Annotated in this window: 47 protein-coding genes (2 of these 47 only partly in view); 17 read left to right on the top strand and 30 right to left on the bottom strand. The window is 60.5% G+C overall.

Going from position 1 to position 57,671, the window contains the following annotated elements:
- A protein-coding gene (locus LRS06_RS03895) for a S8 family serine peptidase (protein WP_257870274.1) crosses the window boundary here: on the bottom strand, positions 1-606 show its 5' portion. The gene continues 69 nt to the left of window position 1, outside the view; 606 of the gene's 675 nt are visible here — the first part of the coding sequence; the start codon lies at positions 604-606; the stop codon falls past the left edge of the window.
- Between the two features lie 385 nt (positions 607-991).
- On the opposite strand from LRS06_RS03895, the gene LRS06_RS03890 reads away from it, so the two are divergent.
- From LRS06_RS03890 to LRS06_RS03880, 3 genes are all read left to right on the top strand, one after another.
- Positions 992-3,595: a PIG-L family deacetylase gene (locus LRS06_RS03890; protein WP_257870273.1), complete on the top strand. Its 2,604-nt coding sequence runs from the start codon at positions 992-994 to the stop codon at positions 3,593-3,595.
- A 181-nt stretch (positions 3,596-3,776) separates the two neighbouring features.
- Complete coding sequence (locus LRS06_RS03885; protein ID WP_257870272.1) at positions 3,777-3,914, top strand: hypothetical protein; 138 nt, start codon at positions 3,777-3,779, stop codon at positions 3,912-3,914.
- Positions 3,911-5,623: a sodium:solute symporter gene (locus tag LRS06_RS03880; protein WP_257870271.1), complete on the top strand. Its 1,713-nt coding sequence runs from the start codon at positions 3,911-3,913 to the stop codon at positions 5,621-5,623. The genes LRS06_RS03885 and LRS06_RS03880 overlap by 4 nt, the downstream gene beginning before the upstream one ends.
- A 143-nt stretch (positions 5,624-5,766) precedes the next feature.
- Here LRS06_RS03880 and LRS06_RS03875 read toward each other — a convergent pair whose 3' ends face one another.
- From LRS06_RS03875 to LRS06_RS03840, 8 genes are all read right to left on the bottom strand, one after another.
- On the bottom strand, positions 5,767-6,687 hold the full coding sequence (locus LRS06_RS03875; RefSeq protein ID WP_257870270.1) for a DUF2911 domain-containing protein: 921 nt from the start codon (positions 6,685-6,687) through the stop codon (positions 5,767-5,769).
- A gap of 67 nt (positions 6,688-6,754) precedes the next feature.
- Positions 6,755-8,944, bottom strand: a complete 2,190-nt coding sequence (locus LRS06_RS03870) for a hypothetical protein (RefSeq protein WP_257870269.1) — start codon at positions 8,942-8,944, stop codon at positions 6,755-6,757.
- A gap of 261 nt (positions 8,945-9,205) precedes the next feature.
- Complete coding sequence (locus LRS06_RS03865; protein WP_257870268.1) at positions 9,206-9,757, bottom strand: hypothetical protein; 552 nt, start codon at positions 9,755-9,757, stop codon at positions 9,206-9,208.
- Entirely contained in the window at positions 9,678-10,379 is a 702-nt protein-coding gene (locus LRS06_RS03860; RefSeq protein ID WP_257870267.1) for a hypothetical protein, read from the bottom strand. The genes LRS06_RS03865 and LRS06_RS03860 overlap by 80 nt, the downstream gene beginning before the upstream one ends.
- Positions 10,380-10,515: 136 nt before the next feature.
- A complete protein-coding gene (locus LRS06_RS03855) occupies positions 10,516-11,115 on the bottom strand; it encodes a hypothetical protein (protein ID WP_257870266.1) in 600 nt (199 codons plus the stop codon).
- Positions 11,116-11,224: 109 nt separating this feature from the next.
- Positions 11,225-13,057, bottom strand: coding sequence for an ABC transporter ATP-binding protein (locus LRS06_RS03850; protein ID WP_257870265.1), 1,833 nt, complete (start codon positions 13,055-13,057; stop codon positions 11,225-11,227).
- A gap of 124 nt (positions 13,058-13,181) precedes the next feature.
- The gene (locus LRS06_RS03845; protein WP_257870264.1) at positions 13,182-13,640 is read right to left on the bottom strand and encodes an energy transducer TonB; all 459 of its coding nucleotides are present in this window, start codon (positions 13,638-13,640) and stop codon (positions 13,182-13,184) included.
- A gap of 54 nt (positions 13,641-13,694) precedes the next feature.
- On the bottom strand, positions 13,695-15,179 hold the full coding sequence (locus LRS06_RS03840; RefSeq protein ID WP_257870263.1) for a sodium:solute symporter: 1,485 nt from the start codon (positions 15,177-15,179) through the stop codon (positions 13,695-13,697).
- Positions 15,180-15,453: 274 nt separating this feature from the next.
- Between LRS06_RS03840 and LRS06_RS03835 the strand changes: the two genes are divergently transcribed.
- Positions 15,454-16,917 (top strand): T9SS type A sorting domain-containing protein, encoded by a 1,464-nt coding sequence (locus tag LRS06_RS03835; protein WP_257870262.1) that lies wholly within the window; start codon positions 15,454-15,456, stop codon positions 16,915-16,917.
- 84 nt (positions 16,918-17,001) lie between these two features.
- Here the strand turns inward: LRS06_RS03835 and LRS06_RS03830 are convergent, their stop codons facing one another.
- Positions 17,002-18,018 carry an MBL fold metallo-hydrolase gene (locus LRS06_RS03830; RefSeq protein WP_257870261.1) on the bottom strand — a complete coding sequence of 339 codons (1,017 nt, stop codon included), beginning with the start codon at positions 18,016-18,018 and terminating at the stop codon, positions 17,002-17,004.
- Positions 18,019-18,111: 93 nt separating this feature from the next.
- On the opposite strand from LRS06_RS03830, the gene LRS06_RS03825 reads away from it, so the two are divergent.
- Together LRS06_RS03825 and LRS06_RS03820 are read left to right on the top strand one after the other, a co-directional pair.
- Positions 18,112-18,765 (top strand): hypothetical protein, encoded by a 654-nt coding sequence (locus LRS06_RS03825; protein WP_257870260.1) that lies wholly within the window; start codon positions 18,112-18,114, stop codon positions 18,763-18,765.
- Between the two features lie 86 nt (positions 18,766-18,851).
- A complete protein-coding gene (locus LRS06_RS03820) occupies positions 18,852-19,583 on the top strand; it encodes a Bax inhibitor-1/YccA family protein (RefSeq protein ID WP_374679416.1) in 732 nt (243 codons plus the stop codon).
- Positions 19,584-19,708: 125 nt separating this feature from the next.
- Here the strand turns inward: LRS06_RS03820 and LRS06_RS03815 are convergent, their stop codons facing one another.
- The 12 genes from LRS06_RS03815 to LRS06_RS03760 form a co-directional block, all read right to left on the bottom strand.
- Positions 19,709-21,562, bottom strand: a complete 1,854-nt coding sequence (locus LRS06_RS03815) for a M61 family metallopeptidase (protein WP_257870259.1) — start codon at positions 21,560-21,562, stop codon at positions 19,709-19,711.
- A gap of 204 nt (positions 21,563-21,766) precedes the next feature.
- A complete protein-coding gene (locus LRS06_RS03810; RefSeq protein ID WP_257870258.1) occupies positions 21,767-22,426 on the bottom strand; it encodes a trans-aconitate 2-methyltransferase in 660 nt (219 codons plus the stop codon).
- Positions 22,427-22,546: 120 nt separating this feature from the next.
- Complete coding sequence (locus tag LRS06_RS03805) at positions 22,547-23,599, bottom strand: LacI family DNA-binding transcriptional regulator (protein ID WP_257870257.1); 1,053 nt, start codon at positions 23,597-23,599, stop codon at positions 22,547-22,549.
- A gap of 298 nt (positions 23,600-23,897) precedes the next feature.
- The gene (locus tag LRS06_RS03800) at positions 23,898-25,397 is read right to left on the bottom strand and encodes a glycoside hydrolase family 30 beta sandwich domain-containing protein (RefSeq protein WP_257870256.1); all 1,500 of its coding nucleotides are present in this window, start codon (positions 25,395-25,397) and stop codon (positions 23,898-23,900) included.
- Between the two features lie 100 nt (positions 25,398-25,497).
- Positions 25,498-27,639 (bottom strand): RICIN domain-containing protein, encoded by a 2,142-nt coding sequence (locus LRS06_RS03795; RefSeq protein ID WP_257870255.1) that lies wholly within the window; start codon positions 27,637-27,639, stop codon positions 25,498-25,500.
- 196 nt (positions 27,640-27,835) lie between these two features.
- Entirely contained in the window at positions 27,836-29,962 is a 2,127-nt protein-coding gene (locus tag LRS06_RS03790) for an RICIN domain-containing protein (protein WP_257870254.1), read from the bottom strand.
- 93 nt (positions 29,963-30,055) lie between these two features.
- Positions 30,056-31,510, bottom strand: a complete 1,455-nt coding sequence (locus tag LRS06_RS03785; protein WP_257870253.1) for a glycoside hydrolase family 30 beta sandwich domain-containing protein — start codon at positions 31,508-31,510, stop codon at positions 30,056-30,058.
- Positions 31,511-31,576: 66 nt separating this feature from the next.
- Entirely contained in the window at positions 31,577-32,677 is a 1,101-nt protein-coding gene (locus LRS06_RS03780; protein WP_257870252.1) for a T9SS type A sorting domain-containing protein, read from the bottom strand.
- Positions 32,678-32,730: 53 nt separating this feature from the next.
- Positions 32,731-34,149 (bottom strand): glycoside hydrolase family 30 beta sandwich domain-containing protein, encoded by a 1,419-nt coding sequence (locus LRS06_RS03775; RefSeq protein ID WP_257870251.1) that lies wholly within the window; start codon positions 34,147-34,149, stop codon positions 32,731-32,733.
- A 299-nt stretch (positions 34,150-34,448) separates the two neighbouring features.
- Positions 34,449-37,265 (bottom strand): substrate-binding domain-containing protein, encoded by a 2,817-nt coding sequence (locus LRS06_RS03770; RefSeq protein WP_257870250.1) that lies wholly within the window; start codon positions 37,263-37,265, stop codon positions 34,449-34,451.
- A gap of 193 nt (positions 37,266-37,458) precedes the next feature.
- On the bottom strand, positions 37,459-38,400 hold the full coding sequence (locus tag LRS06_RS03765) for an MBL fold metallo-hydrolase (RefSeq protein ID WP_257870249.1): 942 nt from the start codon (positions 38,398-38,400) through the stop codon (positions 37,459-37,461).
- A gap of 32 nt (positions 38,401-38,432) precedes the next feature.
- Entirely contained in the window at positions 38,433-38,774 is a 342-nt protein-coding gene (locus tag LRS06_RS03760) for a hypothetical protein (protein ID WP_257870248.1), read from the bottom strand.
- Positions 38,775-39,260: 486 nt separating this feature from the next.
- Here LRS06_RS03760 and LRS06_RS03755 point away from each other — a divergent pair, with 486 nt between their 5' ends.
- Positions 39,261-39,539, top strand: a complete 279-nt coding sequence (locus LRS06_RS03755; protein WP_257870247.1) for a KGG domain-containing protein — start codon at positions 39,261-39,263, stop codon at positions 39,537-39,539.
- 91 nt (positions 39,540-39,630) lie between these two features.
- Positions 39,631-40,053 (top strand): hypothetical protein, encoded by a 423-nt coding sequence (locus tag LRS06_RS03750; RefSeq protein WP_257870246.1) that lies wholly within the window; start codon positions 39,631-39,633, stop codon positions 40,051-40,053.
- 20 nt (positions 40,054-40,073) lie between these two features.
- Here LRS06_RS03750 and LRS06_RS03745 read toward each other — a convergent pair whose 3' ends face one another.
- The 3 genes from LRS06_RS03745 to LRS06_RS03735 all read right to left on the bottom strand — a co-directional run bounded on the left by LRS06_RS03745 (position 40,074) and on the right by LRS06_RS03735 (position 42,203).
- Positions 40,074-40,961 carry a cyanophycinase gene (locus tag LRS06_RS03745; protein ID WP_257870245.1) on the bottom strand — a complete coding sequence of 296 codons (888 nt, stop codon included), beginning with the start codon at positions 40,959-40,961 and terminating at the stop codon, positions 40,074-40,076.
- Between the two features lie 291 nt (positions 40,962-41,252).
- The gene (locus tag LRS06_RS03740) at positions 41,253-41,711 is read right to left on the bottom strand and encodes a carboxypeptidase-like regulatory domain-containing protein (RefSeq protein ID WP_257870244.1); all 459 of its coding nucleotides are present in this window, start codon (positions 41,709-41,711) and stop codon (positions 41,253-41,255) included.
- A gap of 42 nt (positions 41,712-41,753) precedes the next feature.
- Positions 41,754-42,203, bottom strand: a complete 450-nt coding sequence (locus LRS06_RS03735; protein ID WP_257870243.1) for a hypothetical protein — start codon at positions 42,201-42,203, stop codon at positions 41,754-41,756.
- A 335-nt stretch (positions 42,204-42,538) separates the two neighbouring features.
- Here LRS06_RS03735 and LRS06_RS03730 point away from each other — a divergent pair, with 335 nt between their 5' ends.
- Positions 42,539-43,276 (top strand): LytTR family DNA-binding domain-containing protein, encoded by a 738-nt coding sequence (locus LRS06_RS03730; protein WP_257870242.1) that lies wholly within the window; start codon positions 42,539-42,541, stop codon positions 43,274-43,276.
- Positions 43,277-43,288: 12 nt separating this feature from the next.
- On the opposite strand, the gene LRS06_RS03725 is transcribed toward LRS06_RS03730, so the two are convergent.
- Complete coding sequence (locus LRS06_RS03725) at positions 43,289-45,610, bottom strand: ATP-binding protein (protein ID WP_257870241.1); 2,322 nt, start codon at positions 45,608-45,610, stop codon at positions 43,289-43,291.
- Between the two features lie 309 nt (positions 45,611-45,919).
- Here LRS06_RS03725 and LRS06_RS03720 point away from each other — a divergent pair, with 309 nt between their 5' ends.
- The gene (locus tag LRS06_RS03720) at positions 45,920-46,657 is read left to right on the top strand and encodes an SDR family NAD(P)-dependent oxidoreductase (protein ID WP_257870240.1); all 738 of its coding nucleotides are present in this window, start codon (positions 45,920-45,922) and stop codon (positions 46,655-46,657) included.
- Positions 46,658-46,756: 99 nt separating this feature from the next.
- On the opposite strand, the gene LRS06_RS03715 is transcribed toward LRS06_RS03720, so the two are convergent.
- Positions 46,757-47,314 carry a hypothetical protein gene (locus LRS06_RS03715; RefSeq protein WP_257870239.1) on the bottom strand — a complete coding sequence of 186 codons (558 nt, stop codon included), beginning with the start codon at positions 47,312-47,314 and terminating at the stop codon, positions 46,757-46,759.
- 388 nt (positions 47,315-47,702) lie between these two features.
- Here LRS06_RS03715 and LRS06_RS03710 point away from each other — a divergent pair, with 388 nt between their 5' ends.
- Complete coding sequence (locus tag LRS06_RS03710) at positions 47,703-47,984, top strand: ATP-dependent Clp protease adaptor ClpS (protein WP_196953179.1); 282 nt, start codon at positions 47,703-47,705, stop codon at positions 47,982-47,984.
- Between the two features lie 101 nt (positions 47,985-48,085).
- Positions 48,086-48,700 carry a recombination mediator RecR gene (gene recR / locus LRS06_RS03705; RefSeq protein ID WP_257870238.1) on the top strand — a complete coding sequence of 205 codons (615 nt, stop codon included), beginning with the start codon at positions 48,086-48,088 and terminating at the stop codon, positions 48,698-48,700.
- A gap of 49 nt (positions 48,701-48,749) precedes the next feature.
- On the opposite strand, the gene LRS06_RS03700 is transcribed toward recR, so the two are convergent.
- Positions 48,750-49,079: a hypothetical protein gene (locus LRS06_RS03700; protein WP_257870237.1), complete on the bottom strand. Its 330-nt coding sequence runs from the start codon at positions 49,077-49,079 to the stop codon at positions 48,750-48,752.
- A 105-nt stretch (positions 49,080-49,184) separates the two neighbouring features.
- Here LRS06_RS03700 and LRS06_RS03695 point away from each other — a divergent pair, with 105 nt between their 5' ends.
- From LRS06_RS03695 to LRS06_RS03685, 3 genes are all read left to right on the top strand, one after another.
- On the top strand, positions 49,185-51,281 hold the full coding sequence (locus tag LRS06_RS03695) for a glycosyltransferase family 2 protein (protein WP_257870236.1): 2,097 nt from the start codon (positions 49,185-49,187) through the stop codon (positions 51,279-51,281).
- Between the two features lie 313 nt (positions 51,282-51,594).
- Positions 51,595-52,818, top strand: coding sequence for a pyridoxal phosphate-dependent aminotransferase (locus tag LRS06_RS03690; protein WP_257870235.1), 1,224 nt, complete (start codon positions 51,595-51,597; stop codon positions 52,816-52,818).
- 175 nt (positions 52,819-52,993) lie between these two features.
- Entirely contained in the window at positions 52,994-54,016 is a 1,023-nt protein-coding gene (locus tag LRS06_RS03685; protein ID WP_257873374.1) for a bifunctional heptose 7-phosphate kinase/heptose 1-phosphate adenyltransferase, read from the top strand.
- 207 nt (positions 54,017-54,223) lie between these two features.
- On the opposite strand, the gene hemE is transcribed toward LRS06_RS03685, so the two are convergent.
- Both hemE and LRS06_RS03675 read right to left on the bottom strand, forming a co-directional pair.
- Positions 54,224-55,273: a uroporphyrinogen decarboxylase gene (gene hemE, locus LRS06_RS03680; protein ID WP_257873373.1), complete on the bottom strand. Its 1,050-nt coding sequence runs from the start codon at positions 55,271-55,273 to the stop codon at positions 54,224-54,226.
- Between the two features lie 113 nt (positions 55,274-55,386).
- Positions 55,387-56,013, bottom strand: a complete 627-nt coding sequence (locus LRS06_RS03675) for a MarC family protein (RefSeq protein WP_257870234.1) — start codon at positions 56,011-56,013, stop codon at positions 55,387-55,389.
- A 232-nt stretch (positions 56,014-56,245) separates the two neighbouring features.
- On the opposite strand from LRS06_RS03675, the gene purE reads away from it, so the two are divergent.
- Together purE and LRS06_RS03665 are read left to right on the top strand one after the other, a co-directional pair.
- A complete protein-coding gene (gene purE / locus LRS06_RS03670) occupies positions 56,246-56,728 on the top strand; it encodes a 5-(carboxyamino)imidazole ribonucleotide mutase (RefSeq protein ID WP_257873372.1) in 483 nt (160 codons plus the stop codon).
- 122 nt (positions 56,729-56,850) lie between these two features.
- Positions 56,851-57,671 carry the 5' portion of an endonuclease/exonuclease/phosphatase family protein gene (locus LRS06_RS03665; protein ID WP_257870233.1) on the top strand. Its footprint extends 331 nt past the window's final position, so 821 of the gene's 1,152 nt are visible here — the first part of the coding sequence; the start codon lies at positions 56,851-56,853; its stop codon lies off the right edge, out of view.

The raw sequence follows: 57,671 nt of genomic DNA, 5'->3' as shown, positions 1-57,671 counted from the left end.
AACGCCCAGCTCCCGGCGCAGCTTGTCGGCCAGCTGCTGGGTTTGCTCATACACGGCCTTGATCTGCGTGTACTGCGCGTGGTCTTCGTCGTAGTGGGTTTTGTAGGACTTCTTTACTTGCTGGTAGAGGTCGTACTCGGCCCGCTTGGCCTCGGGCACGGCCGTGCGGGCTTTGCCTTCATACAGAGGTTTTAGCTTGGCGTAGAGGCGGGTGTCTTCGTAGGATTCCACGTCCACGTTGCGGCCGTCTTTGCCACCCAGGAAATTCCAGCCGTACACGTCGTCCACGTAGCCGTTGCGGTCATCATCCTTACCGTTGCCGGCAATTTCCTTGGAATTACGCCAGAGCACCCGCTTCAGGTCCGCGTGCGTGGTATCAATACCGCCATCAATCACGGCTACGATGACCGGCGAGGCTACCCGCTTGCTGAGCAGCTCCTGGTAAGCCCGCTGGGCGCTGATTCCCTGCACCCCGTCGGCTTTGGGGTCGAGCAAATGCCACTGCGGGGCAGGGAGGGCCGGGGCTACCGGGGCCGAAGATTGAGCCTGGGAGGTAAGCGGCAGAGCACTCAGGCCCAGCAAACAGATAAAAACGGGGATACGCATGCGAGAAAATCAAGTAGACTACCGGCCCCCTGGCAACTTTGGGGCCGGGAAGATACGGGAAGCTACCGACGCGGACTGGCCGCCTGGGTTGCCGGCTGCGGGTAGAAACCCAGTTAAGCGGCCAAGTGGTTCCGGGCCTCACCCCAGAGCACCAACGTCAGCGCCCAATCTGGGAGCAGATGTTGCGGGTATAGCGCACCTGTACGCCGCTACATCGGGCGGGCTCCGCTCAGTCAAAGCGGTAGAGATGCTTCGACTTCGCTCAGCATGACGGCCTGATGGCGCGGCTTCCGGCGCAACCTCGGCGGGCCGGGCGGGTTCTATACGGCCGAAGGTGAAACCCAATACCTTTACGCCCCGCGTTCTTCTCTGCTTTCGTATGCGCATGCGCTTTCCTCACTTCCGCCGCGCCGCTCTGGCGACGTTCTTACTTCTTACTTATTCCTGCTTAATTGGCGCAGCCCACGCCCAGGCGCCCAAAACCTGGTCGTCCAGTGAGATACTGCTGGGGCTGAAGAAGCTGAACGTGCTGGGCTCGGCCCTGTACCTGGCCGCCCACCCCGACGACGAAAACACCCGCCTGATTGCCTACCTCGCCAACGGCCGCCTGGTGGAAACCGGCTACCTGAGCTGCACCCGCGGCGACGGGGGCCAGAACCTCATCGGCCCGGAGCTGCGCGAGCAGCTGGGCGTCATCCGCACCCAGGAGCTGCTGGCGGCCCGCCGCATTGATGGGGGCCGGCAGTTTTTCACCCGCGCCAACGACTTCGGCTTCTCCAAAACCCCGGAGGAAACCTTTACCATCTGGGATAAGGAGCAGGTTTTGGCCGACATGGTGTGGGTCATCCGCCAGCGCCGCCCCGACGTGCTGATTACCCGCTTTCCGCCCGACGCCCGCGCCGGGCACGGCCACCACACCGCCTCGGCGCTGCTGGCTATTGAGGCGTTTTCGGCCGCCGCCGACCCCAAGCGCTTCCCCGAGCAGCTGAAGTTTGTGCAGCCCTGGCAGGCCAGGCGCCTGGTCTGGAACACGGGTTCCTTTTTCGTGAAGCCCGGCGAGAACATGGATGGCTACCTCAAGCTCGATGCGGGCGGTTACAACCCGCTGCTGGGCCAGAGCTACGGCGAAATTGCGGCCCGCAGCCGCTCCCAGCACAAAAGCCAGGGCTTTGGCTCGGCTGCCACGCGGGGCGAGGCACTGGAGTATTTCCAGCTGCTGAAAGGGGAGCCCGCCAAAACCGACCTGTTCGAGGGCGTGGACATGACCTGGAACCGGGTGCCCGGCGGCGCAGTTGTGGGTAAGCTGATTGATGAAGTGATTCGCAAGTACGACCCTAGCAACCCGAGTGCGAGTGTGGCGGGGCTGCTGAAGGTGCGGGAGCAAATTATTCAAATACGTCCTAAAAAGAAACGCACTGATGAATTGGCTAAAGCAGAGCGCAATGGACCAATTACGCCAGGGTTGCTTGAAATATTAGGCCAGAAGGAGGCGGACGTAGAACAACTGATAACTGTATGTGCTGGGCTGTATTTTGAGGCGACAGCAGCCGAAGAAACTGCAGTTCCGGGGCAGAAATTAAAAGTGACTGTTGAACTGGTAAACCGCTCAACATTGCCCTTGGTTATTGAAGAAATGTGGTCATCAAGAGTTGAGATTAAGAATTCAAATTCGACTATGTCAAATCAATATGCAATTGACTTAATTAAAAATCCAACTCCGACTACACCAAATAAATATATAATTGATTTGCCATTGTCGCCGAATTCAAATCCTTCAGTATTACATTGGTTGAAAGAACATTCAACTGCCGGAATGTATGCAGTAAGTGACCGAGAGCTACGCACTGAAGCGCAGACGCCACCAGTAGCTTATATACACTTCAAGGGTAAAATAGGTGGAGTAGATTTTGTGCGTTATGATACCCCCGTCCAATACAAAAGCACCGACCCAGTAGAAGGGGAGAAGTACCGCCCGCTGACGGTGGTGCCGCCGGTGGCCGTGAACATCGGCGGGCGGGCCTACGTGTTTGCCGATACCCAGCCCAAAACGGTGCCCGTGACCTTGCGCGCCGGCAAAGCGGGCGTGAAGGGCAGCGTAGCCCTCACCCTGCCCGCCGGCTGGAAGGCCGAGCCCGCCAGCATCTCCTTCGACCTGGCCGCCAAAGACGCCGACCAGACGGTGTACTTCCAGGTGCAGCCCGGCGCGGGCGCGGCCGAGGGCAAAGCCGAGTTGCGGGCCGTGGCTACCGTGGATGGCCAGCCGTACACCCGCGGCATCCAGACCATTCAGTACAACCACATTCCCACCCAAACGCTGTTTCCCGAGGCCGTGGCTCCGCTCGTGAAGCTCAACCTCAAGCGCAAGGGCCAGGAAATCGGCTACCTCATGGGCGCCGGCGACGAGGTGCCCGACGCCCTGCGCCAGGTGGGCTACACCGTCACCCTGCTCAAGCCCGAGGACGTGACGGAGGACCGCCTGCGCCGCTTCGATGCCGTGGTGCTGGGCGTGCGCGCCTACAACACCGTGGACCGCCTTCGCTCTTTGCAGCCCACGCTGCTGCGCTACGTGGAGCAGGGCGGCAACCTGGTGGTGCAGTACGTGGTGAGCCGCGGCACGGTGCTGCCCGAAATCGGCCCGTACCCGCTCACGCTCTCCAACGACCGGGTGACGGTGGAAAACGCGCCCGTGACGCTGCTGAACCCCAAGCAGCCGTTGCTGAACGCGCCCAACCAGATTACGGCTCAAGACTTTGAAGGCTGGGTGCAGGAGCAGGGCCTCTACTACCCCAGCAAGTGGGACCCCAAATACCAGACCGTCATCAGCAGCCACGACCCCGGCGAGCCGGCCAAGGAAAGCGCCATCCTCGTCGCCGATTACGGCAAGGGCCACTACATCTACACCGGCCTGAGCTTTTTCCGGGAGCTGCCCGCCGGCGTGCCCGGCGCGTACCGCCTTCTCACAAATATGGTGTCGTTAGGGAAGAAGTAGACCATATTTCCTTCTCTGTCATCCTGAGCAGCGCGAAGGACCTTCCTCATTTCTACCACTGCCCGTCATTCAATGCCCTGAAGTTGGCTCCCAAAAACAGAGGCGTTGCCTTGGCCTGGTCGTTTATCAGAGGAAGGTCCTTCGCGCCGCTCAGGATGACAGCTTAAACAAACCCACAGAAATGCCCATCAACCCACCGCCCCCTTCCGACAAACCGCCTTTGCTGCCTTCGTGGCGGGCCTGGTACTGGCTGGTGCTGGGGGCGCTGGCGGTGGAAGTGGCCTTCTTCACGTACCTCACTCGCAGCTTCGCCCCATGAGTTTCCTCGACTGGCTAGTGCTGGGTGGCACGCTGCTGTTTATTGTGGGCTACGGCACCTGGCGCACCCGGCGGGCGGGCAACTCCCTGGATGGCTACCTGCTGGGCGGGCGGCAGGCGCGGTGGTGGGGCGTGGGGCTGAGCATTATGGCCACCCAGGCTTCGGCCGTCACGTTTCTGAGCTTGCCCGGCCAGGCCTACGCCGACGGGATGCGCTTTATCCAGTTCTACTTCGGGCTGCCCCTGGCCATGGTGCTCATTGCGGTGGTGGCCGTGCCTATCTACAGCCGGCTGGGCGTGTATACGGCCTACGAGTTTCTGCAAACCCGCTTCGATAGGCGCACCCGCACGCTGGCGGCAAGTCTGTTTTTGGTGCAGCGGGGCTTCAGCAACGGCCTGAGCTTATACGCCCCGGCGCTGGTGCTGTCGGCCATATTGGGCTGGGATACCACGCTCACGGTCTGCCTGCTGGGCGCGGTCATGATTACCTACACCGTGAGCGGGGGCACCCGCGCCGTCACGGTCACGCAGCAGGGGCAGATGGCGGTTATCTTCACCGGCATGGTGGTGGCGGGCTATCTGCTGGTGCACTACCTGCCAGCCGGTGTGGGCTTCACGGATGCCCTGCACGTGGCCGGCCGCATGGGCAAGCTCAACCTCGTCGATTTTAACTTCGACTGGGAAAACCGCTACAACTTCTGGACCGGCATGACGGGCGGCCTGTTTCTGGCCCTGTCTTACTTCGGCACCGACCAAAGCCAGGTGCAGCGGTATCTGTCGGGGCAGAGCATTACGCAAAGCCGGCTAGGCTTGCTGCTGAACGGGCTGGTGAAGGTGCCCATGCAGTTCGGGATTCTGCTGGTGGGGGTGCTGCTGTTCGTGTTCTACCTGTTTCAGCCGGCGCCGCTGTCCTTCAACCGGCCGGTGTACGAGCAGGTGCGCCTGAGCTCCGCGGCAGCCCCCGAAATGGCGCGGCTGGAAAAGGAATACGCCCTGGTACAGCAGGCCCAGCAGGCAGCCGCTACGGCCCTGGTCGCCGCCCGCCGCGCCCAGGATGTGCCTACCCAGGCCTGGGCCGAGCAGCGCCTGCAAACCACCCAGGCCGCCGCTGCCGGCCTCCGCTCCGACTGGAAAGCTCTGGTCCAGCGCACCGCCCCCACTGCCGACGCGAAAGACACCGACTACGTGTTTCTAAGCTTCGTGCTGCGCTACCTGCCCCAGGGCGTGGTGGGGCTGCTGCTGGCGGTGGTGCTGAGCGCCGCCCTGGGCAGCGCCAGCAGCGGCCTCAACTCCCTCGGCTCCACTACCGTCATCGATTTGTACCGCCCGTTCACGCGCCGCCCCCCGGCCCTCTGCACCGATAAGCACCTGGTGCGCGTGTCGCGCGGGGCCACGGTGGGCTGGGGGCTGCTGGGCATCGGGTTTGCCCTGTTCGCGGCCCGCATGGAAAACCTGATTCAGGCCGTCAACATTCTGGGGTCTTTGTTCTACGGCACTATCCTGGGCATTTTCGCGGTGGCCTTTTTTCAGAAGCACGTGCACGGCCGGGCTGTGTTCTGGGCGGCCGTGGTGACGCAGGTGGCCACGCTGCTGGCCTTCTGGCTAACCGACATTGCCTACCTTTGGTACAACGTGCTGGGCTGCTTTCTGGTGATGGGACTGGCGGAGCTGGGGCAGCGGGCCTCACCCCCCGGCCCCCTCTCCCGTTGAGAGGGGGGCTAGGCGCCCGGCCTGCGCGGATACTGCGGCTCGCGCCTTCGTAGCCGCTACCGCTTTCGAGCGTTTTCAGGCATAAAAAAAGCCCGCTTCCTTTTTTAGGAAGCGGGCTTTTTTGCCGGGTAGGGGCGACTGGCTTACAGCTTACCGTCTTTCTTGGCTTGTACCATGAGCTGGTCGTTCATCACGGCGTAGTCGTTGTTTTTGGCGTCGAGGGCCAGCTTTTTCGACTGCTCGGCGGCCGTTACGGCGCCTTTATAGTCTTTCATTTTCAGGCGGATTTTTGCCTCCGTATGCACGTTCCAGAACTTAGGTTCGTTGGCGTTGGCTTTCTGCATCCAGGCCAGAGCCTGCTTCAGGTCCTTGTCGTTGTCGTAGTAGTAGGCCGCGGCAGCCGCCAGGTCGTTGGCGTTGGGTGAGGCATTCTTGACCACCTTCTCGTCAATCTGCGCCATCACCTTGGTTTCTACATCCGAGGAGATTTTGAACTTAACACCCGTCAGCTCCCACTCCATGGCTACGTTGGCGGTAGCGGGGGTAAGGTCGGTGAAGTTGATGGTGAAGGTTTCGACTTTGCCTTGCTTGGGAGCCGTGATTTTCTCGGCAATCAGGCTAGGCAGCATGTACGACTTCACCGTGAAGCGAGCCACGTCCTCATCGTCCTTGAAGGCATCCACATCGGCGCCCTGCTTGGTGCTTTTGTTAAGTACCACAATCCACTCGTTTTTCTTGGGGATGGTGTAGATGCCGTACTCGCCGGCCGGTACTTTCTTGCCTTCCACCGTCACGTCGTCCGAGAACTTGATGCTGGTGGTGGCGTTAGCCCCGGTGCGCCAGCGCTTGTCGTAAGGCACCAGCCCGCCAAATGCCTTGCGTCCGCGCAGGCTGGGGCGGGAATAGGTAATGGTAACGTCGGTGAGGCCCACGCGCTGCTGGATGGTGCTCTTGGGCGAAGCGGCGGGCGTGCTCAGCTGAGCCTGCACGGCCGAAGCTGAAAACAGAAACGCGCCGGCCAAAGCGGTGCCGGCCAGCAAAGTGTTACGGGAAATAGCGTACATGGAAGCGGGTGAAGTGGGGTTGATACGGGGTAAAAGTACGGCTTTCGGCCAGATGCTTGCCCAATAACTATTGACGCAACTGAACGAGCAGCGGCGTTTCCGAGTGCAACGGACGCGTATCGGGCGTGCCTAGTTGCGCCTTTTTGTTTTCGCCCCATCCCCACAGGGTTCCGTCGCGCCGAATGGCTAGTGTGTGGTTGCTGCCGGCTGCCAGGGTGTGCCATCCAGTTGGCTGCTCAATGCGAGTGGGCTGTTGCTGGAAGCCGTAGGTTTCCGGTCCTAATAAGCTGTTTTCCTGCAGCCCCCACGCCCACAGCGACCCATCTGTACGAAGGGCCGTCACGCCTCGAGAACCGGGTGCCAAACTTTGCCAATCGGTGGCGGTGCCAATCCGGGTTAGGGCTGATTTCCCTTCACTGGTACCATCGCCCAACTGGCCGAACTGATTGTCGCCCAACGCCCAGAGACTACCATCGGCGCGGAGCGCATAAAGGGTGCTATGGCCGGCTTCAACCCACTGCCATTTGGCTTTGCCACCCATAGGTGTCGGCAGGTTTATTAGATTGAAAGGGTCATTCTCCCGGCTGGATGGTACGGAACCCCATACCCATAAGCTACTATCCTGCCGGATGCCAGCTGTGTAAGCATAACCGGCACTGATCTGTTTCCAATCAGAAGCGGTACCTACCTGAACCAGGCTATTAGTCGTTTTGGCACCAGCTCCTGTGCCTAGTTGGCCCCGTTCATTAGAACCCCACGTCCACAGCGTACCATCTTGGCGGATAACGGCTAAGTGTTCGGCTCCAGCACTTACACTTTGCCACTCGGAGCTCTTACCTATGCGTTTTGGTAATAAATCATCCCTATCATAGCGCATGGCTGTGCCAGTGGCCACAAGAATGGTCTGGGCACCACCCTCGGCGTCGGTTGTATCTACTAAGCTGGTTGTAGCCGGCTCATGAAAGATGGAGTGGGTTCCCCAAGTGTAAAGTGCACCATCCTGCTGAATACCCGCATTAAGATGCTCAAATCCGGCACTAATATTTTTCCAGGTAGAACCGGCGGCTATCCTGGTAGGCACCGAGATGTCTTTAAAAGCCATAAATCCTAGCGAGCCGCCAGAACTTCCTCCCCAACCCCAGAGCGAACCGTCTTGTTGAAGACCCAATGAAAATTCTCTGCCAGCCTCAATGGCCACCCAAGTAGTAGCTGGGTGCAAAGGCACGGGAAGAGGCTGATAGTTGGTACGTAATGCCGGACTCCCAACTTGCCCGAACTCGTTGTCACCCCAGGCCCAGAACGTTCCATCGGTGCGCGTTCCAAGTACATGCGTATTTCCGGCTGTTACCCACTGCCAGTTGGTCTCTTCTTCAACCTGAACCATCACCGGCTTAGGTTTTTCAATTGTAGTTCTTTCGTACTGCCAGAGGCTTCCGTTCTGCCGGACGGCTACTAAGCGTATATTATTTTCTGCCGTTAGCGCCGCACATTTCCAGCCAATTTCTTGCCCTATCCGCTGGGGCGTGTTAAGTTCTTTTGGGTTATTGATGAAGCCCCAGGCCCATAGGCTACCGTCCCGGCGAATCGCGACGGTTGACATCCAGCCAACGTTGGCATAAACCCAGTCGGAGGCGTCCCCAATTCGTTTGGGTATTTTCCGACCGATCTGCGTTCCGTCGCCGAGGGCACCATGAAAATTGCCACCCCAGGCCCAGAGGGTACCATCCTTGTGAATACCTACAATGTGGCTGGCGCTGGTGCTGATGCTCTGCCAGTTGGTACTGGTGCCAACACGAGTAGGGGCGGGCAGGGGCCTGTCGCTCATCGGTCCCTCGCCCCAAAGCCAGAGTGAACCGTCTTGTTGAATGGCCACGGTGTACTCACCGCCTGCGCTTACCTGCTTCCAGTTAGTAGAAGTGCCAATGCGCGTTGGGATCAGCAAGGGGCGGGCCATGCTATTGGCCAACTGCCCATTACTATTGCTGCCCCAGGCCCAGAGCGAACCATCCTTTCGGATGGCAACGGTATGCCTCTCGCCGCAGCTTACCTGCTGCCACTGGTTGTCGGAGCCGATTCGAACAGGCGTTAGCCGGTTAATGCGAGTTCCGTCACCTACTTGGCCAGCATCATTATGCCCCCAGGCCCAGAGTGAACCATCGGAGCGCACAACGGCCGAATGCTCCTGCGCCAGCCCTAGCAATGGAAAAAAGAATAACCAGACAAATACTAGAGAGAGTGAGCTAACTGGCGTCCGCATATAAGCAAAATTGGAAGAGACGATTAGGGAGTGTAGAAGAACCCGTAAGTAAGATAAGCTGTAAGAATGCCCTGCACAGATGCAGTTGAGCCTATTCTACTGTAAACATAAGGAGAACAGACAAGCGACACACCAGCAGTATATGCAGTATATGAGGAAGCGGGAAAGCGACGCGAAACCACTAGTCCAGCCTTCGGAAGCCATACCGTTAGCACAGAAAAGCAAAAAATTGACCTAGTAATCAATGGTTTTGCGCCAGCCTCAGGCTACTTCCCTATCAGCAAGCCAGCCAGGCGGCACAACCAGATTGTCAGCAGGAAGCCAGCTGAGCAAGGTTTGCCGTGCTTCGGCATCTGGCAGGTCGGTCAGTGCCAGGTAGTAGCAGTCCTCTACGGAAGTATACAGCAACAGCCACTCCCCAATCAATTGCAGACGGTAGAAATCCATCCAGCGGTAGTACACCGTCTTGCCTGGCCATTGCACTTCCACGCCCTTAGGGCGCACCAGGTACCCCGTTGGGTGCAGGTGGGCCGCAAACTGGCGGTAGGCTTTGCGGTATTCCCACCATTGGTGAAGAAGGCCCAAGCCGGTAAAGATGGCAGCCAGCAGCGCCCACCCCAGCCATTTCTTCGGCCCGGCCGACCAGGAAATGATACCAGAGGAAACAGTAAATGTGAGCCACAGCTGGACTTTCTTTTTCCAGGAGTCGGACGTATCCGGCTTGCGCAGGCGGTCAGGGTTGCGCTGGTGCTGCTGCGTCTGGTGAATCAGCTGATATTCGGCGAAGGTGGGTGGTGAAGAGGGCACGTTCATATAGCTCCCAATAACGGTCTTGCCGCCCGGTTATCAACTTAATTCCGCGTCCCATATAGTTACAGGCAAGCAAATCCATTACCGCCATCACGCGACTGGCCTGGGCATGCTGATCGGGCCTAATGGCAAAGGGCTGCGAATCCAGTTTTTGATGAAGTTGACTGATCAGGGCTGGCATCGGCGTCACGCCCGGCAGAGTGGGCTCATGCAGTGGCGGAGCATCCATCAAAGCAGAAGGTTCTCCTACTACCTGCTCAATTAATGTATGCGTAATAGCCGTTATATAATCGTCTAGCTGATGATTATCAGAGGTTGGTGGAATCCCCGTCGGCAGCCGAAAACGCTGAGAAGGGGCAGTGTCCAGCCAGGCAGGCATTTGCTCAATATCCTGGTTGATAACGTTGATCTGCTGCAGCTGACTTAGCTGGTGCGGGGTGAAGGTAACGCCGTGCAAACGAGCTACCCGTTGTACCGCGGCCGCCAGCAGTCTAGGGTAGCCGGTAATGTAGGTACGCTGGCTGGCATCAATATGAATAACGGCACGGTTGCCAAAATGAGCGTGTATGCCATCATCACTCAGACTATAAGGAGAGAAAATGGCGCGTGGCACGGGCTCGGCCATTGGACGTGATAACTGCGCCCCGCAGATCAAAAGTAGAATCCCCGCCAAGGGACCAAGATCGGGCAGGGTGATAGCAGAGCGGCGGGTACGATAGTTTGACTACGCAGGCATTAGCTTATCACGTTAATGATAGATGTTAGCGTTTGTTTTCCTGATAATTAGTGATGAAGTTGATCCGCCGATGCCCGGTGGCTACTATCAACTCAACCATAGCCATAACGTGCTTGGCAGAAAGACTCTCATCCGCTCGTAGGGCAATGAACAGCGGCTTCATGGTAAGAGCTACACCGGTTGCTTTGCCAATGGTCAGGTATTGCCGCAATTGGGGAGCTGGAATACCTTTGGGAAAGGCATATTGCTCAGCCGCAGAAGCGGAAAGCCAGGCTGGCAGGCGGTGAATGTCCTGGCTAATGAATGGTAGCCGCTGCATCTTGTGTAACTGAGCCGGGGTGAAGCGTATACCGTGCTGTTGCGCCACGGCCTTGATTACGGCCGTTTGTGTTTCCTGGCCTTCTACTGACAGATAACAGCGGTTTTGGGCATCGAGGGAAATCAATAGTACTTTCCCAGGTGGCGGACAGTTCATGTTTGTGGTTTGAGGAACCATAACTGTCGGCAACGGTGAGGAAAATTTGGATGTCAGCAGACAGAACCCGCTGAAAGGCAGTAGAACGAAGCCCCATATTCCCAATGCAGGAATGGTAAATAAGGGGCGGCGGGTACGATGGATATACATAAGGCAATAGGTTTCTTGCCTAACGCGCCTCTACTAGCTTTAATATGCCATAAAGCAAAAAGGAGAAGCCGAGCTTCTCCTTTTTGCTTTTCCTAAACTGCTCTGCATCCTACGTTAGCTCAAACTGGAGCTTCAGCAGATTGGCGTAGAGGCCGTTTTCGTTGTCGCTGAGCTCCTCGTGGGAGCCTTGCTCCACGATGCGGCCGCCGTCGATAACCAGGATTTTATCCACTTTGCGGATGGTGCTCAGGCGGTGCGCGATGATGATGCTGGTGCGGTTCTGCATGAGCTCGTCCATGGCCTGCTGCACCAGCTTCTCGCTTTCCGAGTCGAGGGCCGAGGTAGCTTCGTCGAGGAGCAGGATAACGGGGTTTTTCAGGATGGCGCGGGCAATGGCCACGCGTTGGCGCTGCCCGCCCGAGAGCTTAATGCCCCGCTCGCCCACCACTGTATCCAAGCCCTCGGGGAAGGAGCTGATAAATTGCCAGGCATTGGCCCGCCGGGCGGCGTCGATAACGTCAACGTCGGGGGCACCGGGGCGGCCGTAGAGGATGTTTTCGCGGATGGTACCGCCGAACAGCATGGTTTCCTGGGGCACAATGCCGATGTGCTGACGCAGCTCCGTCAGATCCAGGGAGTTGATGTCGTGCCCATCAATGCTAATGTGGCCGGCACTGAGCTCGTAGATATGCATTAGCAGCTGCACAATGGTGCTTTTGCCCGCGCCCGAAGGCCCCACCAGCGCCACTTTTTCCCCGGCTTCGATGCGGAAGCTGATGTCCTTGAGCACCGGCAAATCGGGGCGGGTAGGATAGCGGAACTCCACGTGGTCGTACGCAATGTTGCCGCGCAGGCGCAGGGGCGGCACATTAGCGGGGTGCGGCTGGTGTACCGGCTCGGAGGTTTCATCCAGGATTTCCAGCAGGCGCTCCGAGGCACCCAGGCTGCTTTGGATCTTGCCGTACATCTCGCCCAGCCCGGCCACCGAGGCACCGATGAACATGGTGTAGAGGATGAACGATACCAGGTCGCCCATGTCCAGGTGGCGCGGGTCGGAGAGGGGCAGCTCCACGTAGGTAGCGCCGCGCCAGAGCACCAGGAAGATGCCTCCGAAGATGGCCACGATGATAAATGACACGAAGCCCCCGCGGTACAAACTCGATTTCAGGGCGGCCTGCACCGTGCGGCTTAGGCCTTCACCGTAGCGCGCTACTTCGTGCTGCTCGCTGGTAAACGCCTTAACCGAGCTGATGCCCTGCAGCGTTTCCTCCACGATAACGTTGGTTTTGGCCAGCTCGTCCTGGGTTTGCTTGGCCAGCTTGCGGATGCTGCGTCCGAACAGAAACGCCAGCAGCACCAGCGGCGGAAACGTGGCCAGCATAAACAACGACAGCCGCCACGACTCCCACATAATGAAGGCCACGCCGGCGAGTAAAGTCAGAATCTGTCGTAGGAACTCGGCCAGCGTGAGCGTAAACGTGTCCTGGATGTTGGCTACGTCGGAGGTCAGGCGGGAAGTAATTTCGCCTACCCGGCGCTGCTCGAAGAATGGAATGGGTAGCGTGACGAGCTTCTGGTAGAGCGTGCGACGGATGTCGCGCACGGTGAACTCGCTTACCCGCGAGAAAAAGTAAATCCGGAAAAAGGAAAAGATGCCCTGCAACAGCACTACCCCGAACAGCACCAGCGCAATGCCGGTAATAGTCTTGGGCACGAAAGTCGGCAGCGCGGACGTCTGGTGGTTGGCAATATTGACGATGTAGCCCAGCATTTTGGGCATCACCATCGTGGATACGCTGCTGAGCAGCAGCAGCAGCAGGCCTGCTATAAAAAGTGCCTTATACGGTAGTACAAAGCGGAAAATCCGCAGCCCGCGTTGGAAGTTTTCTTTGGTAAGCTTGACCTTGGGGACGTCGGCCCCCGACTGGCCACTGGTATTCATTCCGCTTCTGGCTGCCATTCTACTGGATTAGAGCTTAGATAGGAGAACTGAGAACTTAGATTTTTGACTGGTGCCTCACGGCCGCTAAGCTCTGGGTTCTCACTTCTAGGTTCTAAAGACTCGTTTACTCAAATTTTACTTTACCCTTTTCAATTTCCAGGTTGGCGGCCGAGCCGAAGGTGAAGGGCAGCTGCACCGGCATGGCTAGGGTTTCGCCTTTGCGCTTGGCCGGCAGCCAGGCGGGCATCATCTGCAGCACGCGCAGGGCCTCGGCGTCGCACTCCGGCGTAAGGCCCTGAATGATGTGCGGATCCGTTACGCGCCCGTCGGCCTCCACGCGGAAGCCCATCAGCACCTGCCCCGTAACGCCCTTAGCCCGCGCGGCCTCCGGATACTGGATGTTCATCTGCAGAAATTCGCCCAGGGCCTCGGCCCCGCCCGGGAACTTGGGCAATACATCGGGCCGGTTGGCCGAGGAATGGCGCGGCACGCCCCGCTGGCCAGGTTTCAGCACCGTGGTTTGCTGGGCCTGGGCCACTTGGGCCGAAGCTACGAGCAGCAGGATGAAGAACAGATGTTTCATGGCAGGTAGGGCAAAACGCGGCACAAAGGTACACCGACTTACCCTAACCACCGGCTACCCGGCGGGGTTCAATTCGGCGACTTGGCGCGGGCGCGAAATAGCCAGCAGCCCCAGGAAGGTAATCAGCCCGTTGAGCATCAGAATCTCGAAGCCAAACTTGTAGTCCCACCATGCCACGGAGTGCTCGTTGATAAACCACGTCAGGAGCGGGGCTACTATGCATACGGGCAGCACCAGCTTATCGTGGAGGCCGCGGCGCGTGAAGATGCCGAAGGAAAACAGCCCAAGCAACGGCCCGTAGGTGTAGCCCGCCGCCTTAAACACGGAGGTGATAACGCTCTGGTCGTTAATGGCCCGGAAAATCAGGATGATGATGATCAGCACGATGGAAAAGCCGAAGTGCGTGAGGTGGCGCAGCCGCTTCTGGCGCTGCTCGTCGTACTGCTGGATGTCGAGCATATCCACGCAGAACGAAGTGGTGAGGGCCGTGAGGGCGGAGTCGGCGGAGGCATAGGTGACGGCAATGATGCCCAGGATGAACACGATGCCCGCGAACAGGGAAAAGTGGTGAGTAGCCAGCAACGGAAATACGTTGTCGCCGATGACCTTGCCGGTGTCCGGGTTCATCGGCAGCTGGATGCCCTTGGCGGCGGCAAACTGGTAGAGCAGCACGCCCAGCGACAGGAAAAACACATTCACTACAACAATGGCCAGCGTAAACCAGAACATGTTTTTCTGGGCGTCGGGCAGGGAGCGGCAGCTCAGGTTTTTCTGCATCATGTCCTGGTCGAGGCCCGTCATGACGATGGTGATGAACGCGCCCGAGGCAAACTGCTTCCAGAAAAACTTGTCGTCGCGCGGGTCGGAAAAGTAAATCTGCGACATCGAGCTTTCCTTCACCGTTTTCACCAGCCCGGCAAAGCCCAGGTTCAGCTCATCGGCCATCAGGTAGATGCTCACGCCCACGCACAGCAGCATGGCCATGGTCTGGAAGGTGTCGGTCCAGAGGATGGTTTTCAAGCCGCCCCGGAAGGTGTAGAGGTAAATCAGCAAGATGCTGATGGTGACCGTGACGGCAAACGGCACGCCCAGCCCGTCGAACACGGCCAACTGCAACACGCCCGCCACCAGAAACAGCCGGAAGGCCGCGCCCACGGCCCGGGAAATCAGGAAAAACAAGGCCCCGGTTTTGTAGCTCCAGAACCCAAACCGCTGCTCCAGGTAGGTGTAGATGCTCACCAGCCGCAGCCGGTAGTAAAGCGGCATGAGCACGGTGCCAATCACGAGGTAGCCCACAATGTAGCCCAGCACCACGGCCATGTAGCTCCAGCTTTGGGAGGCCACCATGCCGGGAATGGATATGAACGTGACGCCCGACAGGGAGGTGCCAATCATGGCAAACGCCACCATGTACCAGGGCGCGTTGCGGTTGGCAATGAAGAACGACTCACTCGTGGCCTTGCGTGAGGTCAGAATCGAGATAATGATGAGAACAACGAAGTAGCCCGCAATCAGGCTAAGTACGAGGGTAGGGGACATGAGCTGGGCGGTTAGCTTTTGGCGGTTAGCTGTTGGTAAGAGGGCCAGGCAACACTCAACCGAAAAAGGATAGCAAAGCTACTATTCCCAAGGCAGGTTCGCATAATGGGGTATTTCATCAGTGGATTCCATAGAAGAAAACGGATATCAAATAGGGGATTTGTCAGCAATAACTCAGGTAGGCGGCTATATTGCAGACAGTTATTGCTTATGGCGCCATGGCTCCCCTGCTTGATGTAGCGCACCCATCATTTCACTTTCCTATCTATTTCGCATGAAACAAACAGTACTCGCTTTATTGCTTTTCGGCGTGGGCGTCGCTCAAGCGCAGGCCCAGGTTCCCGCATCCTATTTGCCGCCGGTGCCTTCACGACAGGCAGGCCTGCCCGCGGCTAAACTTAGTGGCCAGGTTCTAGGCACTGCTCTTACGGACCCGAACGTCAACCACATGGAGTATACCTGGGATGGAGCCAAGGGTACCTGGGCGTTGCCGCCGGCCAAAATACAGGTGGAGCGGGATGCCAAAGACCGGATTACCCGCATCACCAATATCGACTCCCTGACCGGGGCACCCAGAGTGCGTAATATCTATACCCATGATTTCGAAGGCGTTCCAGGTCAGGTTGAAGTAATTAGCCAGTGGGTGGAAGATGGTCAGTGGATGAACTATTCGCGGCATCAGATTACCCCCAACCCGAAGGCCACAGGCGGTTTTTATTACGCTCACAGTGAGTCCAGTGAGTACTGGAAAAACGGCGCCTGGGAGCCTTGGTTTAAAATAGCGTCTACCCTGGATGAGCATAGCAACCCGGTAGCCGTTGACGTCACTCTCTGGGAAAACGGTACCATCATAAAGCTGGAGAACTGGAGCGTACAGTACACTTACGATGCCAGCAACCGCGTAACGGAGATGGTGAGCAAATGCTTGCTTGGAAAGGAGAAAGCCCTGTACCAGGAGGAGAAAATACGCTATACCTATACCGGCGCCGCTACTTCCTACACGGATAGAACCGCGTACAACACCTACCACAGCAGTGGGGTGGTCACGTCTGAAACCACTTATCAGGCCCACCAAGAAATGGATGCGCAAGGCCGGCCGGTGCTGGCTGAGGTACGGGACTGGGACAAGGCCACGCAAAGCTGGATTGTCCGCAACCGTACCGTACACTCCTACAGCACTGGCACCACTACCCGTGAACATCAGGAAAGGAAAGATGGCAGCCTGGTGGATGTAATCCGGTTTGTTACGAAAACCGACGACAAAGGCGATGTAGCTGAGAGGATGGTTTATACCCCGGCAGGTACTGGCTGGAAGCTGGTTAATGGTTCCTACCGCTACGTGCGGCGCTACAACGCCCAGAACCAGCTGGTGCAGGAGGTAACGCAAACCAATACCGAGCAAGCTCCCGAAGTATTCACGAATGCTACGATGAATACCTACATGCTAGGTACCGCCTTGGCGGCGGCCCCGCCGAAAAAGCTGAATGCTACCATCGCCCTATACCCTAATCCAACGGGTGCCAACGCCTCGCTACAGCTTACCGGATTGCGCGGAACCGAACCGGTACAGGTGGAGGTGTTCAACAGTGTAGGGCAACTGATGCAGCGCCACCGGATAGCGCCTGCTGGTGGAGTTGGCACCTGTCTGTTGCCGGTGCAGCAGCTGCGCAGCGGCGTGTACACCGTGCGGCTGAGTACCAGCGCTGGCACCAGCATGCAGCGCCTGGTACGACAATAATCCGCTTCTCTTCGGAACTATACATCCTGAAAACGCCCTGCCATATCCGGCAGGGCGTTTGGCGTTTCGGTGTAAGCTGCGTACTTACTCCCAGTTTTGCCAGGGCATCACCTCACCCACGGCCGGGGCGTGCAGCTCCCCGCGCAGCATGCCGCCGGCCGCCACCTGCTCCAGGGTGCGCAGGGGCTCGGAGGCCGGCTCGTCGCTGAGGTCGAAGGTGCCGTGGTGCATGGGTACCACATGGCCGGCGCGCAGGATGTTGGCGGCTTTGGCCGCTTCGTGCGGGTTCACGTGGCTCAGCTGCATCATGTAGCCGGGCTTATAGGCCCCAATGGGCAGCAGCACCACGTCCAGCGGCCCGAACTGCTTTTCAATCAGCGCGAAATGCCCGGCCATGGCGGTATCACCGGCGAAGTAGAGCGTGCGACCCTCGGGCAAGCGGAGCAGGAAGGAGCCCCACAATACCTGGTTCATATCGGTGAGGCCGCGGCGGTGCCAGTGCGAGGCGGGCAGGTAAAACAGCTCAAACGGCGCCTCCGAGCCCAGGTCGAACGACTGCCACCAGCCGGCTTCCTGGACCGGCAGCGCCGGGGCCATACCGCGCAGCAGCCCGGCCATGCCCAGCGGCCCGAAGGCCTGCAGCTGCGGGTTCTGCCGGGCCACCAGCTTCACCGACTGCTCATCCAGATGGTCGCGGTGGCCGTGGCTGAGCAGCAGGTAGTCGAGGCCAGTAAGTTGCTCGGGGTGGCAGGGCAGCGGGTGGCGGCGGCGCAAACCCAGGGAGGAGAACAGCACTGGGTCGAAGAGCAGGGTGCGGCCAGCTACGCGCAGCAGAAACGAAGCGTGCCCCAGCCACACCAGCCCATCTTCCCGGCTTTCGAGAAAACCGGTGCAGTCCACCACGGCGGGAACCCAGGTATCGGCTTTCTTTTCCTCCTTTTGCGGGTTCTTGCTCAGCTGCCATTTAAGGACGGTGCCGAAGCTGGGCTCATACAGCGCCTCCCCGTTGCAGTATTCGCGCCCGATCATCTTGTTGCCGGGGTACTGGGGCAGAATAGTGGGCAGAGCGGGGTTTCGGACAAAGCGCGGGGAGGAAGCCATACACAAAAGTGAAGAGAAATTCCCCGGCTTGTGCCGTACCCGTAGCCCGGGCGCCCCGGAAATTTTGTATCTAGCTTCCCTATTCTATTTCCGATGGCCGAGCTACGTACCTATCAGTCCTTTCCCACTTCCGAAGCTGCCTACGAGCTGCTCATGCTGCTTCAGGAACACCAGATTCCCTTTGAAACTGTGTATGAGCGGCCGGGCTTCAATGCTATTCTGGGCAATTCCCACAACAGCTCCTGGCTGAACGTGCGGTTACACCCAACGGATTTTGCAAGGGTCCGCACCCTGGAAGAAGCCGCCAGCCAGCCCGAGGTAAGCGGGCTGGCTCCTGACTGCTATCTGCTGCATTTTACTGATAATGAGCTGTTCGACGTGCTAACCAAAGCCGACGAGTGGAGCAGCTACGACGTGACGCTGGCCCGCCAGCTGCTGCGTGATCGGGGCCACGATGTGTCGGCGGGGGTGATGGAGCGCCTGCGCCGTCAGCGCCTGCATACCCTGGCCCGGCCCGGGAAAAGTCAGACCAGTTGGATTGTGGCGGGCTACCTGATGGCCTTGCTGGGTGGGCTGCTGGCCATCTTCATCGGCTGGCACCTCTACTCACACCAGAAGCTGCTGCCCGACGGCACCCAACGCCTAGCCTTCATTGCCTCCGACCGCCAGCACGGCCGCAACATTCTGGTGCTGGGCTGCCTGTCGGCCGTGGTATGGCTGGGGCTGGGTTTGTACGTGGGGTATTAGCGGCGGCGGTTTGGTAGAACCCGCAACTTCCCGTAAGTTGAACCGGGCAACAATGCCCATTTTTCACTTCTATCTTTTTTACCTGTATGGATCAATTCATACCCGAAGAGCAACCCGAGCAGCAACTCGTCATCAGTGCTGAGGAAGCTGCCCAGGTGCAGGCCTCGTTTATGCAGCAAGTGTACACCTGGATGGCCGTAGCCCTGGCCCTTACCGGCGGCGTGTCCCTGTTCGTGGGTGCTTCCCCGGCGGTGCAGGAGCTGGTATTTGGCACCCGTTTCGTGTTTCTGGGCCTGGTGCTGCTGGAGCTGGTGGTAGTGGGCTTTCTGTCGCGCAACGCGTTTGAGTGGTCGGTGAGCAAAACCACGGCGGCCTTCGTGGGCTACGCGCTGCTCAACGGCATCACGCTGGGCGTCATTTTCCTGCTCTACACGGCCGATTCCATAGCCTCCACCTTCTTCGTCACGGCCGGCACGTTTGGAGTGATGAGCCTCTACGGCTACTTCACCGGCACCGACCTGTCGCGCTGGGGCAACCTGCTCATGATGGGCCTGCTCGGACTTATTATTGCCTCCGTGGTCAATATCTTCTGGCTGAACTCCCTGCTCTACACCATCACGTCCTACATCGGGGTGCTGCTGTTCGTGGCCCTCACGGCCTACGACACGCAGAAGGTGAAGAGCCTGGCCTTTCTGGGCTACGGCGAGGAAGACAACAGCACAAGCCAGAAAGCCGCTGTGCTGGGCGCCCTCACGCTCTACCTCGATTTCATCAACCTGTTTCTGTTCATCCTGCGCATCTTTGGCCGTCGCCGGTAGCACAGCAAGCTTGCCTCTAAAACAGCAGCGGCTTCCGAGGTTTCGGAAGCCGCTGCTGTTTTTATCTTATAAGTCCTGAAGACTGCGAAAAAGGAAAGCAAATCAAGTAAAAGCGCAGGCAGCTTTTACTTCGCCTTCCCATTCAGCCAGGCCGCGCGGAAAGCCAGCTGCTCGGCGGTGGGTTGCTGGCCGGCCTGCTCGGCCGTTGCCACTTCCAGGGCGGCATCTTCCTGCAGGGTAACGGGTACCGTGCGCACCTGCCCGCGGGAGCGAACTTCCACCTGCACCACGTCGCCGGGCTTGTGCTTGCTCAAGAGCTTGTCAAAAGTTTTCTGATCTTTAATGTCCTTGCCGTCCAGCTTCAGCAGCTGGTCGTTGCGGTCGAGGCCGGCGGTATACAGCGCGTCGCCCAGCATGGTGGCAGAGAGTATGGTGAGCTGATTAGTGGGAGAAAACTGCAGCCGGGCAGCTCCCAGGCTCGGGCGGCCGGCGTGGGCTTTGCGCACTACCATACCGGCCGGAGCCAGCAGCGCAGCAAAATCGGGCAGGGTGTGGCCGAAAATATGTTCCCGAAAAAACCGGCCGGCAAAGGCTGTGTCGCGGGTGGTTTCGCCCAGGATACGCTGCAAATCCGCCAGGGAGTAGGGCCGGGCCGGGGCAAAGTCGCGTTGAGGTTGGCCGTGCTGCTGCCACACGGCCCGCATAAAGGCATCGAGGTCCGTCTTGAACCGCTGGCGCAGCTCCAGGTCCAGCGCCAGGGCCTTGGCTCCGCCGATGGTGTAGTAGCTCAGATACGTATTCGGTCGGTTGTTGGGGTCGATGGCGGCGGCGGCATCCACGAAGGGGGCCTGCTGGCTCATGTGCACCGGCGAAAACCGCTTGGCGCCGGGCGCGTTCAGATGGTCATTCACCAGAAAGGACAAGCCCTCGGCTGCGTACTTGGCGTCGGAGTAGGCTCCGGAGCGGCGCAGCAGCAGGTCGCCGTAGTACTGGGTAAAGCCTTCCGCAAACCACAGGCTGTTGCTCATGTTGGCCTGGTCGAAGCGAAACGGCTCCAAGTCGCGGGGGCGGATACGCTCCACGTTCCAGGCATGGAAAAACTCGTGCGACACGGTGCCCAGGTTGTCGAGGGCGCCGCCGTTGCGCAGGGGGCGCGGGTTGGTCAGGGAAGTGGAGTTGCGGTGCTCCATCCCGTCGCCGCTGGCCTGAGGCAGATAATCCGCCACGAAGGTGTAGTGCCCGAAGTCGAAGTCGGGCAGGCCTCCGAAAATGGCGGCGGCTTCTTTCACTACTTTTTTGGTTTGCTCGGCGTAGGCATCCAGCTCGGCGTCGGTGCCGTCGTGCAGCACTTTCAGCTCAATGGTTTTGCCCTGCTCCTGCCAGCTGCGCACCTTCTGCGGCCCCAGGGAAGTAGGCGAATCCATGAGGTACTGCAGGTGAGGGGCGGTATATATGCCGGCCGTGCCGGTAGGCTGCAGCTGGGTAGCTACCTGCCAGTCGGTCGGCACATCAAAGCGCACTTCGGCGGGGCGCTGCTCCAGGCCATCGGCATAGGCCAGGGTAGCCGGGATGTTGAGGTGGGCGTGCTGGGCGTCGATGCCCGCGTAGGTGCCGTCGGTCCGGTCGCCGTAGAGCGTGTAGCTGAACTGCACCGTGCCCTGGTGAGCCGGAACCGTCCACGAATACGGGTCGGGGTGGGTGAGGGGCAAGGGACGACCCTGGGCGTCAGTAGCCCGCACGTCATAGATGTTTTTGGCAAACTCGTGCAGGGCGTAGCGGCCGGGCGAGGAACGGGCCATGTGCACCCGCAGGGGCTGGCCCGTGGGCAGCTCACTGAACGTAACCTGCACCTGGGCCTCGTGGTGGGCGGCGTTGGGGAAGCTCAGGGCGTAGCGCACGGGCGCCTGCGCCAGGGCCTCAGTTCCGAAGGTCAGGGACCCGGCCAGGGCCAGCAGGAGAGAAACGGTAGATTTTGGCATAGAGCAGAAAGAGAAAAGAAGTCAACAAAGTAAATGTAGCAGACGCCCGGCAACCAGCCTTCTATCCAGGGTTGGTCGACAGGAAAGCACAACAGGTACTCCCTGCTGCTGAGTATACACGGCAAAACAAAGCCACAGCAAGCCTGCTGCAACCCAACGGCGAAGCTGTAGCCATTGAATATGCGCGGCCCCGCCATTCCTGCCTCACGCTTCGCGAAAGATGACCGTTTCCACCATACCGCCAAACCCGTACTGCGGCGGCCCGGCGTGCAGGCCCAGCCGCGCCAGCTCTGCCCGGATGGGCGGCAGCTGCCGCCCGCTGATGCCGGTAGTCAGCCCGAAAAACCAGTACATGAGGCGCAGCATCCCACGCTGCCACCAGGTGCGGGGAGGGGCAAAATCGGCCAGCAGCCAGGGAGAACCGGCGCGGCGGGCTTGGTGGAGGCGGGCAAGGAGCGGGCGCAGACGGGGCAGATCAAATAGGTCGAGAAAGAAGAACGTAAGCACCGCATCGAACTGCTCCTGGGGTTGCAAGGCCGCTTCGGTGCCCACCCGGAATTGCACCTGGCTGAGATGAGCTGGGCAGTGCTGGTGCAGTGTGGCCTGGGCACGCTGCAGCATCTGGCCCGAAGCTTCGAGGTACAGCACGCGGGCACCCGGGCAGCGGCGCAGCAGCTCGGGCAGCACCCAGCCCGTACCTCCCCCGATGATAAGCACGTGCGGTGCGCCCGAAGGCAGGTGCGCCAGGGCCCGCAGCTGGGCCCTTTGCAGGCTTCGCCCAAACACCAGCCGGGCCAGCGGGTCGTAGAAAGCGGCTACCCGGTCAAAGCCGGAGTCGGGGAGAGGAGCAGATAAATCAGACATACTGATAACTCCGACGTTATCCGGAGACTTCCTGCTGGCGGCTATCTGTCCAAGCAATAGTCGCTTATTGAGCAACAGGCCGCGTGTCGGCGCAGACTTTCGGCAATAATGCCCTAATGACTAGGCTATCCGGGATTCCCGGGAGCGGTGCAGCGACGAATCCCGGATAACCAGCTCGGGCTTGAGCATGAGGTGAGGCGGGGAGTAAGCCGGACCGCGCTTGAGCAGCTGCAGAAACAGGCGCACGGCGGTTTCGCCCATCTGCTCGGCGCGCTGATCCACCACCGTCAGGCGGGGCTGCGTCATCGTGGTGAAGGGCTCATTGCTAAAGCAGGCCAGAGCAATATCCTGAGGTACGCGCAGGTTTTTTTCGCGCAGCACCTCCAGCGCCCCCACCGAGGGAATGGCGTAGGCCGCAAACACGCCGTTGAGCTCAGGCTCCAAAGCCAGCAGGTGCTGAATGCCGAGGCGGCCGGCGTCGTGGGTAAGGGAGGGCAGCGCGTAAACCCACTGCTCGTCGAAGGGCAGACCGTGGGCTTCGAGGGCGGCTTTATAGCCCAGGAAACGGTTGCGGCTGGTGTTCAGATGTTGCGGACCGGCCAGGTGGGCAATGCGCGTGCAGCCCTGCTCAATAAGGTGCGTGGTAGCCTGGTAGGCGCCCTGGTAATCGTCCAGAATCACCGCCATGGTGTTGGGCAGCTCGGGCATCCGGTCGAAAAATACCAGCGGCGTGCCTTGCAGGCGCACCTGCTCCAGGTGCTGGGTTTCCTGAAACGTGGTGGCCGACACCGACATCAGAATGCCCTCCACCTGCGCGGCCAGCAGCGCGTCGATATTCTGCCGCTCCCGGCGCACATCTTCGTTCGACTGGCACATCATCAGGGTGAAGCCTTCCTGGGTGGCAACTTTCTCGATGCCGTTCATCACGGCCGGAAAAAAGTAGCCGTTGATATGGGGTACAATCACGCCCAGGGTTTTGCTGTGGCCTTTGCGCAGGGCCGCCGCCAGCTGGTTGGGCCGGTAGTTAAGCTCCTGCGCCGCCTGGCGGATTTTCTCCTTCGTGGCTTCGCTGATGTCCTTGTGATTGGCCAGCCCGCGCGACACGGTGGAGGTCGACAGCCCGAGTTGCTGGGCAATGTCGCGAATCGAAATTTTTTGCCGGGGAGCAGCCATAGCGCAGCAAGTTTGATGAAGAAGAGTTTCCGCACTCTAAATAACGCAACCCCGCCCATTATGCAAGCGTCGCCCGCAATTTTTCCGAAAGCGTTGCGGAGAACAGGCAGCGGCAGCAGGAAGATAGGAGTGCCAGCTGGCTTACGGCCACCGCAAAAGTTGCGCTGAGCAAGTGGGTCGATAACAGAACAGGTCAGACCCCACTAGGAGCCTGACCTATCTGTCAGGAATCGTCAGCTGTGTTTTATAGCGGGGTAACGCCTGAGGGAAGCCTATTAAGCTGAGAAGAATCAGCTGGCTACTTTACCACAAACGTACTGATGGAATGCGGCAAACTCACGGCCGGAGCGGCCTGGCCATTGAGCCAGAGCGAGAAGTCCTGCTGCTTGTCGGAGCTGTTCATCACTACCACAGCCACCGAGCCGTCGGTATTCTGGAAGGCCGTGGTCTGCAGCCAGTCGCGCGTGGTGGCGCTGCTGATGCGCTTGGCCCCGGGCCGGATGAACTTGGAGAAGTGCCCGATGTAGTAGTAGATGTTGGTGTAGATCAGCTTACCAGTGCGGGTGTCGCCGATTAGTGGCGCGTAGCAGAAGTTCTTGACGTGGTTAGGCCCACCCTGTTCGTCGAGCAGGATGTTCCAGTCAGTCCAGCCCACGTTGCCGTTGTTGAAGTCGTTGATCATCGAGTAACCGTACTTCTCGCCAAGGGCCCAGTCGTTCACCTTGTTGAAATCGAACTTCTCGATGCAGGCCTCGGTGAGCAATAGATTCTTGCTGGGGTATGTTTCGCGCACGCGGCGCACGTTGTCGAACATCATGGAACTGCCGGTCCAGGTTTCGTACCAGTGGTAGCCCACGCCCCACACGTACTGAGCGGCTTCGGGGTCGTCTAGGATGGTACTGGCGCGCTGGTACACCTGGTCACGGTTGTGGTCCCAGGCAATGAGCTTCCGGTCGCCCAGGCCGCTTTTCTTCAGGGTCGGGCCCAGATATCCCTTGATAAAGTCGCGCTCCTCCTCGGCCGTAAACACGCAGGATTCCCACGTCTGCACAGCCATGGGCTCATTCTGAGTGCTCAGTCCCCATATGGGTATACCCTGGCGCTCATACTCTTTGATGAACTTGACATAGTGGTCGGCCCAGGCTTGGCGGTACTTGGGTAGCAGCTTGCCGCCCTTGAGACGGTTGCTGTTGTCCTTCATCCAGGCTGGTGGGCTCCAGGGAGCCACGTACATGGTTAGCTTACCGCCGGCGGCGGCAATAGCCTGCTTGATGAAGGGAATGCGGTACTGCTCGTCGTGCTTGACGCTGAAGGTTTTCAGGCTCTCGTCCTTGTCAGCTATGTAGTCGTAGGGTGCCGTTGAGAAGTCGGAGCTGGCAATGGTAGTGCGGGCCAGGGTGTAGCCAATACCTTCCTTTGGGTTGTAGTAAGCCCGCATAAACTCCTGCTGAACTGCTTTTGGCAGCTTGGCAAAGGTTTCGGCTGAGGCATCGGTGAGGGCCCCGCCAATGCCCAAAACCGTCTGGAAGGTGTGGTTGGGGTCAATGAACACGCATACCTGGGTTTCCAGAGGCTGCGGCAGCGGCTGGAAGCTTAGCTCACCGGCGGCGGCCAGGCGCTGGTTGGTGCTGGCGGCCGTGGTAAAGACCTGCACCTTGCGGCCCACGGCCGAGTAGGTTGGCGCTTTCGTGGCCGGCTTGGTCGTAGGCTTGGCGGCCGGTTTGGCGGCTTTCTGCGCTACTGCTCCCGTGGCCGACAAAGCCGCCAGCAGGAGAACGGAAAAAAACTTGGTAGACATAAAAAGAAAAATGCGGGATGATTCCGCTAATACTGCCGGCCCGTAGGTACGGACCGGCAGTAGGTGAAAAAGCAAAGCAGGCTCCCGCTACGGCCGCCGGTTAGCGGCCAATGAGCAGGCGCCGTTGCAGCAGGCCCTCAGGAGTGCCTACGCGCAGGCTGTATACGCCCGGAGGGAGTGAGGCCACGGCAAACGAGAAGTGGTTGAGGCCGGCCTGCACCGCGCGGTCCGGACCCGAAAGTACGGACCGGCCCAGTACATCTACCAACTGAATCTGTAATTTCTGGGCTTTAGGCGCCGTGTAGTCGAACGTGAGCTGGTCCTGCACCGTGGTAGGGTACAGCTGCAGACGCGCGTCAGCCTCGGGCGACACGGTAGCCAGGGCCGTGCGGGCCGCGCCCTGGTCCGAGAACCACCAGCGCTGGCTGTTGTAGCCGCCCCAGGTCCACTGGTGCGCGGCCGCGCCGTCAGCAGTGGAGCCATTTTCCACGTCCAGGGCCTTGCCGCTAAACTTATTTATGAGGCGGTAGGTACCGTCGCCGTTGCTTTCAATCTTCCAGTACTGGCTGTCCTGGGTCAGCCAGTCCCACTGGTGCGCCTTGGCGCCATCGGCCGTAGAGGGGCCGGCAATGTCCAGGCTCTTGTTGCTGTTCAGGTTTACGATGCGCACGTAGCCGCCGCCAGCATCCACCAGCTTCCACTTCTGGCTGGCCGCAGCCACCCAGGTCCACTGCTGCACCCGGCCGCCGTTTACCTGTGAGTTGTTCGATACCTCCAGGGCCTTGCCGCCGTTCTTGGAGCTGATTTCGTAGATGCGGCCAATAGCCGGGCCGCTGGGCGTAGCGGTGGTGCCGTTGTAGTTGCCGCCGCCGGGGTAGTTCACAATGCCATTCTGGTTGGGCGATACGGCGGCCACCGTCGTGTTGGGCACGCAGTTGGCGAAGCGGATGTTGGTCAGCACCTGGTTCAGGCCGGCGGGCCCGTCCACCACGTAGGGTGGGTTGATGTGCATGAAGGCCGGGTTGCTGATGTTCTCGAAGCGCTTGTACGTCCAGTGGCACCAGCCGATGCCCACCGAGTTCAGGTTCTTGGCGGCGTCGCGCATCCAGTTGTCGTTGTTCTCGCCGGTTTCGCCAATCCAGATGGGCACGTTGTGGGTAGAGCGGAAGTTGCGCAGGTTGCCGATAAAGCGCAGGTCGTTGGCCCCACCACCGGTGGAGTTCACGCCGTTGTCCATCTCATAGCCCGTGCCGCTGTAGCGGTGCGAGTTGTACACCAGGTTGGAGCGGTTGGAGAAAGTAAACGGCTCCATGTAGTTGTAGTCGTTGCCCCAGCCGTTGCCTTCCACCAAAATCAGGTGGTTGTCGCCCTGGCTCCGGATGGAGTTAATCAGGCGCTGCTGCACGTCGTGAATCTTCTGGTTGTTGGGGTAGTTGTTCGGCTCGTTGATGAGGTCGTACATGGCCACCCGGGCGTCGTTCTTATAGCGGTTCGACACGAAGCGCCACAGCCGGTCCAGCACGTCCTGGTTGATCTGGCGGTTCCAAAGGTCGTTGGCCACAATCTGGTCGGCAATGTTGGCATCGGTGCCCTGGGAGCCGGGCACGGCGTGCATGTCCAGCACCACGTACATGTTGTTGGCCTGGGCCCAGGCCAGGGTGTTGTCAATCATGGCCAGCGCGGCCATGTTGTTGGGGTCGGTGAAGAGCTGGTTGTTGTTGTACCAGCCCGTGAGCTGGCTCACGTAGGAGTCGTAGCTCACAGTGCCGCGCATCACGCTGCTGCGCACGGCCCGTTGGGCGGGCGTCAGAAACAGCTCGTAGTGCAGGGGCAGCCGCACGCAGTTAAAGCCCTTGGAGGCAATGTAGTCGAGGTCGGGCTTGGTAATGAAGTTGGCGCGGTAGTTCTGGTAGAAGGTTTCCACCGCCGCGTCGCTCATGCCCGCGTTGTAGAGGGTCTTTTTTACTGCGCCCTGCGTCTGCTTGGTGGTGCCATTTATCGTGGCCCCAGGCCAGCCCACTTTCATCATGTAGCCCTCCTGCACGGCCCAGTTTCCCAGGTTCATCCCATTCAGGATAACTTCCTGGTTGCTGGCATTCACGATGCGCTGCCCGTCGGCGCGCAGAAAGCTTTGGGCATCGGCTTGCTGGCTGAGGCCCAGGCTGGCCAGGAGCACGGGCAGCAGGTGCCGGCCGCGCCGCACACCAGTGCGCAGGGCCTTGAGAAAGGTAGGGGTGTTCATGGTTGTGGGTGTTTTGGGTATGGAAAGAAAGGGGGAGCCAGAACGGAGAACAGGTGTGCGGAAGCGGGCAGCGGGAGCGGGAAAGCGGAAGAAAACTGAATAGTTAGCGAGTAGTTAGTAAAAAGAGAAGAGGTAGGGTAATGCCACCAGCAGCGCCGCCGCGCCCGAGGGTGGCCGGCACTTGCCAGGGGGTGAGTTAGCGGGCAATGAGCAGACGCCGGTTCAGCAAGCCCTCGGCGGTATGCACCCGCAGGCTATACAGGCCGGGCAGGAGGGTGACCACGGCAAACCGGAGCCGGGTAGAACCCGCCCGTACGGCTTTATTGGCCCGGAACACCGTGCGGCCCAGCGCATCCACCAGCTCCACCCGGAGCTGCTGCGCCTGGGCGGCCGTGTAATCAAAGGCCAGCTGGTCCCGCACCGTGGTAGGGTAGAGCTGCAGCCGGGCATCGGCTTCGGGGCTCACGGCAACCCGGGCGGCCTGCACCACTCCCTGTTCCGCGAAAAGCCAGCGCTGGTTGTTGGCCCCTATATATATCTGCTGCTGCATGGCGGCGCCGTCGGCGGTGGAGCTGCTCTGCACGTGCAGAGCCATATTGCTGAGCTTGTTGATGATGCGGTAGGTGCCGTCACCGTTGCTGATGATCTGCCAGTATTGACTGTCCTGGCTAAGCCATTCCCACTGGTGAACAAGCGCCCCGGCAGCGGTGCTGGGGCCAACGATATCCAGACTCTTGTTGCTGTTCAGGTTCACGATGCGCACGTAGCCGCCGCCCGCATCTACCAGTTTCCACTGCTGGTTGTTGGTACCGGCCCACGTGCCTTGCTGCACCTGGCTGCCGTTGGCCGTTGCGTTGGCCGCTACCTCCAGGGCCTTGCCGCCGTTTTTAGAGCTGATTCCGTAGAGGGTACCAACCGCTAGGCCGCTCGGGAGGCTGCCGGCCCCATTATAGCTGCCACCATCGGGGTAGTTCACAATGCCGTTCTGGTTGGGCGACACGGCGGCCACAGTGTTGTTGGGCACGCAGTTGGCAAACTGGATGTTGGTCAGCACCTGGCTGAGGCCAGCGGGCCCATCCACCACGTAGGGCGGGTTGATGCGCATGAAGGCGGCATTGTTGCGGTCCTCGAAGCGCTTATACGTCCAGTGGCACCAGCCAATACCCACCGAGTTCAGGTTCTTGGCCGCATCCTGCATCCATGTAAACGTGTTTTCCCCGGTTTCGCCTACCCAGATGGGCACGTCATTATCGATGCGAAACTGCTTCATGGTGCCAATGAAGCGCAGGCTGTTGGGGCCACCGCCGGTGGAGTTCACGCCGTTGTCGAGCTCGTAGCCCGTGCCGCTGTAGCGGTGGGAGTTGTACACCAGGTTGGCGTTGTTGGTGAAGGTACGCTTCTCCATGTAGTTGTAGTCGTTGCCCCAGCCGTTGCCTTCCAGCAGCAGCAGGTGGTTGTCGCCCTGCGCCCGCACGGTATTAATCAGCCGCTGAAACACGTCATGGATCTGCTGGTTGCTGGGCACGTTGTTCGGCTCGTTGATGAGGTCGTACATGGCAATGCGCGCGTCATTCTTGTACCGGGCCGCAATCGTGCTCCACAACCGGTTAGTGATATCCTGGTAAATGGATTGATTCCAGAAGTCCAGCGGGGTGAGGGAGTCGGAGATGTTGGCATCGGTGCCCTGGGAGCCGGGCGCGGCGTGCAGGTCCAGCACCACGTACATCTTGTTGGCGGCTGCCCAGGCCAGGGTGTTGTCAATCAGGCGCACCGCTTCCATGCTGGCCGCGTCGGTAAACAGCTGGTCGGCGTTGTACCATTCGGTAAGCTGGCTCACGTACGAAGCATAGGTTACCGTCCCCCGAATAACACTATTGCGCACGGCCCGCTGGCTGGGCGTCAGGAACAGATCATAGTGCAGGGGCAGCCGTACGCAGTTAAAGCCCTTGGAGGCAATGTAGTCGAGGTCGGGCTTGGTAATGAAGTTGTTGCGGTAGTCCTGGTAGAAGGCTTCCACTTCCGCGTCGCTCATGCCCGCGTTGTAAAGCGCCTTTTTCACCGTGCCCTGGGTCTGCTTGCCGTCGATGCCAGGCCAGCCGGGCTTGATAATGTAGCCTTCCTGCAGAGCCCAGCCTCCCAGGTTCATGCCGTTGAGTATAACCTCCTGGTTGCTGGCATTCACGATTTTGGTGCCGCTGGCCCGCAGGAAGCTTTGAGCATGGGCCTGCCGACCGAAGCCTAAACCAGCCAAGAGCACAAGCAGCAGGCACAGCCCACGCAGAATGCTGGTTTTTAGTATCGATAGGCGAAAGGTAACAGGCATATTCTCGGGAGTTCGAGTACAAGAAAAGCGGGAAGCCAGAACAAAGACCAAAGTGCGTGGGGAGTGTATGATATATAGTTTATAATGAAGCGTTTACCATACGTAAGTGGCCACGGAGCCGCTGGCCAGCGTGGTGGTAGCTTCTTTGCCACGGTAGGCAATGCTGAAGGTTTGGGTGGCGCCGGTGTTCTGCACAATGAGCACCTTCTGGCCGTTGGGGTTTTTGAAGGCCACGTTGGGCAGCGTACTGGGCAGGTTGGTATCGATGCGCACCGAGCCGGGCCGCACAAACTTGCTGGCGTGAGCAATGACGTAGTAAGCCGGGTTGCGGCTCACGGTGCCGCCATTAATGGTGAGGGCGCCCAGGCAGGTAGAGCAGCCGCCCTCGGTGTGGGGGCCATAGTTCTGGTCGGCGGCCAGGTTCCACTCCAGCACGTTGCGGCTCCAGTTGCGCGTAGCCCCGATAATGAGGGTGCCAATGTGCCAGCCGAAGTCCCCGGCAAAGTTGCCCGGGCCGCCTATCCACTGCTCGGTGAAGTATATGTTCTTGTCGGGGTAGGCGTTATGCACCCTGGTCAGGGCGTCAATGCTGCCGCCGTAGAGGTGAAAGGCCGAGCCATCGGAGTACTTGTTGGCGGTGGCGTTGGCCAGGATTTCCAGCGGGTAGTCGGTGCGGTCGGCGTTGTGGTCGTAGAGAATAATCTTGGTCGTAAGTCCGGCTGCCTGCAAAGCCGGCCCGAGGTAGGTGCCAACGAAAACGGCCTGCTGAGATGCCGTCATGTGCATGCTGGGGTTGTTGCCATCATGGAGCGGCTCGTTCTGCACCGTAATGGCATCGATGCGTACGCCCTCGGCCTGCATGCTTTGCAGGTACTTGACGAAGAACTTGGCGTACACGCTGTAGTATTCGGCCTTCAGGGAGCCGCCTTTGTAGCTGCCGTTGGTCTTCATCCAGGGCGGCGCCGTCCACGGCGAGCCCATGATCTTGATGTCGGGGTTGATAGCCAGGATTTCCCGCAGCACCGGCAGCAAGTCCTTCTGCTCTTCGGCCAGGGTGAATTTCTCCAGCGTAGGGTCGGTCTGGCCCGCCGGCAGGTCGTCGTAGGTAAACGGCCGCTCACTCAGGTCGGAGGCCCCAATGCTGATGCGCAGATAGCTGGTGCCGATGTTGGTGTCGTCGGTGGCAAACAGCTCCCGCAGCAGCGCCACGCGGTTGGCGTCGGGCAGCTGATGAATGAGCGTGGCACTGCCGCCCGTGAGCGTGTACCCGAAGCCGTCGATGCCCTGGTAGGTAGTGGTGGTATCCACCACGATAGTCGCGCCGCTAGTAGTCCCGTCCTTGAAATTCAGAACCTGCGTGCTTTTCTGGAACAGCATCGACTGGTCGGTGGTCGTCAGCCACGTGGCTACCTGCGAGGGGCCGGTTTCCACGGGTGGCTTGGGCGGCACCGGTTTGGAGTCGGGCCCATCGGAGCCACCGCCGCAGCCACTGAGCACCAGTGCGCTGAGGAGCGTAGTGCCCACGTAGCCTGCCAGAATCTTATGCATAAGAAAGAACTGAAAAGAAAAAATACCGGGCGCGGCCAGCTGTTCCGGCCGCGCCCGGCTACTGTACTAATCAACCAGTACGCGGTGCGTGCTTAGTTGCGTGCCTACCTGAAGCGTGACCGTGTAAGCACCCTGCCGGAGCTGGCGGAGCGGCGCCAACGCCACCGACTGCGCGCCCGGGGCCTGCGTAGCCGAGAGCAAGTTCAGAACCTTCTGACCTAGGGCGTTATACACGGATACCTGTACCGGCGCCTGGCTGGGTACGCTGTAGGAGAGGCGGCTGCTGGCAGCTACCGGGTTTGGGTACAGCGCGGCCTTGAGCGCTGCCGTGGCCGAGCGGCTGGCCAATACGCCCGTGCCTACCTGGTAGGTGTAGAACTGCTTGCCGGGAATAGCACTGAAGTCAGGGTTGATGCCCAGGGCAGTGGTCTGGCCGGTAATCGTCGGCAGCACATCGGAGTTGAAGCTTTTGAAGTCATCAATGTAAGCCACCATCATCTGGAGTTTGTCGCCCATCTCCGCCCCGCCGATAGCCGACAGCGGAATTTCGAATTCCCAACCCGTGCTGGTATTGGCGGCCACGCTGCCCGTCGCGCTGGTCTGATAAGCGGTAGTTGCTTTGGCAGGGTCATTGACGACATCCGTGGTCAGCGTGCCGTCTTTTCTGCCTGCACCCATCCCCACTTCGTCGTAGGGCATTTTGGTGTAATCCACCCGGCTGAGGTAGATGGCATTATTTTCATTCCGGAAGGGTGAAGTGGTGCAGCGGAAGGCATAGTCTACTTCCATATCCAGGGTCGGGCGCTGGCGCAACGACTCCCGGCCATCGTTGCCTCCGTTAGTGCTGCCGGGCAGCTGGGTGTTGGCCGCGATGCCCGTCTTGTTAGGCGTATCCAAGTATAACACCAGTGAGTTGTAGCCATCGATTTCGGCAGAGGCAACAACCATGACGTTCAGGGTGGTAGCCGTGGTGCCCACGTACAGGGCTTTCAGGCCCCGGTCAGTTATGGAGTGGGCCCCGGTGTAGGTGCCTACCAGCTGGTACTTGCCTTGGCCAGTACCAACTTCATTGGCATCGAGGGTGCCGTTTACGGTGAACTGGGCCTGGGCCCCCAGGGAGGTGGCCATCAGGGCGGCAACTGCAGAAAGGGTAAAGATTTTTTTCATGGGAATTTGGTAAAAGGGGTGAAGGTGAAAAAGATAAAGGGGATGTGAAATGATTACCAGACGTAAGTGCCCACCGCGCCGGCGCCCAGTGTGGAGGAAAACACACGGCCCTGATGGCGCACCGCAAAGGTTTGCGGGCTGGCGTTGTCGTTCTGCACCACCAGCACCCGCTGGCCGCTTGGGGACCGGAAGGCCACATTGGGCAGCTTCTCGGGCGTGGTGGAGGCAATGCGCACCGAGCCGGGCCGGGCAAACTTACTGGCGTGGGCAATGATGTAGTAGGCATCTTCGCGGGTCACCTTGTCGCCGTCCAGGGTGAGTGCGCCCCGGCACTCGGTGCAGCCACCGGGCGTGTGCGGGTTCTGTTGCAGGTCGGCGGCCAGGTTCCACTCCAGCACCGTGCGGGCCCAGTTGCGCGTGGCCCCGATGATGAGGGTGCGCACGTGCCAGGGCAGGTTTTCGGCGAAGTTGCTTTTCGAGCCCACCCACTGCTCCGTGAAGTACAGGTTCTTGTCGGGGTGGGCGTCGTGCACTTTGCTCAGGGCTTCGATGGGGCCGCCGTAGAGGTGAAAGGCCGAGCCATCCACGTACTGCTTGGCTTCGGGGTCGTTGAGGATGCTGATGGGGTAGTCGGGCCGGTCGGCGTTGTGGTCGTAAACTATAATCTTAGTATCGATTTTCGCCGCCTTAAAGGCCGGGCCCAGGTGCTTCTTGATAAACTCCGCCTGCTGCTCCGCCAGCATCAGCAGGCTGGGGTTGTTGCCGGGGTGCAGGGGCTCATTCTGGATAGTAATGGCGTCGATGCGCACCCCCTCGGCCTTCATGCCTTGGATGTACTTCACGAAATACTGGGCGTAAGCCGGATAAAACTCCGGCTTCAGGGAGCCGCCCTTGGAGCTTTCATTGGTTTTCATCCACGGCGGCGGCGACCAGGGCGAGCCCATCAGCTTGAGGCTGGGGTTGATAGCCAGGATTTCCTTGAGTACGGGCAGCAGGTGCTCCCGGTCGGGGGCGAGGCTGAACTTGCTGAGCGTGGGGTCGGTCTGCCCGGCGGGCAGGTCGTTGTAGCTGAACACCTGCGCATCCAGGTCGGAGGCGCCGATGCTCAGGCGTAGGTAGCTCACCCCAATGCTGGTGCCCGCCGTACCAAACAGCTCCTGCAATAGGGTTTTGCGGGCAGCCGGGCTCATAGCGTGCAGCAGCTGGGCACTGCCGCCCGTAAGGCAGTAGCCGAATCCGTCGATGGGCTGAAACGTTTGCTGCTCGTCTACCTCAATAACCGGGGTAGTCAGCGTGGCCGCCTCCGAGCCAAAGCCCAGTGGCGTAGCCTGGCGCTGAAACAGCGCCGACTTATCCGGGTTGGTCAGCCAGAACTCCACCGATTTGGCAGTGCCCGTGGATGGGCGCTGGCAGCCGGAAGTCAGACTCAGCCCCAGGAGCAGGGCCGTGGCAAGGGAAGGAAGGCGAAACATGCGGGGAAGGGCGGGATGGGGAAGCAAGGCAATAACGGTTTTCAAATCTGGGCGTGGCCGGCAAAGGCTGACCAGCTGAAAACCGGATTCGGGGAAGTAATGGAATGACGGAAGCATCCTTCTTTTCCAAACTGTCCGCCACGAAGTTCCGCATACTGCCGGAGAATGACTTGCATATTCATATCAAAAAGCAGTAAAGATGAATTATTTTATAACAAACTGATATACAAAATTATAAAAACAAAAACAGGCTCATTATTGAGCCTGTTTTCAAATTTATTGCACGAAAATGTTGTGCTTTAAGCGTGCGGGGCGCTGTGCAGTGCCCGGAACTCCGAAGGCGAAATCTGGTAGCGGGCTTTAAAGGAAGTGGAGAAGTAGGAGGGCGAGGAGAATCCCAGCTCGTAGGCCACATCGGTAATGCTGAGGGTATCATCTACCAGCAGCTCCCGGGCTTTGGCCAGGCGCCGGCCCTGAATGAAATCGGATACGCCGGTGCCCAGCACTGCTTTGATTTTGCGGTAGAGCTGCATGCGCGAGATGCCCAGGCCGCGGGCCACATCTTCCACGTTCAGGGTGGGCTGGGCCAGCTGCGCTTCCACCACGGCCGTCAGGTCGGTGAGAAATTTCTGGTCGGGGTCGGAGGCGGGTGTGGCCTCCATATCTACCAGCAGCTCCCGGCGGAAATGCTCCCGCTGCCGGGCGCGGTTACCCAGGAGCGTCCGCACGCTTTCCAGCAGGAAGGCCGGGTTGAAGGGCTTGGTCAGGTACACATCGGCCCCGGCCTGCACGCCCTCCACCTGCTGCTCGGGGGCATTGCGGGCCGTGAGCAGCACCACCGGAATGTGCGAGGTGCGCCAGTCGGCCTTCAGCTGGGCTACTACTTCCAGCCCGCTCAGGCCGGGCATCATCACGTCGCAGACTACCAGGTCGGGAATGAGGTCGGTGGCCATGCGCAGGCCGCTGGCCCCGTCGGTGGCCGTCTGCACCCGGAAGTGAGGCCGCAGCTTGCGGGCCAGGAAGCTGTTGACCTCGGGGTTGTCCTCAATCACCAGCACCAGCGTATCCAACCCGCTTTCCGGGCCGGCCGCCGGATCCGGAGAAGCCAGTTCGGGCAGCGACTCCGGCTCATCCAGGGCAAAAACTGTGGGGCTGACCGGCTCGGTCGAGCGCAGTGCTTCGGGTAGCTCCCGGGGCAGGGTTACGACAAACGTGCTGCCCTGGCCCGGCTGACTGCTGAACGTGAGTTGGCCCTGGTGCAGGCGGGTGAGGCCCTGGGCCAGCGCCAGCCCCATGCCCGAGCCCTTGGCCACAGCGCTCTGGTCACCCTGGTAAAACCACTCGAAGATGTGGGCCCGGTCCTGGTCGCTGATACCCCGGCCGGTGTCGGCCACGCTCACGCACAGGTAGCGGCCATCGGCCGCAGCCTCCACGCTGATGGTGATAACGCCCTGATCCGGCGTAAACTTCAGGGCATTGGAAAGCAGGTTGAAGAAGACCTTGTCGAGGATATTGCCGTCAAACCAGCCTTTCAGTTCGGGCTCCGGGGCCTGAAAGCACAGCTCCACGCTTCGTTGGCGGGCCGGCCGCTCGAAGGCATCCACAATTTCGCGCACAAAGGTCACGAGGTTTCCCTCATTGGCACGCACGGCCATCTTGCCGACTTCAATCTTGCGGAAATCGAGCAGCTGATTAACCAGTTGCAGCAGCCGCTGCGTGTTGCGGCGCACCAAGCCCAGGTCGTGGCGCTGGGTGGCCGTGAGGTCGGAGGAGCTGGTGAGCAATTCCTCCACGGGCCCTAGAATGAGAGTGAGCGGGGTGCGCAACTCATGAGAAAAGTTGGTAAAGAAGCGCAGCTTGGCCTCCGTATCGGTGCGGGCCTGCGCCGCCAGGGTTTCGAGCTGGTTGCGCTGCTGCCGGATTTCCTCGTTTTGGCTGACTAGTTGGTGGTTGATGGCGTCGATTTCGGCGTTCTGCCGGGCCAGCTGCTGGTTTACCTGCCGGTTTTTACGCGCTGAGCGCCAGGCCACGCCGCCCAGCAAAATGGCTCCGAGCAGGGTGGCCAGCAGCCCGTACAGCACCGTGCGCTGGCTGGCATACGTGGCCCGCAACGACTGCAATAGACCCTGCTGGCGCAGGATGTCCTGCTGCTGGCTGGCCATTTTATCGGTTTGCTGCTGTAAGGTGCGCACGTTGGTGGAGTCGATAACGAGCGTGCCGAGCGTGTTCTCGCGGCGGTAGGGCTGGCGGCGCAGGATGCTTAGGGCTGTGCGCATGGCTTCCTCGCCGCCGGGAGCGTACAGGATAGAGGCGTCCAGTAAGCCGCGCCGCACCAGATCAAGTCCTTCATTGGGCCCGGCAAGGCCATCAACCCCAACGATTTTGATCTGCCGCTCCCGCCCAAGCTCCCGGCACACTTCGGCGGCCCCGCGGGCCATACCATCGTTATGAGCAAACAGCAGGGAAACTTCCGGGTGAGCCTTGAGCAACGTGCGCAAAGCCGGTTTCACGGTATTCACGGTCCAGTCGCCTTCTACCTGGCCCACGGAGCGGATGCCAGGGTAAGCTGCCAGCGCCTGCACAAACCCCTGGTGCCGCTCGGCGGTGGCTGAGGAGCCGGGCGTACCCAGCACCTCGGCTACGTAGCCGCGCTGCCGGAGCAGGCTCGCCGCGTAGCGAGCCGCCGTCTTGCCTATTTCCAGGTTGTCGCCGCCGACGTAGGCCGTGTAGCGGGGCGAGGCCGTGCGCCGGTCGAGCAGCACCACGGGCACGCCTTGGGCAATGGCTTCCTCCACGGCGGGCGTCACCGGCCCGGCTTCGTAGGGCGACACGATAAGCAAATCCACGCCCTCGCGCAGCAGTTGCCGAATCTGCTGCTGCTGCACCTGACTGTTGTCGTTGGCGTTCAGCATCCGTAGCGCAACCTCGGGGTGGAAGCTCAGCTCCCGCTCCATGCCCGCCAGCATAGCCTGGCGCCAAGGCCCATTGGTGCTGCACTGCGAAAAGCCAATGCGGTAGCGTGGGGCCGGTGCCTGGCGGCTGCAGCTGCTGAGCAACAGCACCGCAACGGCCAGCAACAGCCCGCTCAGCCAACCCGATATTCTTTGTGTATTCAAGCAGAAAGCAGCGGCGCGGGAAAACGGGACCGGCCACACCAATCAAATATACAACGCCCGGGCAAGAAAAGACGCCACTGCCGGGTATGTTGGCAGTGGCACCGCTGACTTTAAGGGCGGGCCTTAATCATTGGGTATAAATGAAGTGCCGGGGGTAAGTATGCCAACGGCAAACTAATGCCTTGCTGCCACTCTACCGGCGCCGTCGGCTGAGCAGCCACAGCAAGCCGCCAGCCACGCCCAGCCCGGCAACCCAGACCGGGTCCACGCGCAGGTTGCGCGGGGGCACGTACGTCACGCCCGTTTCATCGGCCTGGGCCGGCTTACCCACGTAGCGGCCGTGCCGGGGCACCGCTTGCTGCTCGAAGTGCTCAGCTAGCTCAGCCAGCTCACTGCGTAACTCCTGGCCGCGCATCGGAATACCATGGCCGGTAGCGGCTACCGTGGGCTGCAGGGCAGCCAACAGCCGCACCGAGCGGGCGGCCTGCGGCCAGTCGGGCGTGAAGTAGGCCGGGGGGCCGTGTACTTCCTGCTGCTGGGTGAGCGTAGCCGTGCCCGACTCGGCCTTTACCGTCACGAAAGCGTCGCCGGCCAGCAGCACGCGGCTTTCCTCCTGAAAAAAGGAAACGTGGCCGGCGGTATGGCCCGGTGTAGCCACCCAGCGCCAGCCGGGCAGGTGGGGCACGGTGCCATCGGCGGGCAGCGGGTGCACGCGGGAGCCCAAATCAAGCGGCTGTTTGGGATACAGAAACGACATGGCGGCCATAGCCCCGCCGCCCACGGTAGGATCGGGCGGGGGGTAGGCCGAGCGGCCGGTCAGGTAGGGCAGTTCCAGGGTATGGGCGTAAACCGGCACGTCGGGCCAGCGCTTCAGTAGATGAGGCAGGGCGCCTACATGGTCGAAGTGGCCGTGCGTGAGCAGAATGGCAGTTGGCGGGGTATCGGGCCCAAATAGTTGGGCGGCCTCCTGCTCAACCCTGGACCCGGAACCCGGCAGGCCCGCATCCACGAGCACCCAGGCCGTAGGGCTGGTTTGCAGGTAGTACAGATTGGCAAAGACGTTGCGCAGGCCCCATAGCCCGGGTACTACCGGAAAAAGGGCCGGCGTGTTGGCGCGGTTGGCGGAAACGGACATAAAAAGCTGAATCAAAGTGAGAAACGCGGGGCCTAGCGGTTGTCGGCAGCGGGCGTAGTTGTTTCAACGGAGCCGCCATAGTTGCTGCCGCTACCGGCAGAAGCACCGGCATCAGCCGACGTACTGCCAGTTCTGGTTGAGCCACCCGTGCTGGCTGATTGCTCCTCCAGCGTGCCGGCCCCGGCCTGGGTGCTCATGCCCGTAGAGTCGGCCGATACGGCGTCACTGCCATTGATGTCGGCGCTGCCGTTACCGTCCAGATCGGCCGTGCGGGCATCTGAGGAATTCTGCGGGTCGCCCGAGCCGCAGGCGCTGAAGGAAAGCAGGGCGCCCAGCAGCGCCGCGGAAAGAAGAGGAAAGCGAAACGTGCGCATAAAAGGAGAAGGAAACGGCCGCGGAGGTGCGGCCGGCTTTTCACTGGTATACGGTCATTTTTCGGGCGTTATAGCAGAAAATCATAAGGGTTAATCGGTATTTATTCCTGAAAAACCCGGAGCGGGAAATACGGACAAGCTAACATGGTCGCCAAGGGGCGCGTAGCAGTTAGGGCTGAAAAAGAGCCAAGCCACTGGCCTGGAGCTGCAGCGGACGGCCTCAAACGGCTGCGAAACTCAGCATTCACAATAGGAGCCCAAGTGCCGGGCAAACTCTCGGTAATACGACCCAACGCCAAGACAGCAGGGCTTAGCTGAACAGTACGGGTCTTTCGCGAAGCCTCCGTATAAACCCCGTCAGTAAGCTCCGGATAAGTCGGTAATTTGGCTGGATTCGGCGTTTTTAATGGGTCAGAGAGCAACGATAAATCACAGTAATAGCGTAGCATAGGGCAGTTGAACCAATCATCTACCTTGCTTAGTCCCATGGCACTAACCCAAAACACTCAGCGCGCCGGAACTGCTCCGGCTACCCGCAAAACCACCTCGGCTACCGCTCCGGCCGCCAAGAAAACCAGCATGCGGGGTTTTGCCTCCATGGACCCCGAAACGCAGCGCCGCATTGCCAGTGAAGGCGGCCGGGCATCGCACCTGAGTGGCCGCGGCCACCAGTGGACGTCGGAAGAAGCCCGGGCCGCTGGCCGGAAAGGTGGCCAGGCCAGCCGCACCCAGCCGGCCGCTGCTAAGGCCGCCGGAACGCGCTAGGGCCGCTACCAAAGTCGTGCAATTGCAGCCCCGGAGGATTTCTTCGGGGCTGTTGTGTCTCTGTCTTTTCTCACCCGTATTCCTTCTGCTGATGTCGCAATTACGCTATGCCTGGTACTGCTGCCCGCACAGAGGCGCGCTGGTACAGTTCGCGTTGTTTTTTCGCCGCCGCTGCGTGGCGCAATGGGTGCTGCCCCACAACGGCCCCGGGCATAGAGCGGGGGCACCCGCTAAAGGTGTATGTCTGGAAACCTCAGACGATTTGTCGGCCGCCACGCCACTAGCCAGTGGTTGCTGCTCACTCGTAAACCAAGCCAGCCCCATCACTGCCAGCGTGCTACGTCAGGCGCTGGCTTCGGGCAAGCTCATGGTGCACTTGCAGGATGAGGTTTCGGGCGGCAGCAAAACGTACTCACTTATTCGGATGCAAGCCAGCGGAAAAGCCTGGCTGCTGGGCCCGGTTACGTATCAGCCCCGGCTCACGGGCACTGAGCACCAGACCATTCCGGCCTAACTCGCGTGCTCCGGGGCAGCTCAGGCGTATAGCCGGGGCGCGGTAGGCAGGGTGTACCGCTCGCCACTGGCCAGCAGATGCAGCTGGATACCCCGCATGGTAAAAGGTGTATTGGGCGCTATTTCGTGAATATTGGTTGAGCTGCACGCCCGCGCATCCAGGATAACAGCCATGCCGCTGCCCAGCACTTCCAGCTCCCGGCCCTCCGTCACCAGCACGGCCGTGTCTTCTTCCAGCCCCAGGCCAATGCACGCCGGGTTGGTGGCTAGGATCTGCGCCATTCGTACCATGCGTCCCCGGGCAATAAAGTGCGTATCAACGGCCACATCGTGGAGCAGTTCCAGACCCGTAGTGATGTGGATTTCGCCCTTCAGAAAGCCGGCATCGTCGCGGCCCTGGTAAATCATGGGCGTCGACATAGCGGTGGCCCCGGCGCTGGTGCCGGCAATGATCAGGGCATCGTGGGCGTAGCGGGCCCGCAGGCGCTGCTGCAGCGCGGTACCGCCCAGCAGGGCCGTAAGCCGCAGCTGGTCGCCACCCGTGAAGAGGACGCCGCCGGCCTGGTCCAGCAGCTTAAGATTGGCTTCGTCGTTGGCCTCGGCCCGCGTGCGGATGTCAAGCACTTCTATAGCCGGGCCGTGCAGCTTCTGAAATACCCGTTGATAGTCATGAGCCGAGCCGCGGGGCTCACCCGACGCCGTAGGAACGACCACGAGCGGGCCGCGTTTGCCAACCTCATCGGCCAGGCGCTGCAGAATGGTTTCGGGTGCAAAGTTTTCGTTCAGCGCCGATTCATCGGCGGGCTCCGGCGACTGGCCTTTGTCTTCGTGCCCGCCAATGAGCAGCAGCTTTCCGGTAGGATAAGGGCAGGAGGGTAGATTGTGAGAAGAACGTTTTTTGGTGGGCATAGCAAGCGAAGCGGGAAAAGACGAGTATAGAGCCAACAAGCTTCAACACAGATCCTGCATACGCTGACATATCAGGCATGTTGGCCTGCATATAGCCGCTCGGCTTTCCTTGTTTGGGTTTTCATGGAATAAAAATCAGAAATACAGCCGCTTGTGTAGGCCTTAGCAGGTCCGTTACTACTGGAATCTGCTCATGTTCTACAGTGCGCCTTAAACCCTGCAAAGAGTAAAGCCGGCGTGATACCACGCCGGCTTTACTCTTTGCAAGAAGGTATATAGAAGAAGCAGCGGCTATTCCTGGGTAGTGGCGGCGCGTAGGGCGAAGTACACGCCATTGGGCTGGCTACCGGTGTTCAACTGCATGGTTTGTTGGGTGCAGCCGCGGGAAGCGCAGCTCAGCGAAACCGGCCCGCTGGTAGGCAGCGTGAGGGCAAAGTCACCTTTGGAGTTGGTGCGCACCTGCTCCTGGCTGCCTACGGCCCATACCAACGCGCCAGCCAGCGGCATCCCATCGGTGCCCACCACCGTGCCCGTCAGAAGGGTAGGCGCTTCGTAGTAGACTGTGGCCGGGGCATCACGCTTCAGGGGCTGCAGGGCGCGGCGCAGCAGCCCGCGCGTGAAGTGCCGGAGCGTGCTGTGGCCGGTCACGACGGGCGTAGCTGAGGTGCCGGGCCCATCGGCCGCCACAGAGGTAGAAAAAGCCAGTGACAGGATGAAAGCAGTGAGAGCGAGGGTGCGGAGGAGTTGCATAGCAGGAGCGTAGAAAAACGGCAGAGTCGGATGGGAAAAGGGCTATTGGGCGCTGCCGAGGGCAAGCAAATCGGCGGCGGGCTGGCGCTCCTCCAGAAAGCGGAAGGAACTGTACTGGCCGGGGGTGAGGATGCGCAGCATGGCCACGTCGTACTGCTGCATGGTGTGGGCAATGCCGGGCAGTGCCAGCAGCGTTTCATCATCAGCCAGCAGAGGCATAACCTCCGGCTGCTCGCCGGCTTGCTCCAGCTGCTGCAGCTTGGCCAGCGTAGCCTTCTGCACGGCCATGGCCTGCGTGTGGGAAAGGCGCAGCACATCCGTGAAAAAGGCTGTTACCCGCAGCGCCCGGTTGCTCACCTGATATGAATAAGGGGCCGGCGCTACAAACTCTTTGTCCTGCAGACCTTTTGAATGACCCGTGCCCGTGCCAGCGGCCATAGCCGAGCCATTGAGGAGAAACAACACGAGGGCGAGAGTATAGAGCTTTTTCATGGCGAAGAGTGAAGCGGGTGTGAGTGCTGGTCGAGCTGGAAGACGATGTAAACTTAGAGCGGCCCGCAGCGCCGTGTCGGGTTTTTGTCTCAACGGTCTGCCGGCCTGTGCGAATGGCCGCTTTTTCTATCTGAATAGAATTCGGGCTTTTCGGGCGGCCGTTCCCGGCATCTGGTCGGGCCGTTGGGCCGCTTCACCGAATCTACGGTTGAGTTTTTCGCGGCTCACCTACCTTCGTCAGCAACCGGCGCAGAATGCAAATCTGCTTTCCAATAGCACAACGTCTGCGCTCCGGCCGCTCGCCCTCCCTGCCCTCTCTTACCACACCTGTTTGCATGCCCCCTTTCTCACCGCTTACCTGCGTCATCGTCGATGACAATGAAATCAACCGCCTCACGCTGGAGCACATGGTGGAGCTTACGCCTACGCTCACGCTGGCAGCCTCCCTGCCCGGCAGTGTAGAAGCCCTTCAATACTTTAGCCAGGGCAAACAAGCTGATTTGTTGTTGCTGGACATCGAAATGCCCCTCCTCTCGGGGCTGGAGCTGGCCCGCCTGCTGCCCAAGCCGCCACCCGCTATAGTAGTCGTCACGAGCCACCGCGACTTTGCCGTGGATGCCTTCGAGCTACAGGCGGCCGACTACCTGGTAAAGCCCGTGGACCTGGCCCGCTTCAGCCAGGCCGTGGCCCGCGTGCTGGAGCTGCGCCGCCTTACCGACCAAGCTGCCAGCGCCCCCGACGGCGGTCTGGTGGAGCCCCAGGGCTCGGAGCTGTTCGTGAAAGTGGGCCCGCGCATGGTCCGCCTCGACTTCGAGGACGTGCTTTATATTGAAGCCCTGTCGACGTACTCCGTGCTGGTAACCAAAACCCAGAAGCATATTGTATACCTCACGCTCAAGGCCATTGCTGAGCGGCTGCCCTTCGCGCACTTTGCGCGGGTGCACCGCAGCTACGTGGTAAATACGCGCCGCATCGAGGCCATTGAGGATAATATGCTCAAGCTCGGCAGCTATGAGGTACCGGTAGGCAAATCGTACCAGGACGACTTTTTCAAGACGCTCCGCGGACTATAGGCTTCGTCAGCCTTACTCCGCAGGCAGCTCCCGGGGTAGCTGCTGTAGTGCCCGGCGCAGCTGGGTGCCCAGGCGTGCCATGGCGGCGTGGCGGGCCGGCTCCGCATCGGCGGCGGCTTGCTGCAGCTGCTGCACGGCCTCGTCAATGCCGGGCACACCCAGCGCCTCCAGGTTGGGCTTGATGTGATGCATCAGCGCGGCTACCTGCTGCCAGTCGCCGGCGGTGGCGGCGGTTTCCAGCTGGGCCAGGCTGACGGGCATATTCGTCAGGAAGGAACGAATGATCTTCACCACGAAAGTTTCGCGGCCGTGAGCCAGGGCGCGTAGCTTGTCCAGGTTGTAGGCTGGGGCGGCGGCGGGCCTCTGCTTGCTGATGAGCTGCTCCAGCTGGTGGTAGAGCTTGGCTTCCTCGAACGGCTTGGTTAAGCAGGCATCCATGCCGGCGGCCAGGTACCGGTCGTTGTCGGCCCGGAAGGCGTTGGCCGTGAGGGCCAGAATGGGCAGCTGGGCTTTGGTAGTGTCGGGCAGCTGCCGGATAATGGCGGTGGCCTCCAGCCCGCTCATGCCCGGCATCTGAATGTCCATCAGGATGATGTCGTAGCTATTTTGGTGCAGCAGTTCCAGGCCCAGCGGCCCGTTTTCGGCCTCATCTACGTGCATTCCCCACTCTTCCAGCAGCAGGCGGGCCACTTCCCGGTTGATTTCGTTGTCTTCGAACAGCAGTACTCGCCGCCCGCGCAACGCGCCCTGGTCCACCACGGCCGTCTCCGCGGCTTGGGGCGCGCCCTGGGCCCGGGGCAGGGGCAGGGTAAAGGAAAACGTGCTGCCTTTGCCCACTTCGCTTTTCAGCCGCAGCGTGCCGCCTAGCTGCTCTACCAGCGCCCGCGAAATACTCAGGCCCAGCCCCGTGCCGCCAAAGCGGCGCGTCGTATCGGCATAAGCCTGGGTGAAGCCCTCGAAGATGCGGGCCTGCTGCTCCGGCGCAATGCCGATGCCGGTGTCTTCCACCGTTACTTCCACCGTGAGCGTGTCGTCGGTGCTGGCTATTTCGCGGGCAATGACGATGACGCGGCCCCCTGGCTCGGTGAACTTGATGGCGTTGCTGACCAGGTTGAGCAGAATCTGGTTGAGGCGGTACGGGTCGCCAAGCACCCAGGGGTAGGAGCAGGAGTTGCGCAGCGGCGTACCGGCCACGATGATGCCTTTCTCGGTGGCCTGATGCACCAGCGGCTGCAGGGCCTGCGCAAAGGAGTCGCAAAGGTTGAAGGCGGTTTGCTCCAGCTCCAGCTTGCCGGAGGTGATTTTAGCCATGTCCAGCACATCATTGATAATGCTGAGCAGGTGCTGGCCCGAGGTGCGGATGATGCCCAGCAGCTCCTGCTGGCGACTGTCGAGGCGGGTTTTGCCCAGCTGTGCGGTCATGCCCAGCACCCCGTTCATAGGCGTGCGGATTTCGTGACTCATGTTGGCCAGAAAGTTTTCCCGGGCCTTCACGGCCGCTTCGGCTTCTTCCTTGGCCCGCTGCATTTCCTGCTCGGCCTGCACCCGCGCCGTAATATTGACGAGGTACACGTTGGCAAAGCCCTCCTGTGGAAACGGCACCGTGTAAGCCGCAAAATGGCCCCGCGCCACGGCCAGATCCACCTGCCGGGCCGCATTCTGGGCAATGGCTCCCGCGGCCAGCCCCTGCGCGGCGGCCAGCAGATACTCCGCTTCCTCCGGGCTGAGCTCTTGACCCAGCACTTCGGCCGCCTTGTTGCGGTAGATAGCCTGCCCCGCCAGATCAAGCCGGAAGATGGGGTTGGGATTCTGGGCCGGAATGCTGGCTACCGACTGCAGCTGACGAGTTAGGCGGTGGTGCTCGGTTACATCGCGCAGGCAGATGAGCACTGTAGTAGGGGCATCAGGCGTTTCCCGGACCGGCAGAAAGTCGCGCGCCAGCAGCCGGCCGTCGGTCAGCTCGATCAGCTCATTGTACACTGGCTGACCGGCGCGGAGTAGCTCGGGCAGGCGGCGCATGAAGGCTTCGGGGCGCACCAGCAGGGACCGAAAGCGCTGGACCAAAATGGGCCAGGACTGCCCCACCCACTGACTGGCCGGCAGCGGCAGGTCCCACAGGTGGCAGATCTGGTCGTTGAGCAGGACCAGCGTGCCGGCCGCATCCAGCAAAGCCACCCCTTCCGGCAGCTGATTCAGCAGCAGCGCCAGGCGCTTGTTGAGCAGGGCTTGGTCCGGGGCGGCTTGCTCCAGGGCCCGCTCCAACTCCTGAATGCGCTGGTGGGCCTGGGCAAGATCGGCAGGAAAAGAAACCGGGCTGAGGGCAGAGGCGGCCATAGGACAAGACACAGAAAGGGAGCTTCACCGAAAGTACAGGAATAGGAAAGTTCTTAGCGCCGGCCTTAGGTGAACGGGCGCTTTTTCTGGCTGAACGGGTGCTTTTCCTGTGCCAATGTCGGGCGCCTGCCAAGCTCCGGCCGCAACACGGCGGCTCGGAATGCAGTATGCGGTTGCGGTCCGCGCCAGCTCAACCGTTATGTATGGGACCTTTGCCCGGATTGTGCTGCCTGCGCTGTCTGCGTGATGTCAGTCTCCTGCATATCCAGCTCACTCATCCGCTCACTTACTTATTCACTTTTGAACCCTATGCGCTTTCAGGATAAAGTAGTACTGATTACCGGGGCGACCGGCGGCATTGGGCTGGCCGCCGCCAAACGCTTTGCCAGCGAAGGAGCCCGGCTGGTGCTGGTGGGCCACCGTCGGGAAGCCCTGGATGAGGCCGCGCCCGAGGTGCAGGCCGCCGGCGCGCCCGAGGTATGGGGAAGCCTGTGTGATGTAGCGGTAGAAGAGCAGGTGCAGGCCACCGTAGCCGGCACGCTGGAGCGGTTCGGCCGCCTCGACGTCATCGTGAACAACGCCGGCCTGATGGAATTCAAGCCCCTGCAGGAGCTGACCGGGGAAGACTGGCTGCGCGTGCTGGGGGTAGACTTGCTCGGGGCCTTCTACTTCACCAAGCAGGCTTTTCTGCACATGAAGCCCGGCGGCACCATCGTGAATGTGTCCAGCATTCATGCCGTGGAAACCAGCCCGCTGGTAGCGCCCTACGCCGCTGCCAAAGCCGCCATCAACTCCCTCACGCGCACCTCGGCGCTGGAAGGCAAAGCCAAGGGCCTGCGGATAAACGCCGTGCTGCCGGGCGCCATCGATACGCCCATGCTCTGGGAAAACCCCAACGTGAAAAGCGGCGCCGAAACCATTGACCCCGCCGACGTAGGCCGTCCCGAAGACGTAGCCGCCCTCATTGCCTACCTGGCCTCCGACGATGCCGCCTTCGTGCAGGGCGCCGAAATCCGCGTGGATGGCGGCCGCCTAGACCGGCTTTAGTAGATAGAGTAGGGCCAAAACGGAAGCCGGCCGAATCGGAAGCACCGAATCGGCCGGCTTTACTGTGCATATATGGGCCACCCGGCTAAGCTGGCGGCGCTACTCCGGCAGCTCCAGCTCCCGGGGCAGCACAAACTTGAGGCTGCGGCTTTTGCTGCGGGCGTGGAGCTGCTGCAGGAAGTCATCCAACTCGGGCTTGTACTCCAGCCACAGGTCCTCGTGCAGGTTCTGAAGCACAAGCTGGGTTGTGCGGGCCGCCAGCCGTGCCGTGCCGGTGTAGAAGCTCGCATACACACTTTCGAACTGCCCGGTATAGTTCTCGAAAATGTGGCGTAGTGTGTACAGGTTCAGGTCAACTTCCAGGCGCTTGTCCTTGGTGATGCGGCGGGCGCGGGCTACTTCCTTGATGGCCTTGCCCAGCGCTTTGGTGAGGCTGCGGTTGAGCAGCCTGCCGGTGGCGCCCACCGCAAACAGCTCGTGAATCTGGTCGGAAGCCTGCTCAAACACGGTTTCCGTGGTTACGTCGGGCAGCAGCTCGTAGCAGAGCGTATCATAGAGCTCGGCGTCGCGGCGGGCGGCGCGCAACAGCAGGGCTTCCTTTTCCTTGTCGGAAAGGCGCTTGAGGGCGTGCTTGAACTCAGCGGAAGGAACAGGCATACTATAAAACGGTGAAATGGTGACGGACTATACGGGTAAAACGCTGAACGGTCAGCCATCCAACCATTCAACTCTATAGCCCATCAACTCACAGCTTCTCATGGAAAGTACCGAAGAAGTTTGTTAGTGCGGTGCACGTGGTCGTTGCCGCGTCCGTTGCACGCCATTCGCAATGGCTGGTTTGAGACAGAATAAAAAGCAAACATAGGGCAGCAGGTGCTACCATGGTTGCCGCGCGGCGGCCAACGACGGCCCGACAGCCCCAGGCTTTGCTACGCCCGTATTTCCTTTCCCGGCCCGGAAACGATTCAGCCGCTCAAGTGGTTATAGATAGTCTGGCTTACCTTCGAAACCGGGCTTTTTGCCTGAATTTCCGTATTTTTGCCCCATGAACAGCAAACCGCAGATTGAGTACGACGAGGACGTTCTGCTCCTGGAAGAAACCACCGACGTGCGCGACCTGGTGGTGTACAACGACGACGTGAACACCTTCGACCACGTCATCCGCACGCTCATTGATGTATGCGGGCACGAGCCTGAGCAGGCCGAGCAGTGCACCCTGCTCATTCACTACAAAGGCCAGTGCACCGTTAAGCACGGCACCTACGACGAACTGGCGGCCCTCTGCACCGCCATCCACGACCGCGGCATCTCGGCCGATGTCATTTAAGTCATGTGCTAATGTGCATAATGCGGAAATGTGCTGATTGATGGGCACAGTAAGAAACATTAGCACATTTCCACATTATGCACATTAGCACATTAGAGTAGATGGAATTTCCTTCCAAACTGATAGAAAACGCCGTTGGCGAATTGTCGAAGCTGCCGGGCGTGGGGAAGAAAACTGCCCTGCGTCTGGCCCTGCACCTGCTTAAAGCCGAAACCGATACCACGGCTTCGCTGGCAGAGGCCCTAGCCAAGATGCGCTTCGAAATCCGCTACTGCGATACCTGCCACAACATTTCTGACACGCCCGAGTGCGCTATCTGCGCCAACCAGCTGCGCGACCAAAGCACCGTGTGCGTGGTGTCGGACATCCGCGACGTTATTGCCATCGAAAACACGGCCCAGTACCGGGGCCTCTACCACGTGCTGGGCGGCGTTATCTCGCCCATCGAAGGCATTGGCCCCAGCGACCTGACCATCGACTCCCTGGTGGAGCGTGTGACGAAGGAAGGCTCCGAAATTCGTGAGGTTATTCTGGCCATTAGTCCTACTATGGAAGGTGACACTACGGCCTTTTTTCTCTCCCGCAAGCTGCGCGACCTGCCCGAGCTGCACGTCAGTTCCATTGCGCGTGGCATCCCGATGGGCGGCGAGCTGGAATACGCCGACGAAATCACGCTGGGCCGCTCCATTGTAGAGCGCCAGCGCCAGGAGCGGTAGGAGAGAAGCTACTTCATAAAAAAGACCTGCCTCTTCAGGCAGGTCTTTTTTATGAAGTCACCCAAACTGGCTTGTGCATGTAAGGGTCAACACGGATTACTCGACCCTGACCACTGGCCTGAAGGATATGGCCAAAAAGAAACTTCGTTTCGGGTTGAAAATGCTGCTCTAACTCCTCGGAGACTGCCAGTATAATCTGAAGCTGATACTGCTGATTGGGGTACATGGCCTGCTTTATCTGAAACTCAGCCGGGAAATACAGCACCGGCTCGGATAACCACAGCGAAACCCGAAAAGATTTGGTGATCGGGAAAGCGAAACGCGGCGGGTATGAAACGTAGAAAACTACGTCGGCAGTAAGTAGCAGTTCTAAATTCATTTTCACGCGAAAGTGTTGAGTCGACCACAAAATACATAACCGACAACGGCGCAGGTTCGCAATAACCACCCGACTGCTTACCTTTCGCGGCCTATTCTACTGCCCGTGTCCTCACCCGTTGTGAAGCTTTCCGTTGTTATCGTCAACTATAACGTGTGCTACTTTCTGGAGCAGGCGCTGTTGTCGGTGCGGCGGGCGGTGGAAAAGCTGGGTGAGCCGGTGGAGGTGTTTGTGGTCGACAACAACTCCGTAGATGGCTCAGTGGCTATGGTGCGGGCGCGGTTTCCGGAGGTCGTCCTTATCGAAAACCACGACAACCCCGGCTTCTCGAAGGCCAACAACCAGGCCATCCACCAGGCCCGCGGGCAGTACGTGCTGCTACTCAACCCCGATACGGTGGTGGAGGAAGACACCTTCCGGCTGTGCTGCGCATTCATGGACGCGCACCCGCGCGCCGGGGGGCTGGGCGTGAAGATGCTCGACGGGCAGGGTCGTTTTCTGCCTGAAAGCAAGCGGGGGCTGCCCACGCCCTGGGTGGCATTCTACAAGATTTTCGGGCTGGCCAAGCTGTTTCCGAAGTCGCGGCGCTTCGGGCGCTACCACCTGGGCTTCCTCGACAAAGACCAGACCCACGAAATAGAAGTTCTGAGCGGGGCCTTTATGCTCATGCGCAAAGCCGCGCTGGACGAGGTAGGGCTGCTCGATGAGGACTACTTCATGTACGGCGAGGACATCGACCTCTCGTACCGCCTCACGCGGGGCGGCTGGCTGAACTACTATTTTCCCGGCACGCGCATCATCCACTACAAGGGCGAAAGCACCAAACGCACGAGCGTCAACTATGTGTTCGTGTTTTACCGGGCCATGGTCATCTTTGCCCGCAAGCACTTCGCACCGGAGCGGGCGGGCACGTTCAGCCTCCTCATCAACCTGGCCATCTGGCTGCGGGCCGGGGCGGCGGTGGCCCAGCGCCTGGCCGCGCAGGCCGCCCCCGTGCTGCTGGATGCCGGCCTGATCTATGGGGGCATGTACTTCCTGAAAACCTACTGGGAGCACAACCACAAGTACGTGCGCGGGCCCTACCCCGAGAAATATATGCTGGTGGCCGTGCCGGTGTACGTGGCCGTGTGGCTCGTGTCGGCGTTTTTCAGTGGGGCCTACGACCAGCCCACCAGGGCCCGGCGCATTGTGCGCGGCGTATTCCTGGGCACGTTGCTGATTTCGGCCGTCAGCAACTTTCTGGACGCGTGGCGCTTTTCCAAGGCCCTTATTGTGCTGGGTGGGGTGTGGGCCGTGGCGGCGCTGGTGCTGCGCCGGCTGGCGTCCAACTTCCTGCGCTACCGCACCCTCAGCCTTACCCGCCAACACCAGAAAAATGTGGGCATCGTGGGCTCGTTCGAGGAAAGCCAGCGGGTGCGCCAGCTGCTGGAAAACGCTGCCGTGCCGGCCCGCATCATCGGCTACATCGAGCCCGCCAAAGCCGGGGCGCCCGTGCGCTCTGTCCGCGCCACGCCGTCTTATGAGCCGGTAAGCCGCCCCGGTGCCGGCCGGTATACCACCGCTACGGCCGCCCTTCTGGCTGACGCAGAAACCCTAGAAGCCCCGGTTGATGACCTGCTGGGCGAGGTGCGGCAACTGGCCGACATCATCCGCATCTACGAGCTGCACGAGCTGATTTTCTGCGGGCGCGACCTAACCGCCAGCCAGATTATCGGGTTGATGGTGAGTGTGCCCCAGCACCCGCCGGTGGCCTACAAAATTCTGCCCCAGGACAGTGAGTACATCATCGGCAGCTCCGGCAAAGACTCGCCCGGCGACTACTACGCTCTCGACATCACCCTGAATCTGTTCCGGCCCCAGCAGGTACGCAACAAGCGGGTACTCGATTTTGTAGCCAGCCTGGGCTTTCTGCTAGGCGCGCCGCTCCTCATCTGGTGGCAGCCGCGCAAAGGCGGTTTTCTGCGCAACTGCCTGCGCGTGCTCGGTGGCTCCCGTACCTGGGTGGGCCTGCGCTACGCCGCCGCGCCACGCCGCCTGGCCCGGGCCATTCTCTCGCCCGCCGATGCGGCCCAGGCCGCCGGTCCGCTCACCGGGGCCACGCGCCGCCGCCTGGAGCTGCTCTACGCCAAGGACTACGAAACCGGCACCGACCTGCGCCTGCTTTTGCGCTGCTTCCGCCAGTTGGGCCGGGAAGAGGAGTGAGGTGATGAGGTAACAGGTAACAGGTAACAGGTAACAGGTAACAGGTGTGCCTCTGGCGGCAGACTTAGGCCGCAGGCCTCGTCTGCCTGCTGAAGGATAGAAGCCAAGCTCCCGACTGGCGGCCGCAAAGTGGCCCGGCAGTAATACGCTGCTTGCCTACCAGCCTGTTACGTGTTACCTGTCTCCTGTTACGTTTCACCCAAAACTAGAAAGCGTAAAACCGCCGAAAGCAGGTACTTGTAGTTCCGGAGGGGCTGCGTACATTCCGCCTACTTTTGTGTTATCACGCTCACTGCTTTCAACCTTCTTCCTAATGTCCGCTGAAGCTACTACCCTCGCGCCCCTCGTGTTGTCCGACCGCATCAACTCCATGCAGGAGTCGCAGACCATTGCTATGGCCAAAAAAGCCCGGGCGCTGGCGGCTGAAGGGTTTGATGTGATTAACCTGAGCTTTGGCGAGCCGGATTTCCAGACCCCCCAGTACATCAAGGACGCCGCCAAGGAGGCTCTCGACCAGGGCTACACGCTCTACACGCCCGTACCCGGCTACCTCGAGCTGCGTCAGGCTATCTGCGACAAGCTGCAGCGCGAAAACCACCTCAGCTACAAGCCCGAAAACATTGTGGTGAGCACCGGCGCCAAGCAAGCCCTGGTGAACGTGGTGATGAGCCTGGTAAACCCCGGCGACGAAGTAGTGGTGTTTGCGCCCTACTGGGTAAGCTACGAGGAGATGGTGAAGCTGGCCGAGGGCGTGCCGGTGCCGCTGGTGGGCTCCCTGGAAAACGACTTCAAGGTGACGGCCGCCGAGCTGGAAGCCGCCATTACGCCCCGCACCCGCCTCATCATGTACTCCTCGCCCTGCAACCCTACGGGCTCGGTGTTCAGCCGCGAAGAGCTGGGCGCCATTGCCGAGGTAGTGGCCCGCCACCCGCACGTACACGTGCTGGCCGACGAGATTTACGAGTACATCAACTTCGTGGGGGAGCACGTGAGCATCGCCCAGTTTGAGGACATAAAGGACCGCGTGATTACCGTGAACGGCTTCTCGAAGGGCTACGCCATGACGGGCTGGCGCGTGGGCTACCTAGTGGCCCGCAAGGAAATTGCCAGCGCCTGCGAGAAAATCCAGAGCCAGATTACGTCCGGTACCTGCTCCATTGCCCAGCGGGCGGCCCTGGCCGCTCTCCTGGGCGGCCGCAGCTCCGCCGATGAGATGGTGACGGCCTACCACCGCCGCCGCGACCTGGTGCTGGAGCTGGCCCAGGACATTCCCGGCTTCCGCACGCCCACGCCCAGCGGCGCCTTCTACGTCTTCCCCGATGTGAGCGGCTGCTTCGGCAAAGCCACGCCCGAGGGGCAAACCATTAGCTCTGCGGCCGACCTGGCTATGTACCTGCTCAACGATGCCCACGTGGCTGCCGTAGATGGGGGCGCGTTTGGCGCGCCGGCCTGCATCCGCTTCAGCACCGCCGCCGCCGATGAAAAGCTGCGCGAAGCCTTCCAGCGCATCAAAAACAGCGTAGCCAAGCTGGCCTAGCTCCGGAAAATCGTAGTAACGTTTGAGGGCGGACATAGTAATGTCCGGGACAAGACATAGTAATGTCTTTGGTAAAACGTCCTAATGTCTTGGGCAAGACATTAGGACGTTTTTGCGTACGGCGCGTTGTGGCCGGGCTGCCTACCTTTGCGGCTCTGTACCTGACTTTGCCTTGATGCCTGCTGCCGCACCTCCCACTTCGTTGCCCGCTTTGTTTGCCGCTTTCAACCAGCTCACCGTGCTCATTGTGGGCGACGTGATGATGGATGCCTACGTGTGGGGCAAGGCCGCGCGCCTCTCGCCCGAGGCGCCAGTGCCCGTGGTGAACGTGAGCCGGCAGGAACAGCGCTTGGGCGGGGCCGCCAACGTGGCCCTGAACGTGCAGGCCCTGGGGGCCAAACCACTGCTGTGCGCCGTGGTTGGCCAGGACCAGGGCGGCGACCAACTGCTGGATCTGCTACACGCCGGGGGGCTTTCGGCCGAGGGCATGGTGCGCTCTACGCATCGGCCTACTACCGTAAAGCAGCGCATTCTGGCCCACGGGCAGCAGCTCCTGCGCATCGACTCCGAGGTGGAAACTGACCTCAACGAAGCCGAAAATGCCGACCTCACCGCCCGCTTCGAGCAACTACTGCCCCGCGCCGACGTGGTCATTTTTGAGGACTACGATAAGGGTGTGCTCAACGCGGCCAGCATTCAACGCTTCATTGGGCTGGCGCGGGCCCAGGGCATCCCTACCGTCGTCGACCCCAAGAAAAAGAACTTTCTGGCGTATCAGCACTGCACCCTGTTCAAGCCGAATCTGAAAGAGCTGCGCGAAGGCCTCAAGCTGGATTTCGGTGACTCCGATGCCGACCGGCCCCACTTTGAGGCGGCGGTAGCCCGACTACGGGAAGTCCTGATGCCGGATACCGTGCTGGTCACCCTTTCCGAGCGCGGCGTTTTCGTGGAAGACCGTGAACTGACGCGCACTTATTTGCCCGCGCACCTGCGCACCATTTCCGACGTTTCGGGCGCCGGCGATACGGTTATCAGCATTGCGGCCCTGTGCGTGGCCCTGGGCTTATCCGCTCCCGTAACGGCCGCGCTGGCCAACCTCGGCGGCGGCCTGGTATGTGAGCAGGTGGGCGTGGTACCCATCGAAAAACAGCTGCTGCTGGCCGAAGCCCAGGAAAAAGGCCTGCAGTTGAGCCGCTAGGCTGTGGCTATTCAAAGAGCTTTCTGTCATTGCGAGGCATGTGGCGCATCAAGCCCGTGTCCGAAGCAATCCGTCTTGAGCAACGAACCAAGGCCTGGAATGTGAAAAGCCCCTGACGTCAGCACGAACGTCAGGGGCTTTCTGGTAAAAGGACATTTCCTACTTCGCAGAGGACGGATGGCATCGGCTCTGCCTCACTATGAAGCTTTAAATCTGGCCTTCGCGGGCCAGGGCGCTGAACTCTTTCACCGTTTCGATGAACACCTTCACGTTGTCGGGGTTGGTGTCGGGATACACGCCGTGGCCCAGGTTGGCAATGTGGCGCTGGGGCCCAAAGCGGCGCAGCATCTGGATGGTGGCGTGCTGCACCTGCTCCGGCGTGCCGTAGAGGGCGCAGGGGTCGAGGTTGCCCTGCAGGGTTTTGCCGTCACCGATGGCGGCGCGTACAGCCCGCGGGTCCTCGTTCCAGTCCAGCCCGATGGTGCGGCAGGGCAGCGTGGCAAACTCGGGCACGGCAAAGAAAGCACCCTTGGCAAATACCGTCACGGGCACATTGGGCAGGGCCTCACAGATTTCGCGGATGTAGCGGGTGCTGAACTCCTGATAGTGGTCGGGGGGCAGGATGCCGGCCCAGGAGTCGAACACCTGAATGAGGTTGGCGCCGGCTTCTACCTGAGCCTGCAGGTAGGCAATAGTAGTAGCCGTAATCTTGCGCAGCAGCTCATGAGCCAGCTGCGGGTCGGTGTACAGCAGGCGGCGGGCTTTGCTGAACGTTTTGGAGCCGTGGCCCTCCACCATGTACGCCAGAATCGTCCAGGGGGCGCCGGCAAAGCCGATCAGCGGCACGCGGCCGTTGAGGCTGCGCTTGGTTACGCGGATGGCTTCCAGTACGTAGCCCAGGTGTTCCTCGGGGTCGGCAATGCGCAGGCGGTCTACATCGTGGCGCGACTGCACAGTTTGCGGAAACAGCGGGCCGCGGGCCTCCACCATTTCGTAGGTGAGGCCCATGGCCTCTGGCACCACCAGAATGTCGGAGAAGATGATGGCCGCGTCCACGTCCAGCGCATCCACCGGCTGAATGGTGACTTCGGCGGCCAGCTCGGGCGTTTCCACCAGCTCCTTGAAGCCGCTCAGGCGGCCCCGCAGGGCGCGGTACTGGGGCAGGATGCGGCCCGCCTGGCGCATCAGCCACACGGGGGTACGTTCGGTATCTTCGCCGCGGGCGGCACGGAGCAGGAGGTCGTTCTTCAGCATAATCGGGGCAAAGGTACAAACAGTGAAATAGTGAGCTGGTGAAATGGTGTGTCTGACGTTCTGCCTGCACAGATTGCGCGAATTGGTCGTCAGACTCACTATTTCACTATCTCACCTCAATGCGTGAGCCCGGGAAAAAGCGCCTTGATGGCCGTAGCCAGGAAATTCACCCCAATAGCTAGGGTAATAAAGCCCATAATCCGCGCCAGCGCCGCCATGCCCGGCCGCCCCAGAAACCGCGTGAGCCGCAGCGACGACATCAGAATAATATAGGCCGCCAGCGCCACCAGCACAAACCCGAGGATGATCAACCCCATATCGAGGTAGGAGAGGTGCTCCGTAAAGAGGCCGATGCACACGGCCATGGAGCCCGGGCCCGAGAGCATGGGCATAGCCAGCGGGGTAAACGAAATATCGTTTTTGTGCATGCTTTCCTCCAGGGTGGCGTCCGAAACCTTGGCGCGGTTGCCGCCCGGCGTGAGCAGGTCGAAGGCTGAACGCATCAGTAGAATACCGCCCGCAATGCGCAGGTGGTGGATGTTGATGCCAAAGAAATTGAGCACGTACTGCCCGGCCACAAACGACACGGTGAGCACCCCAATCATGTACAGGCACGCCTTCAGGCCGATGTTGGCGCGTTCCTGGGGCGTGTCTTCCTCGGTGAGGGTCAGAAATACCGGCATGGCCCCGAAGGGATTCACAACGGAAAACAGGGTGGTGAACGTGGCGAGCAGAATTTCCATGGGCGGCGCGCGTCAGGCAGAGGCAAACCAAAGGTACGAGCCTTTGAGAATCAGCAAACAGGAAAAATGCTATGTTTAGGGAGCCAACCACCGGGCCCCGGGCGCGTAGAACCGCCCAAGCCGGTTGAGCCTTCCTATTTTCCGCTACTGATTCCATGACTACCCACCCCCCGCGGCTTCGGCCGCCGACTCGCCCGCTGCCCCCGACGCTACCCCCATCGTGGGCATTATTATGGGCTCCCAGTCCGATCTGAAGATCATGACCGGCGCGGCCGAGCTGCTGCGCCAGTTTGGTGTGCCCTTCGAAATTACCCTGGTTTCGGCGCACCGCACCCCGCACCGCTTGGTGGAGTATGCCGAAACGGCCCGCAAGCGCGGCCTGCGCGTGATTATTGCCGGCGGGGGCGGAGCGGCTCACCTGCCCGGGATGGTCGCCGCTTTCACCACGCTGCCCGTTATTGGGGTGCCCATCAACTCCACTACCTCCATCCGGGGGCTGGATTCGGTGCTGTCGATGCTGCAAATGCCGGCCGGCGTGCCCGTGGCCACGGTTTCTATTGATGGGGCACCCAACGCCGCCGTGCTGGCCACCCAGATTCTGGGGTTGAGCAACGCCCGGCTGGCTGATGTGCTGGAAAAGTACCGCACCTCCCTCAAGGATAAAGTAATGCGCACCATCGAGGAGCTGCGCAAAGGCGGCTTCAGCGACGATTAGAGGTAAATGAGTAAGTGCGTGAATCAGGGGAAGAAGCCAGCCGCTGCTTTTCCGCTCACTACACTGGTACCTCACTCATTCCCTTAGCCTCTCATTCCCTGCTTGTGCCTGATTTTAGTTCTATGCCGGTCTGGCTGATTGTATTGCATGCGCTGATGCTGCTGCTGGCGGTGGCTGCTGTGGTGGCGACGCTGCTGCCGCTGCTGCGCCAAACCGCGTGGTGGATTCGTATCTGCGACTTTCCGCGCCTGCAGATTGTGGGCGTTACGCTGCTGGTGCTGCTGGCCGGCCTGGCGCTGAAATGGCACCGGCTGCCGGGCTACTGGGGTCTTACGCTCCTGGCGATGCTGGCCGTGGTAGTAGGGTATCAGGTGTTTCGCATCATGCCCTACACGCCCCTGGTCCGCAAGCAGGTGGGTGATAGTACGACCAGCAAAAGTCAGGCGCACTTAAGCCTGGTGATGATGAACGTGCTGCAGTTTAACAAGCAGGGAGCCAGAGCCCTGGCTGTGATTCAAGAAGCAGACCCCGACATTATCATGGCGGTGGAAACCGACGAGTGGTGGCTGAATCAGCTGCGTCCGCTCGAGAAAACCCACCCTTACACCTGTCACGAACCCCTCGACAACACCTACGGTCTGCTGTTTTTTTCGCGCCTGCCGCTGGAAAACTGCACGATTAAGTACTTACTCGACGACGACATTCCCTCCATTCATACCTACGTGGATTTGCCTGGTACCAAGACACGGGTGCGAATCTACGGGCTGCACCCCAAGCCGCCAGCGCCCCAGGAATCCAAAACCAGCACCAAGCGCGACGCTGAGCTGCTGCTGGTAGGCAAAGAAATTGACCGCCGCGACGAGCCGACTATCGTGTTCGGGGATATGAACGATGTGGCCTGGTCGCACACGTCTGAGCTGTTTCGGCGCATAAGCGGCTTGCT

This window comes from Hymenobacter sp. J193 (genome assembly GCF_024700075.1).
GTDB lineage: Bacteria > Bacteroidota > Bacteroidia > Cytophagales > Hymenobacteraceae > Hymenobacter.
The sequence above is the reverse complement of the archived record's forward strand: the minus strand, read 5'-3'. Positions and strand labels throughout refer to the sequence as shown.

Coding starts and splice junctions, on each gene's coding strand:
- LRS06_RS03890 (WP_257870273.1), top strand. CDS start 992: ATGCGCTTTCCTCACTTCCGCCGCGCCGCTCTGGCGACGTTCTTACTT.
- LRS06_RS03885 (WP_257870272.1), top strand. CDS start 3,777: ATGCCCATCAACCCACCGCCCCCTTCCGACAAACCGCCTTTGCTGCCT.
- LRS06_RS03880 (WP_257870271.1), top strand. CDS start 3,911: ATGAGTTTCCTCGACTGGCTAGTGCTGGGTGGCACGCTGCTGTTTATT.
- LRS06_RS03875 (WP_257870270.1), bottom strand. CDS start 6,687: ATGTACGCTATTTCCCGTAACACTTTGCTGGCCGGCACCGCTTTGGCC.
- LRS06_RS03870 (WP_257870269.1), bottom strand. CDS start 8,944: ATGCGGACGCCAGTTAGCTCACTCTCTCTAGTATTTGTCTGGTTATTC.
- LRS06_RS03865 (WP_257870268.1), bottom strand. CDS start 9,757: ATGAACGTGCCCTCTTCACCACCCACCTTCGCCGAATATCAGCTGATT.
- LRS06_RS03860 (WP_257870267.1), bottom strand. CDS start 10,379: ATGGCCGAGCCCGTGCCACGCGCCATTTTCTCTCCTTATAGTCTGAGT.
- LRS06_RS03855 (WP_257870266.1), bottom strand. CDS start 11,115: ATGTATATCCATCGTACCCGCCGCCCCTTATTTACCATTCCTGCATTG.
- LRS06_RS03850 (WP_257870265.1), bottom strand. CDS start 13,057: ATGAATACCAGTGGCCAGTCGGGGGCCGACGTCCCCAAGGTCAAGCTT.
- LRS06_RS03845 (WP_257870264.1), bottom strand. CDS start 13,640: ATGAAACATCTGTTCTTCATCCTGCTGCTCGTAGCTTCGGCCCAAGTG.
- LRS06_RS03840 (WP_257870263.1), bottom strand. CDS start 15,179: ATGTCCCCTACCCTCGTACTTAGCCTGATTGCGGGCTACTTCGTTGTT.
- LRS06_RS03835 (WP_257870262.1), top strand. CDS start 15,454: ATGAAACAAACAGTACTCGCTTTATTGCTTTTCGGCGTGGGCGTCGCT.
- LRS06_RS03830 (WP_257870261.1), bottom strand. CDS start 18,018: ATGGCTTCCTCCCCGCGCTTTGTCCGAAACCCCGCTCTGCCCACTATT.
- LRS06_RS03825 (WP_257870260.1), top strand. CDS start 18,112: ATGGCCGAGCTACGTACCTATCAGTCCTTTCCCACTTCCGAAGCTGCC.
- LRS06_RS03820 (WP_374679416.1), top strand. CDS start 18,852: ATGGATCAATTCATACCCGAAGAGCAACCCGAGCAGCAACTCGTCATC.
- LRS06_RS03815 (WP_257870259.1), bottom strand. CDS start 21,562: ATGCCAAAATCTACCGTTTCTCTCCTGCTGGCCCTGGCCGGGTCCCTG.
- LRS06_RS03810 (WP_257870258.1), bottom strand. CDS start 22,426: ATGTCTGATTTATCTGCTCCTCTCCCCGACTCCGGCTTTGACCGGGTA.
- LRS06_RS03805 (WP_257870257.1), bottom strand. CDS start 23,599: ATGGCTGCTCCCCGGCAAAAAATTTCGATTCGCGACATTGCCCAGCAA.
- LRS06_RS03800 (WP_257870256.1), bottom strand. CDS start 25,397: ATGTCTACCAAGTTTTTTTCCGTTCTCCTGCTGGCGGCTTTGTCGGCC.
- LRS06_RS03795 (WP_257870255.1), bottom strand. CDS start 27,639: ATGAACACCCCTACCTTTCTCAAGGCCCTGCGCACTGGTGTGCGGCGC.
- LRS06_RS03790 (WP_257870254.1), bottom strand. CDS start 29,962: ATGCCTGTTACCTTTCGCCTATCGATACTAAAAACCAGCATTCTGCGT.
- LRS06_RS03785 (WP_257870253.1), bottom strand. CDS start 31,510: ATGCATAAGATTCTGGCAGGCTACGTGGGCACTACGCTCCTCAGCGCA.
- LRS06_RS03780 (WP_257870252.1), bottom strand. CDS start 32,677: ATGAAAAAAATCTTTACCCTTTCTGCAGTTGCCGCCCTGATGGCCACC.
- LRS06_RS03775 (WP_257870251.1), bottom strand. CDS start 34,149: ATGTTTCGCCTTCCTTCCCTTGCCACGGCCCTGCTCCTGGGGCTGAGT.
- LRS06_RS03765 (WP_257870249.1), bottom strand. CDS start 38,400: ATGTCCGTTTCCGCCAACCGCGCCAACACGCCGGCCCTTTTTCCGGTA.
- LRS06_RS03760 (WP_257870248.1), bottom strand. CDS start 38,774: ATGCGCACGTTTCGCTTTCCTCTTCTTTCCGCGGCGCTGCTGGGCGCC.
- LRS06_RS03755 (WP_257870247.1), top strand. CDS start 39,261: ATGGCACTAACCCAAAACACTCAGCGCGCCGGAACTGCTCCGGCTACC.
- LRS06_RS03750 (WP_257870246.1), top strand. CDS start 39,631: ATGTCGCAATTACGCTATGCCTGGTACTGCTGCCCGCACAGAGGCGCG.
- LRS06_RS03745 (WP_257870245.1), bottom strand. CDS start 40,961: ATGCCCACCAAAAAACGTTCTTCTCACAATCTACCCTCCTGCCCTTAT.
- LRS06_RS03740 (WP_257870244.1), bottom strand. CDS start 41,711: ATGCAACTCCTCCGCACCCTCGCTCTCACTGCTTTCATCCTGTCACTG.
- LRS06_RS03735 (WP_257870243.1), bottom strand. CDS start 42,203: ATGAAAAAGCTCTATACTCTCGCCCTCGTGTTGTTTCTCCTCAATGGC.
- LRS06_RS03730 (WP_257870242.1), top strand. CDS start 42,539: ATGCCCCCTTTCTCACCGCTTACCTGCGTCATCGTCGATGACAATGAA.
- LRS06_RS03725 (WP_257870241.1), bottom strand. CDS start 45,610: ATGGCCGCCTCTGCCCTCAGCCCGGTTTCTTTTCCTGCCGATCTTGCC.
- LRS06_RS03720 (WP_257870240.1), top strand. CDS start 45,920: ATGCGCTTTCAGGATAAAGTAGTACTGATTACCGGGGCGACCGGCGGC.
- LRS06_RS03715 (WP_257870239.1), bottom strand. CDS start 47,314: ATGCCTGTTCCTTCCGCTGAGTTCAAGCACGCCCTCAAGCGCCTTTCC.
- LRS06_RS03710 (WP_196953179.1), top strand. CDS start 47,703: ATGAACAGCAAACCGCAGATTGAGTACGACGAGGACGTTCTGCTCCTG.
- recR (WP_257870238.1), top strand. CDS start 48,086: ATGGAATTTCCTTCCAAACTGATAGAAAACGCCGTTGGCGAATTGTCG.
- LRS06_RS03700 (WP_257870237.1), bottom strand. CDS start 49,079: ATGAATTTAGAACTGCTACTTACTGCCGACGTAGTTTTCTACGTTTCA.
- LRS06_RS03690 (WP_257870235.1), top strand. CDS start 51,595: ATGTCCGCTGAAGCTACTACCCTCGCGCCCCTCGTGTTGTCCGACCGC.
- LRS06_RS03685 (WP_257873374.1), top strand. CDS start 52,994: ATGCCTGCTGCCGCACCTCCCACTTCGTTGCCCGCTTTGTTTGCCGCT.
- LRS06_RS03675 (WP_257870234.1), bottom strand. CDS start 56,013: ATGGAAATTCTGCTCGCCACGTTCACCACCCTGTTTTCCGTTGTGAAT.
- purE (WP_257873372.1), top strand. CDS start 56,246: ATGGGCTCCCAGTCCGATCTGAAGATCATGACCGGCGCGGCCGAGCTG.